Below are 57,671 nucleotides of genomic sequence, written 5' to 3' on the forward strand. Positions count from 1 at the left end.
TTCTTGCTTATTTTATAAAAGTCTATACAAGAACTCCATTCATATACCATGCTCATATGTCTTCAAAAAGGACTATATCTGGTCGAATAAGCGTAAACTTTATGCGTTTTTCTAAGTTAGTTATAGCAGTCTCAAATTATGTAAAGGATACGATTCAAGAGCTAAATGCAGACATTAAGATACAAGTTGTATATAATCCAATTGAATTTTCAGTGAAGAAAAAAAAAATAGCACTTGATAATGATCGGTTTGATATTGCTTTTTTCGGAACAGTCAGGGCGGAAAAAGGAGTTGTTACACTTATAGAGGCAGCTAAAAATTTAATTTCAAACAGCAATATTCATTTTCACATTTTTGGAGATGGCCCACAACTGAATCAATTGAAAGCACATTCTTTAGATAATGTAACTTATTATGGGCATGTTGAAAATGTGGATTCCTATTTAGACAAGCTGGTCGATATTCTTGTTTTACCTAGTGTTATACCAGAAGCTTGTCCAACAATAATACTTCAAGCTATGTCGAAAGGGATACCTGTTATTACCACTAATTTTGGGGGGCAGAAGGAGTTAATTCAGGATGGTAGAAATGGTTTTTTAATAGAGCGGAATTCGATTAATCAATTAGTTGATAAAATCCTAATTTTAATAGGAAATAAATCGCTTTATGATAACATATCTTCTAATAATTTAATTGATATTTTGAAGAAGCCCACAATTGAAGAATATGAGACTCTTATCGAAAAGTGTTTCGAAGGAGAATAAATTAAGATTTTTTGAATAAATATAAAGATATAATGAGAATCTTACAATTGACTAAACATTATCCCCCTTACTTTGGTGGTATAGAGTCCGTTACTTATGATTTAACCGAGGGATTAAATAAGTCAGGCATAATTTGTGATGTACTTTGCTGTAATGACAAGAATGTTGAGAAAATAAATAAAATAGACAATTATTTAATCAAACGAACTGCCAGTTTTGGAAAATTATTTTCTACATCTATTTCTCCTTCGTTAATTTTTTCTTTGAAGAATTGTTGGAGGAAATATGACATTATTCACGTTCATTGCCCAGATCCATTAACCACTTTAGCTTTATTTTTAGTTCGCCCAAAGTCAAAAATTATTGTTCATTGGCACAGTGATATTGTTAAACAAAAATATTTGCTTAAGTTATTTATCCCACTTCAAAATTGGTTGCTAAAAAGGGCAGATGCTATAATTGGAACAACAGATTTTTATATCAAGTATTCGCCACAACTTGCAAAGTTCCTTAATAAGACTGTATGTATACCGATAGGTATTTCTGGTAAAATCATGAATGCTTCTGAAGATAAAGTTAAAGTTATTCAAAGTCAATATTCTAATAAGAAAATTGTATTTACGCTAGGACGATTGATATATTATAAAGGATTTGAATATCTAATAGAAGCTTCTAAATATTTACCAGATGATTTCGTTGTTTTAATTGGTGGAGCAGGAGTATTGAAAATCTCTTTGCAAAGCCAAATAGATAGATATGGGTTATCAGAGAGGGTCAAATTAATTGGCAGAATTAAAGATGAAGAGCTGGGGGATTATTTTGCTGCATCAAACATATTTTGTCTGCCGTCTGTAGAACGTTCTGAAGCGTTTGGTGTAGTCTTATTAGAGGCAATGCAAATGGGGAAGCCAGTAATTGCGACTGAAATAGAAGGCTCTGGAGTTTCTTGGGTAAATCAACATGGAGTTACCGGTTATAATGTGCCTGTAAGAGATCCTGAAGCTCTTGCGCAAAAAATTATCGCTATACTCTCTGATGAAGATTTGTGTCGACAGTTTTCAGTAAATTCAAAAAAACGGTTTTTAAATTATTTTACCGCGGATAAAATGGTTACTGAAGTCCTAAAACTATACCAGTCTTTAATGATTTAGTGGAAATGAATCCACTCCCAATATCTAGAAAATGGGTATATTTTTTGATAAAGAGAGAAAAAAAATTAACCAACAGGTTCCATCTGTAATTAAAAATAATATCACTAATTGGTGATATCAGATAATTTTCAGTATTTTTGGCATTATTATAGTTCTTTTGCTCTCAAATAATTCCTACCTATGCTTTTCACCCTTATTTACCTTACCAGTCTTTTAGTTGTAGCATTTGCTATACCGCCAATCATAACAGTTTCTCTAAGAAAACGGTTATTTGATGATCCAAATGAGTCAAGGAAGATCCATAAGCGTATTATTCCAAATTTTGGTGGGGTAGCAATATTTACAGGGTTTCTATTTTCCTGTTCAATATTTATTCCATCGCAATTATTGCCAGAGGCTAATGTCTTAATGGGTGCAGGTCTTGTTCTTTTTATGATTGGATTAAAGGACGATATCATAGGCTTAGGCCCAGGTATCAAATTTGTTGCGCAGTTTGTTAGTGCTTGTATTGTTGCAATGATTGCTAACATAAGACTAATTGATCTGCACGGCATATTTGGAATTTATGATATGCCCTATTATGCTGGTGTGATCTTAACTGTTTTTTTTATTGTCGGAATTGTAAATGCTTTTAATTTAATTGATGGCATTGATGGTCTTGCCGGATCAATAGGACTAATTCTTTGTGTGGTATTTGGCGTACTTTTTTATAAGTCAGGAGATTTGGGGTGGGCATACCTTTCAACTAGCTTAGCCGGGGCATTGTTAGGGTTTTTATTTTTTAACGTAACGCCTGCTAGGATTTTTATGGGAGACTCCGGCTCTCTTTTGTTGGGTTTTGTTGCTGCCGTACTAAGTATCAAGTTTATGAATGTTAGTCTTACTGAAAGTGTTCTTGTAGGGCCATTTAAAATTACTTCAGGTCTGGGATTAGTTTCCGCCATTTTAATTATTCCTGTTTTTGATACTTTACGTGTTTTTACATTACGAATCTTTCGGGGTAAATCTCCATTTACTGCAGATAGTAACCATATTCATCATCGTTTGCTTTCTCTTGGTTTAAGTCATGTGCAGGCAACCTTAGTGCTTGCTTCAGTGAATGTTGTTTTCATAATTGCAGCACTTTCATTACAAGGCATTGGCGATGCTCAACTTGTCAGTTTATTTATGTTTTTAATGTTAAGCTTAAACGGTATTTTAAGTTTGTTTATAAATAGATTCAAAAGAAGAGAATTTATTTTTTCTACAAATGTTGCAGCCTCAAGTTCGTTGAAATCAGAAAAAAGCTTTGCTGATAAGGTTTTAGATAAAATATCTGAGAACTAATTTTGCCCTATTTCTTATGAATAAGTAAAATGACATGTCAAATTTTGATAATTCGGCATTATAGTTGTTGGGCTTGGGTTTGGCTAAAACTGTCCAATAAGAAAAACTGAATGAATAGAAGTATACTAATTATCTTTTGTCTTATTTTACTCAATTCTTGTACCAAGGATGTTCGCAATCAGGTGGAGGTTTATAGTAATGATTTTGAGCAAAGTGACCTGGAGAATATCTTAAATGGGGTTTTAACAACCTATAATAATACTAGAGTAATAGGCCGATATAATAATGGAGGGTTTTCTCTTTCTCTTAAAGATTTACCAAAGCATGATTTGGTAGAAGTCACTTTTGACTTGTATATTCATGACAGTTGGGACGGAAATCAAAATAAAGATAATATAGATGGTCCGGATATCTGGAGATTAATCATTGATGAAAAGGAGTACATTAATACAACCTTTTCTAATAATCCATGTATTACCGGGCAGGCATGTATACCACAGTCATATCCTAATGACTATCCAAACTACAATAATGTTTCCAGGCAGGGTGCTTATAGAATCAATCTTCCGGGCGTATGTCACAATGTAGGAGGAACCACACTTTACAAGATTAAAAAGAACTTTAGTCATTCCAAGTCATCTCTTTTAATGCAATGCCTTGATAAATTGGTGCAGACCAACAGCGACGATCCACTTTGCGATGAAAGCTGGTCTGTTGATAACATTAAAGTTAAAGTAATTAGCTTATGAGGTGGCTTAAATTTACGCTATTTGCGTCATTAACCCTTGTAACAACGGCTATTTACGCTCAGACTATACCAGTCGGAGCTAAAGGGCTTGAAGATTATTATCGCAGGGAACAATTAAAAGGGAACCTAGATTCTTCAGTTTCTTTTACTGTAAGACCAATTGTCCCGAATTTGTCGTTTAAGAAGGAAAATGGTTTTTATCCGGATTCTGCGGAGGTTAGGTATAATTTGCTTGAAACAGAAAGTGAGTGGACGGATGGGAAGTTTAGAGCGAAGCTCCTGCCCATTACTTTTCAAACGCAGTTTAATAGTCACCATCCATACGGATGGAATGATGGTGCAATGATTCCTGCGAAGGGACTTCAGATGTTACTAAGTCCAGGTATTTATGCCGAATACGGTCCATTAAGCATTCAATTTCAACCTGAAATTGTTATCGCTGGAAATTCGGGGTTTGAGACCTTTAATAAAGATCACTATGATATTATTTTTGCCCGTTATTATGATTTTTATAACAAAATAGATTTGCCGGTTAGATTTGGAACCAAAGAGTATTCAAAAGCTTATTGGGGACAAAGTAGTATTCGATTAAATTATAAAGGCCTTTCAATAGGTGCTTCTACCGAAAATCTTTGGTGGGGACCGGGAATGCGAAATTCCTTGCTGATGAGCAATACCGCTCCTGGATTTAAACATTTGACATTTAATACAACCAAACCTATCAATACCCCTATAGGATCATTTGAAGGGCAATTAATAGCTGGTAGGTTAGATGGATCCGGATACGGCCCTCTTGAACCCAATAAAATGTATTTAGGTTCACCTCTTTATGTGCCTAAGCCAAATGATTGGCGTTATTTGTCGGGAATAGTACTAACCTGGCATCCAAAGTGGGTTCCGGGATTATTTTTAGGTTTAACAAAGAGTTCACAAACTTATAGTAAGGATTTGAATAGTTTCTCAGACTATCTACCCTTTTTCTCATCTAATAAAACAATAACTGCGGATGAACCGCTTAATAAGCGAGACGAAAGGGGATCTTTATTTTTAAGGTGGTTATGGCCTGAAGAGCAGGCTGAAATGTATTTTGAGTATGGGCATAACAATTATTCAGGCGATTTTCTTTTAGAACCGGCTAATTCAAGAGCATATATTTTTGGCGTAAGAAAATTGCTGCCATTTAATCGTTCACGTAATGAAAATATCTTATTAGGTGTTGAAGTTACTCAGATGGGCGATGCTTCGCTTGACAATGTGCTGAAGGCATCGGGTTGGTACAATAGTGTTAGTATTCCTCATGGGTATACCAATAGAGGGGAGGTTTTAGGTGCCGGTATTGGGCCAGGAGGAAATATGCAATCGGTAGAGGTGAGCTGGATCAGTGGCCTAAAGCGGTTAGGCCTTCAGCTGGAGCGATATGTACATAATACTGATTTTTATTATTATGCTTATATAGATTCTAAGGATTATAGAAGAAACTGGACTGATTTTAGCCTTGCGGCTAATGGAGAATGGAATTATAAAAATTTTATCTTTAATGCCCGACTTCAGGCTATTCAATCTTTAAACTATCAGTGGTATCTAATTCAGCAACCAGGAGAAAAATATATGGTTCCAGGGAAAGATGTATTTAATTTACAATTACAAGCGGGTTTAACTTATAGATTTTAAGGGCAAGACAGATGAAGAAGTTATTTTTTTTAATTCCCGGATTTATTATTTGTAGTGGGTTGTTTAGTAGATTATCTGCCCAGACAATTCCTGTAGGAACACAGGTATTGGAAGATTATTACAGAAGGCTGCAAATGATGGGGCAGTTAGATTCCACGATTTCATTTAGTGTACGTCCCTTATCAGCACAAGCGCTCAACGCAAGTAATATATTCGACCCTGATAGTACACTGGCAGACGAAAGCTGGCTAAATTTTAGTAAACCCTTTACCTTTGCCAATGGTAAAGGTAAATTTCAAGTGCTGCCTATTAGTTGGCAGCAGCAATTTAACTCACAAAGACCTTATGGTTGGAATGATGGTGCCATGATTCCTGCTAAGGGATATCAGACATTAATTAGTGGCGGTTTTTTTGCAAAATTTGGGCCATTAAGCATCCAGTTTAGACCAGAATATGTATATGCTGCTAATGACAAATTTGAGGATTTTGCGAAAGGAAAATCTGATAACGATATAAGGAGCTACTATTATGGTGCTTATAATTATATTGATGCTCCTGAGCGATTTGGAGTAGGGGCCTATAATAAACTTATGTTAGGTCAGAGTAGTATTCGATTGACATTTGGCCCTGCTTCTTTCGGATTTTCCAATGAGAATCTGTGGTGGGGGCCAGGCGTACGTAATTCTCTGATTATGGGTAATAGTGCCCCGGGATTCAGGCATTTTACTTTAAATACAGTAAAGCCGGTAAATATTTACATTGGGTCTTTAGAAGCGCAGATTATCGGAGGAAGATTAACTTCCTCTGGTTATTCCCCTCTTTTGCAGCAAACTTTGTCAACAGGTGAGAATGTATACAGGCCTAAAGATGGTGCGTGGAGATACCTTGCAGGACTAAATATCGTTTATCAACCTAAATGGGTTCCTGGATTATTTCTTGGCTTCACAAGGACATTTGCAGCATACGGAAGAGATGTCAAAAATTTTGGTGATTATTTCCCATTCTTTGTGCCATTTCAAAAGAATGCAGTTGCAACTTTTGATGATCCTTTTGATCGGGATCAACGAACTTCCTTGTTTGCCAGATGGGTATTTACCAAGGCTAAGGCAGAAATTTATTTTGAATTTGCTAAAAATGACAATGCTTATAATTTTAGGGAGTTCCTAACCTCACCCGATCATTCCAAAGCTTACCTATTTGGTGTCAGAAAACTTGTGCCTTTAAAAGGACGTACTGATGAATTTATTCAGATCAATGGAGAAATTACACAATTATCACAGTCGCTAATTCGGACCATTAAAGATGCAGGGAATTTTTATATCCATTCCAGGGTTCGTGAAGGTTATACTCATCTTGGGCAGCGTTTAGGAGCAGGCACTGATGGAAATTTACAGTCTATGGAGGTTAATTGGGTGAAAGGTCTAAAGAAATTAGGGCTTACTTTTGAGCGGTACGAGCATAATGTAGATTTTTATAATGCTTATATTAAGGATTTAGATGGCCAAAGTCGTAAATGGGTTGATTTTTCTCTGGCAGCTCAAGGAGAGTGGAATTATAAAAATCTACTATTCAATGCTAAATTTCAGGCTATCAAATCCTTAAATTCTCAATGGTTAATGGCAGATTATACACCTGGAAATTATTATATTCCTCACAATGATAAATATAATATTCATGGTGAGTTTGGGATTTCTTATCGCTTTTAAACCTGATTTGGATCTTTCTTAACAAGGTTTAAGTAAACTGCAAATACGATACCTGAAAGTAACATGCCAATGAGGATAGCGTAGGGATATTTTAGTTTGTTTCTTTTTAATGGAAGTTCCGGTTCATCAACAATTTGTACAGTTGGCGTTTCCTGAGCAAGCATAGTTTTGCTCATTTCCAAATTCTTTATGGTTTCCGTAAGAATGGTACTTAATACAATTTTATCTCTTTCTTTCAATTCAGCTGTGGCATTCGCTGATGAGTAAGCCGGATTGAGATCTAAAAGCGTTTGACTAGCAGCAGAGGACGCATATGTTTTTCGATTTAGAATTACACTTATACTATCCGCACGGTGCTGCAGGCGGTTAACATTGTTACGAAGTCGCTGAGTTTTTGTGCTGATGAAAAAATCTGTAGCCTGGGTTAGCATTCTGGTACAAAATAAATTAGCCAAACCTTCATCTCGCATTGTTGTATTGATTTCGAAAAAGCTCAGTTTTTTGTCTGTTTTGGTAATGCTAAATTCTCCTTTTAAGATGAGCGTAGACATTTCTTGTAAAAGACTATCTTGAAGCCTGCTGTTATTTTTACCGCTAATAGGGAAAGTAAGCTGTTCGCCCGCCTTGAGGTGCTTTCCCCACTTCTTATTTAATTCGTATACCTGTGTGTAACGATCTGCGAAGGATTGATTTTTTGTTGAATCATATGGTGTTAGCAGTGTCGCTTTAATCAATTTACGGCTTTTTAATAGCTCCTGTACATTATCTCCAGACAACACTCCACCTGCACCACCAAGGCCATCCAGGTTAAAGCCTAGCTGACCGGCAAGTCCTGCAAGACCGGCACCGCCTGCCGATTTGGAATCGTCAACAACAAAAGTTAATCTGGCGGTATAATTTGCCGGTTTCATCCAGGCAACCAGCGCTCCCAATATGCCACCTATCAAAACAACTATGAAAAGCTGTTTCTTAAAATTAAATATATATTTAACATCGGCTATACGCTCATTGATTAACTTTTTTATGGAAAATTCAGAGCTGGAGTTATTTGTTTCGTTTTGTGGAGTCATTTTATTTAGATAGAATAGCTATAAGCCCTACTAATGCGGTTATGGCAGAGGTTAATCCGCTTATTTCAGCGAAACCAAGCCTGAATTTATTATTAGGGTCTTTTAGTGGTACTACAATTTTACTCCCAGGTTTAACTGCAGGATAAGTGCGGAAGAAAAGGAAATGACCGACGGGTTTGTTGAGTCCATTAGGATATTGTACATATGCTCCTTTTAGGCGAGCATTTTCCTTTGTGCCTGCAGCAGCATTGATATAGTACTTAAATCGTCTGCCGTTATAACTGATTAATTGGGGATTATTTACTGCTCCAGATACTTCAACAAGTGAAATGGCCCTTGGGATATAAATACTGTCGCCCGGTAAAAGGATCATGGTCCTTTTTACATTTGGGTCATTACTCTTACTCGTAAGATCAAGATTCAATCTTGTTCCTTTTCTGTAGACCTGGGCATTCTCCAGTGCGCCATAGGGGCTAAGTCCACCAGCTCTTTGCAGTAGGTCGAGTGCAGTCTCGTCTCTTCTTTGAACCGCATAATCACCCGGGAATAATACTTCTCCCTTTACGCTAATGTTACCCAAGGCTTTATAATTTACAAGTCTTGGTACATAAATGTAATCCATAGGTTGAAGCTCAAGCTCCTGTTCTGCTGATGTGTTGTTATTGAGGTCTATAGTGAATGTTTTTACCAGCTGATTTGCGACACTGTCAGAAGTATTTTTTATGATTCTGGAAATTTCAATATGGTGTTCGGCCGCTTCGTCCTGAAAGCCCCCGGCCATTGCGATTACATCACCTAATTTCATGCCCTTTCGGAATGTGAAAGTGGTAGGTTTTTTTACAAATCCATTCACGGTAACATTCTGCTGAGAAACAAAAACCGATCTATCCTGGATCGTAATAGAATCCTCTCTCATTAAAGGTACATCGCTTTTTCCGCTAATTACATCTGCAGGATTAAATGAGATCATTTCCCTTTCAAGATTAGGTAGGGTTCTTTTAATATAGCCACGTTCCATATAAGCTTCCACTTTTAAGCCCTGCGCTGTTTTTAAGAGCTCAGATAAGCTTAGTCCAGCTGTGAGTTCATAGACGCCTGGTCGGTTAACTGCGCCCTCCAGAACGATTCTATTGGTATATCTGTTTGTAATTGCACCTATTTGAACCAGATCACCATTATGTGGCGTGAAATTTCCAAATAAATTAGCCGGCACATCTTTTACTTCTCTTTCCAGAGCGTTAATCTGATCTACTTTTGCTATTCCACGGTAGGCAATATCTGTAAATCCGCCTGCATAGCTGATCAGGTCTTCAAGTTGTTCATTTTCCTTTAGTTCATATATTGCAGGGCGTTTAATTTCGCCCTTAATCCCCACTCTTTTTTTATAAACCGGAATTCTGATCACATCCTGATCTTCCAGTCTTACGTTGCCGTCCATCAAACCTTTTTGCAGAAAACTGTAAAAGTCGATTGTTTTGTAAAGCTTGTTATTTCTTAAAAGCTCAATGTATCTTAAGGATCCATTCGCGTTTGGTCCACCGGAGTTGTACAAGGCATTAAACAGTGTTGATAATGAAGATATTGTATAAGAACCCGGAGTTTTTACTTCTCCTATTAAAGTGACCTTTATACTTCTGGTATTGCCAAGATTTACAGCCACCTGAGTTTGTCCACCGCTTAAAGCAGGGTATACTTTGGTCATTTTATTGCGAATCAGCCCTGTTGCCTGTTCGATTGTAAAGCCGTTCAGGTAAATAATGCCGGCACGAGGGATCTGCAAATTACCTTCCGGAGTTATTTTGGTACGTATGCTTGTTTCATTTAAGCCCGTAACAAGTACAATTAACTCATCTCCGGGGCCTAAAACATAGCTTTTAGGCGTTGCAAGACTGAAATTGGGCTCAAATTTAATGGCAGTTTGATTAAAGAATTCCATTCCATAAACTCCGAGAGGTGGTTCAGGCGCAGGTTTCTCTATAATTATGGGCTCTGGTTTTTTAACGGTATTTGCAGTATCTCTGTTTACCTCTTTTTTCTCCTGTTCGGGTGCTTCCTGAACTTTAACGACTTTTTTATTCAATCCAAGCAAAACAACCCTGTCCTTAAAGGCTTGAACTTCACCTGCAGGCATGCCTTTTTGAAGCATTAGTTTGTAGGCTTCTTGTTCCGGAACACCAGATTCCTGTAGTTTATCCCAAGCTTGTTTGATCTGAGCATCAGATAACTGACTAACTTTCACATTCTGGATGTCACTCATTGAGACCGTTTGGGCCTGGCCTTTAGCGTAGCCAATAACCAATAGAATCAATAGTATGTAGTAACGGAATTTATTATTCATGAAGATGTTATGATAAACTACAAATATAAAGTATTAAGGTTTAAAAGCCATATGATACACCGAACTTAAACTCGTTAGGGACAGCTGAGGTTTGTATGCTCGGTCTGATGATCCCATTTTGATGCATGTAGGCTGCTTTTACATATAGTTTATGAAGCAGCTGATAATTAGCCTCAAGTAAAAATTGTTGTTGATGTTCAACTGGTCCCTGATTTAAAAATCCTGGTTGAGGTTCAGCAAAGTACTGATCTTCCAGGCTTCCATCTCTGCCTTTTCTTATGGTGTTGTATTCAAATCTTGTGGTCAATCGTGGCATAGGAGTATAGCTTAACCATGCGGTAAAACGATCTGCATTTTGTCCGATCCAATCACCTAGTGTATAGCTTTGATTTGAATAGGTTTGCGCTTGCATTACATTGTTGTAAACAAAAGGATTGATGTGTGTGTATTCGGCCCCGATAGTTAAATAGGATATGCCTACATCGGTTACTGATGCACCTAAATTATAGCCAAGCTGATTCCTGCTTCTTGCTTTATTAAAGATTTCAGCCGTGCGAATTTCATCTATAAAGAGTGTTGCGTAAAGGTGGGTTTTGGGCAAATGGTTCCTTGAACTTACAGAAAAGAAAAACTGACTGTTTGATCCCGTAGTAAGCTTGTACCGGCTTTGATACTGATCATAGGCTTTAAAGAACATAATAGGAATGAGGTAACCTATGTCGAAGTTATCACTGTACACCATCGATTCCCCTACGCTAAGGTCTAGCCCTTTAACAGGTAAAAAGCTTAAAGTATGAGAGGCCATAAATTTTTGTACATATAACTCTCTGTTTTCACCATATACACCATTCCCTTTTGGATATGATCTTGCAGAATCAATTATTGCAGAATTTAACCAGGCATGCGTGTAATTAAAGCGGAGCCATGGAAGAGGCTGATAATCCAGTCTTATGTTTGGATAAGCAGGTGCTTTGTCCGACATTACCATTCGGCCGCCTTGTCCGTATCCCCACAACAACTGATCTTTACCTATACTTAGTGAACCATTTTTCCAGCTGTAGGTAAGGTTACCTCGAAAATCACTGTAGTTAACTGTTTTTGCATTAGGATTTATATTGGCAGTTCTGATAATTCCGGTTTCGGGTGTAAATATCCTGTTGCTATCAATACCTTTTCCCCGGTCAGTGATGTCCTGAAAATAAAATTGAAAGCTAACATGTTTACCTGCATGTCCCCAGAAAGTTAATCCTGTACCTACTCGGGATACACTTTTCCCGTCACCCTGGAATGTTTCAAAAGTCAGTGCCGGGTCACCACGAAGAAGAAAATCATCTTTTGTTACTGATAAAAACCTCCATCTATTGTAAGGATCTTTCTTAAAGAAAGTTGTACTGTCTTTTATAGCTGGGTCAAATTCACTAAATTCCTGTTGATAAAATTTAAGCTCCTTTTGTTCGGTTGGCGAGAGTTTGGCAACAGAATCCTGCAATTCACTCAATAAAGATGCAATCTGTTTTCTGCTAACCGGTTGTATCAGGTCATTGAATTCTATATTTCCCTTTTGTGCCTGACGCGAAAGGTATTTGTAAACAGGATTAGTAGGGTTTTCGAAAACTACCTGAGCTTTGCCGGTGATTCCGGTAAAGAGAAATGTAATCAGAAGAATTGCCTTGTAATGATGCAGTAAATTTAGTTTCATAGGTAATAGTTTATTTTGAAGGCTGTACAAGCACCTTCATTGCTTGGTAATAGGCATCAGTAACCTTATCCCAATTATATTTGTCAGCAAGGCCTGAACTTACTTTTGTCCTTAGTGTTTTTACTTGATCGGGATGGTTTTCAAATAATGCTAAACAATCCGCTACAAATTTCTCACTTTCCCCAAAAAACAGACCAAACTCTCCGTTACTTAACATTTCCCGATTAAAAACCGTATCCAGGGCAGCGATAGCACAGTTATTCGACATTGCTTTAAGCATTGCAGGATTTGTTCCTCCGTATTTATGTCCATGAATATAGGCAAATGAATTCTGATACAATGCAGCAAGCTCTTGTTGGTCAGTAATATATCCTAAAAAAATCAGGTTCTCATTCTGAAGCTTTTTCAGGCTTTCGGCGTAGGTGTCGGCATATGGAACATCGCCAACAACCACGAGTTTCTTGGACGATGCTGAAGAGAGGAAACCTCGTATAATAAGATCAGCATTATTATCGGGAATCAATCTTCCAACAATGAGATAATATTCTTCTTTATTCAGATTGAAACGCGCCAGTGCGCTTGCTTCAGCCGGTTTAAAGGGAGGAGCACCATAGGCAATTACAGTTGAGTCTGTATTGAATTCTTCCAGATAAACTTTTCGCATTGCCTCGGCATCAGTAATGATCTGATCGAATAATTTAACGGCCATTTTAGCTGCGAAATGAAAATACCTTGCGCCCATTCCTTTCCATTTGGGACGTAACCACTCCAGACCATCTACATTGATCATGGTTTTCTTCCCTGTTATTTTTGGGATCCAGCCCATTGGGCCTGCAGCGAGGTTTACGACAAAAATTACGTCGACCGGACTAAAAGTAGCATGAACAATGGAAAAAAAGCTGTGGACAATCTGATTCAGGGATTTTCCTTTTAAAGTAGGGATATAATGTAAATGAACTCCATTTACTACAGTAGGAAAGGATTTGAACAGATTTTTCTGGCAATAGACGTGTACTTCTACATCCTGTTTTACCAGTCGTTCACTTAATTCTTTGACGAGGGTTTCAAAGCCTCCATATACATACGGATAACCACGGGAGCCTATGATTGCAATCTTCATTTATGAAAAGGGATTTTAATCCTGCAAAACTAAAGAAATATTTTTGGCAGATTCCTTTCTTACGACAGACTCACGTTTAGTTTGTCCTGTAAAGGTTTCAAGAATGGCCAGTTCAAATGAATTCGCAGAAAATTGTGCTCTGATTCTGGAGGCAGCATTTTTGCCCATCCTTTCTCTTTCATTTATGGAATTGATCAGCGGAAGCATGGTTTTTGCGGCCTCAAATGCTTGATTAATGGGGATTAATAATCCGCTATCACCATCTTCTATCATTTCCTGAGCACCTCCCTGTCTTGTTGCTACTACAGCTTTTCCGGCAGCCATTGCTTCAAGAACAACAGTAGGAAATGGATCAGGCAGTACAGAAGGTAAAACAAATACATCAAGGGAGTTCATGATGTTAATGATGTCCTCTCTATATCCTAAATTATAAATCATATTATTGATGCCATTTTCATCAATGACTTGTTGGTTCTGGGTATATAGGTATTCATAACCGGGAAAAGCATCACCAACCATAACAAATTTGACATTGGCATTTAACTTTAATAACTCAGCTGCTATTTTTATAAAGTAATCCTGTCCTTTCCAGAAATGAACCCGGCCAATCATTCCAACCAGAATGGTTTGGTCTGAAATATTCAGCTCGGCTTTTAAAGCTCCTTTTTTATCTGCAAAAGGAGTACAATCCAATCCATTGTAAATGGTTTTTAATTTCGAGGGGTCTACCCATTGTTTCCAGTGATTTTTAACCGCATCAGATGCGGTAATTACTGACGTGCTGTATTTGTTTAATAGCCAACCCATGGTTCTGACAAAAATCAGGGGTTTTGTTGTAATTTCAAGAACATGCCAGATGTGCTTTAATTTTAAGCGGCGTGCTACAATAGCACCTACCAGTACAGCAGTGGTATGTGAATACACCAATTTAATGTTGCGCTCCTTAACAAGATTCTGGAGTGATTTATTGGCTTTTTTTAACACCAATAACCTGTTTATAATTCCTGGGAATGAAAAATATTTCCGTCTTAAAATTCCTAGTCTGATGATATGAACTTCAACTTGTTGATTACGTAGTTTATCTACCAGTGGGCCTTCTTCAGAAAGCACTACAATTGGCGTATTACCATTGCTTTTTAGCACTTTGATAACGTTCAATAGTACATTACTTGCTCCGTATAAGTCAGATGAACTATGCAGTATAAGTATATTCATATATTAATTTCTAGATTTTATTACAACGGCCGGTACCCCTGCAACTATGCTATAAGGAGGTACATCGCGCGTTACAACACTACCTGCTGCAATTATCGAGCCCTTTCCAATGGTAACACCTGCCAGGATGATACTGTTAGCTGCAATCCAGCAATCGTCTTCTATTTTTACAAATTCTCTTTTTACTCCCTGATCTTTTATGGTGACATCTGTTCTGTCGAAAATATGATTTTCAGCATAAATACTAACCCTGGGAGACATCATTACATTATTTCCTATTTCGATCATACCTGAGCATCCGATATAAGCGTAAGGACCAATACTTGAATTGTCTCCGATCTTAAGGCCTTCTCCTATAGCGCCACCGTAAGAATTAGTTGGTCTTACCAATGCAAATTTTCCTATAGTTACCCTGTCTCCGATCATAATTTTCTTATATGCCATACAATTTACTTCGGCATAATCTTCAACAATGAAGTCTTTACCCACATTTAAGTATTTAGCATAACGTATTGATGCACCCTTTCCTACAAAAACCAGGCCGCTTGCAGAACCAAAGAATAAGCGGTGCCAGCAACCCCTAAGTAAGTAGATGAACATCCTGTACAAGGTAATGGCTGTATTACTTTTACTCCATTCGTTATTAAATCTTGAATTAATGTACGAGAAATAGGATTTCTTATGATTTACCTCCATCTAAATAGCGTCGTTTTTTTAGGTTAGATTTTGCAAATCTACTATTTTACTTTTTTAAACAGGGCTAATAATTCGGCGGCTGTTCTTTCCCATGAAAATTCCTGAAGACGTATTTTTCCTTTTTCTATCATTTCTGATTTCAGTTGAGGATTGTCAATGACCATTTTTATTTTATGATAAAGGTCATTAGGATTGTAAGGATCAAATTGAAGTACTGCATTCCCACCTACTTCAGGAAGGCAGGTATTATTGGAAACAATTACAGGAACGTTATGCTGAAAGGCTTCGAGTACAGGCAAACCAAAACCTTCATTTAATGAAGGAAGTACATATAACTCTGCATTTTGATAATACCATGCAAGATCATTGTCCGGAATATAGCCCGGCATGATTACGTAATCCTGAAGCTGGTATTTTTTTATGGTTTCTATAATTTCTAAACCTGCATCCATATCATTCTTAGGACTGAACTGACCTCCAAGGATTAGGGTGTAGTCATGGTATCCGGCAGATCTTAACAGGTGAAATGCCTCAATGAGTAGGGCCAGGTTTTTTCTTTTTTCGAAAACGCCAATATGTAATAAGTACCTGGATGTTTTTATATTCAGGCTACCGGATGATAGATCTTTTTTATGAATTAAGGTTTTAGGTGCTTCAGGTATTGGAATGATTCTATCTGCCGGGATTTTTAGATAATTTAAAACTGTATTTTTTGCGTATTGAGTAGGGGTAGTAATAAATGCGGCTCTTTTTGCCGCCGATACGCCGAGGGATTTGAAGGTCATGAGCCAATACTTGTTATAGTGTTGCGGGTATTCCCAGAAAAAAGCATCATGAAAAACAGGGATGGTTTTGAACTTCAGGTTTATTAATGGAATAAAGTAATCTGTACAAAAGACGATATCGCAACCATGTAAAGCAGCTTTGAGCGGCAGAATAAGTTGCTTCCATAATATAAAACGAAATTGTTCTATTAGTTTATAAAACTTATTGCGGCCGGTGTATACCCGAATTGAGGTGTCGAAAAAGTAAAATTTGAAGCCCGGATGTTCTTTTTGAAATTCTTTGTAAATTTCCTCCAGGTAAGTTCTTTGACCTGTTTTGGCAATTCTCAAGTCTCTTATGTCAAGCCCTACAACAATAGTTTTAGTCATGAGCGGTTCTTTGTGTGGTTATACTTTTAATAAAGATTCCTGATAAAAACCAACTGATATAAATTACATAGGAGTAATTTTCAAAGTTTGTAGTTAACAAAGGGACTACACTTCCAATTTTGAAAAGGAATAACATAATGGCAATTTTTCTTTCATTCCCCTTCAGTATTTTGATCCATTTATAAGTGTAAGTGAGTAAATAGATATGTATTAAGAGGTAAAGTACTAAGGCAATTACACCCGCCTGTACACCTATGATGATAAATTGATTTTCTCCCCCAACATTAACCCCCAGCATACCTGCTACTTTTCCGGAACTACCCAGACCTAATCCTAAGGGCTGTCTGATCATGGCATCTATCCCTGCTAGCCATTCTACGATGTGTCCTACACTGGAAGCATTCTGAAAAGTGATTGTGTCAACTACAAAGCTATAGATGTCCTCATTTTGGATCAGAAAAATAAAATACAGAACAGCTGCAATGAATCCATAATGAAAAGTTTTTAACATATAGCTTTTACGGGTAATAAAAGCATACACATATATCATTCCGAAGTAACTGACAAGAGGTGCTCTTGAGAGGGCGGCAACAATAGCAATAAAAGTAGAGACTAAAGCCAACTGGCCAAATGCACTTATTTTTAAGTTGTTTTCATCATCAGTGTATAGTCCGGCAATAACAGCAAGGGCTAACAGGGTTGCGGCGGCATATTCAAGAGGATTTGAGAAAAAACTGGCAAACCTACGAAAGCCGGTTTCAGTTTCGAAAGTCCAGGTTAATCCATAATTCCCTGTAGGTTCCTGGCCAAAATAGTAAAAGTTGTAATCGGCATAGCCCGTATTGGTCTGGAAATGTAGATCAGACATTAGCTCATAAACCAGTACTGCAGTAGCTGCAATTGCAACAATGAGTATGTAATGAAAATACCTGCTGATATTGACCTTCCCTGCATCTACAAACCGCCCGGCGGCATATATTAAAGGGAAGAATGAGGTGCTTTTAAAAGCTGATAAGCGGTCTGAAAAACCATAATCTCCAAGAGGGATTACTACATAGAGCAAAGTATAACAAAAGTATGCTCCCATAAGGTAGTCTACCACATTCAGTTTTAATTTCTCTTTCAGCTGATAAATACCTATACCCAATGTAATGAGTACGAGTAGTTCTTTTATGGGTTGAAAAACAGGGATTAAAAACTTAAATCCCAGTACGAATGACAGGGACATTGTTGTGGTATAAATAGAAAGGCCAAAAATAAAGAATAAGAGAACTCCCTGCCTGTTGCCCTTGATGATATCTGCCATCGAATACATAAAGGATAAAAGAAATATCAGCGGAAAAATTATCATTGGCAGTTTTTAGTGACCTTACTTATCTGTTCTGCAAAATAAGTCAAAACTATACGATAAAACCTAAAACTATAAATATATTGATCAGAATAAATAACTTTACTGCCGCTTATGAGAAATAACATTCCAATTTTTATTTTATGCGGGGGTTTCGGAACAAGGATTAAAGAAGAGACTGAGTTTCGTCCAAAACCGATGGTTCCAATAGGAGAGAATCCTATTTTGCTGCACATTATGAACTCTTATGCTAAATATGGTTTTAAGAAATTTGTACTCTGCACAGGATTTAAATCTGAAGTTATAAAAGATTATTTTCTGAAATACTCTGAATTAAATAGTGATTTCTCTATTGATTTCAGAACGAATACCAAAAACATATTGTCGATAGATCATAACCTTGACTGGGAAGTTACTTTGGCTTATACCGGAGCAGAAACCATGACGGGAGGCCGGATTTCTATTGCTACAGAAAAGTATTTGAATGGAGCTGAACATTTTGGCGTAACCTACGGAGATGGTTTATGTGATGCCGATCTGAATGAGCATTTTAACTATCATTTATCGCACAATAAGATCGGAACGGTTCTAGGGGTTAATCCACCCTCAAGATTTGGAGAAATAAAATTAGATCAGGACAGAGTTGTAGAGTTTTCGGAAAAACCGGAATTCAATGAAAAATGGATTAACGGAGGGTTTTTCTTTTTCAAAAAAGACTTTTTAAAATACCTTTCCAAAGACAAAGAATGTGTCTTGGAAAAAAAACCGCTGATCAATCTTGCCAAAGATGGACAGTTGAATATTTATAAACATAAAGGGTTTTGGGCTTGTATGGATACCCAAAGAGACCGAGACTATCTTACAGGTTTGCTTGAACGGAATGAAGCTCCCTGGATTTAATTAATAATTATGAATGTATTTGTAACAGGCCATTTGGGATATATTGGTGTGCACCTTGTAAAACAGTTAAAAGCGTTAGGACATGAGGTAACAGGGTGTGATATCGATCTTTTTAATGGCTGCGAATTTGAACCATTTATCAGACCTGATAAAGAGCTGATTAAGGACATCAGGAACCTGACTGTAGAGGACTTAACAGGATACGATTGTATCATGCACCTTGCTGCAATATCCAATGACCCTATGGGAGACCTTGATGAGCAGATTACTTATGATGTTAACTTAAAAGGATCCGTTGCACTTGCAGAACTGGCAAAAAAGGCCGGGATCAAAAGATTTCTTTTCTCTGGCAGTTGTTCTGTATATGGCAAAGGAGATAAATTAGATCTTTCAGAAACAGATACACTTAATCCGGTATCTGCCTATGCAATTTCTAAAATTGAAGCTGAAAAGCAAATTTCGTTAATGGCGGATGCGCATTTTACTCCGGTATATCTTAGAAATGCCACTGCTTACGGTTTCTCACCTATGTTGCGGATAGACCTGGTGGTCAATAATTTATTGGGTTGTGCGCATGCAAAAGGAGAGATCAGAATTATGAGTGATGGTTCGCCATGGCGTCCGCTTATTCATTGCAGTGATATTGCAAAAGCATTTGTTCATTTAATGACGGCAGATGTAGCACTTGTTCATAACAAGGCCATTAACATCGGAGGCAACGAGGAGAATTACCAGGTGAAGGATGTTGCTGATTATGTACAGAAATTAGTGCCTTCGGCAAGTATTAAATTTACAGGTGAAGTGGGGGATGACCCAAGAAATTATCGTGTTAATTTCGATCTGTTAAATACTTTGGTTCCCGGATTTAAACTCGATTACACTCTGGCTGCCGGAATGGAGGAGCTGAATCAAAAATATATTACAAAAGACTTTAATCAGGAAGATTTTGATGGGGATAGGTACGTGAGGTTAAGGACTTTGAAACATACCCTAAATAAAATCAAGCAATAAAATATGAGATTTACAGAAACGCCACTCAAAGGAGCATACCTTATTGATCTGGAAAAGAGAGCCGACGAACGTGGTTTTTTTGCCCGAGCTTTTTGTGTGAATGAATTTGATGCTCATGGTCTTGATCATGCAATAGTTCAGATCAACAACTCCTTAAGTAAGGATAAGGGGACACTTCGCGGAATGCATTATCAGCTTGCGCCGAAAGCGGAAACTAAAATAGTTAGGTGCATCAAAGGAGCTTTATACGATGTGATTCTGGATCTTAGGAAGGAATCTGAAACTTTCGGACTATCATTTGGTCATGAAATTACGGCTGATAACCGTACGATGATGTACGTGCCAAAAGGATTTGCTCATGGTTTTATTACTCTATCAGAAGATACAGAAGCATTTTATATGAGTACAGGATTTTATGCCCCTGAGTTTGAGAGAGGGGTTCGTTATAATGATCCGCGATTTAATATTCAATGGCCAATAACACCGGTTGTTGTTTCTGAAAAGGACTTGAATCACCCTGATTTTAATGAGCTTTATCATTTACAATAATGAAGATACTTTTTACAGGTGGAAGCTCTTTTACAGGTTATTGGTTTATTCAGAAACTGGTATCGAGCGGACATGATGTGACTGCTATTTTTACCAGAGAAAGTAGTAGAGCCTATGCTCCTGAGCGTTTCAAAAGAATTGAAGGACTAGAGAAAATTGCAAAATCTCATTTTGGCATAAAGTTCGGAGACCCGGAATTTGTTGAATTACTAAAGGAAGGTGAATTTGATGTTCTTTGCCACCATGCTGCTGAAGTAAGTAATTACAAGAATCCTGATTTTGACATTGCAGAAGCTATAAAATCCAATACTAAAAACATATATCAGGTATTTGAGGCCCTCGCTGCCACAGACTGCAAGCTTGTGGTTACAGGGTCGGTATTTGAGGAAATCAATAAAGTTCAGGATAATCTACCTCAAAAGCATTATTCCGGGTATGGTCTTTCTAAATCGATGAGCTATGAATTGTTCCTTTATTATGCAAAACTATTTGAGGTAAGGATTGGGAAGTTTGTGATTAGTAATCCTTTCGGAGCTTTTGAAGAGAAAAGGTTCTTAAACTACCTTATTACCGGTTGGATAAAGGGAGAAACGAGATCTGTAAATACCCCTCTTTATATAAGAGATAATATTCATGTTGAATTACTGGCTGATTATTATGCTTATTTTATAGAAAGGATGGCGACTTCAAAAGATTCAACAATAACATTTGCCCCTACCGGCTATATTGAGACGCAGGGAGAATTCGCTGCAAGAGTGGCGACGGAAATGCGATCACGCTTGAATAAGGATTGTATCGTAGCTAATAACGACCAAACAGATTTTTCTGAACCTTTGTCTTTATTTAATCATGATAGGGTAATAGAAATTGAAGAAAGTTTTGATGCCAAAAAGGCCTGGGACGATCTTGCAAAATTTTATACCGATTAAACAGAGGGGTCAAATTTGTATTTTCTCGTCATTTTGCCCTTAATGCCATCTTTAACAGCTTTTAAGTAGGTTTTAAATTTTACGATTCGCCATCTTAACAGAAAATAAACCAACACGGCACCAAAATAAGCGAATGTACAGGTGTAGGCAATGATTTTTTGAAGTGGATTCAGGTATTGCTTGATCATCCATATTTGATTGCGCGCATTATGATAATGGACAATAGGATTCACAATACCCTCCTTGGTTTTCTTTTTTGTTTTGTATGCAGCACCTGCAATGTGGTATATTATGCTATCCGGAACATACATTAATTTAAGCCCTGATTCTTTTATTCTAAATGAAAGGTCAACATCTTCATAATACATGAATAAACTCTCATCGAGAAGACCTGAAGTTTTTAGCAGTTCCGTGCGGACAAGCAGTCCACAGCCGGTAATCCAGTCTACCTCTTTAAGTTTCTCCGAATTTGGGGTAATTCTCTTGTTATAACCTTCAGTATAAGATTGACCGGTCCAATGGTTGAAATATGATCCTGCATTCCATAGCAAATTGCGATCGTGCTCAAAATAGATTTTAGGCTGGACAGCTGCCACCTCCGGGTGGCTATTAATGTAATCGTACAGGATCTTTAAAAAGTCGGGCTCTACAATCGTGTCGTTATTTAAGAGCATTGAATATTTGTATTCCCTATTGATGCAGTAATTTAATGCAAGGTTATTGCTGCCAGTGAAACCTATATTATCTATTATCTTTAGAAAGATGATGTTCGGAAAGTCTTTAATTAATTTTTTATCTGAACCATCTTTGGATCCATTGTCAACAAGGATGATGTCAAAGTCCTGAAATTCCATTTCATATAAAGACTGAATACAGTTATGGGTATATTCATAACTATTCCAGTTTATTAAAATAACGGCAACGGATTTAGGCAAGTTTGTGATGGGCATAATTTCTGGATTTCTTTATAACATATTCATACATCATTAAGGCACTGCATTCTACAATTAAAGTGTACAATCCGAGCCAATGGTAGCTTCGGCTTTGTATCAGTAAAAAACAGGTTATACAGGCGATGATGAAAAGGATTATAGAGATGTTAAAAATAGATCGTGTATTGTTTTTGAGTAGAAGATCAACAACATTAAGAGAATTAAGTGCTGCCACAGCAGGAACAAATGCCATAATCCTAAGAAAATTGCTGGCCATTTCATTGTGCTCGCCGGATATTAAGTGGATAAAAAAGCCCGGCATTATAAATAAGAGGAGTGAGCCGAAAGAAAAGATAATCGCCATCAAACCCTTCATTCGTTTCATGTAGGCTTCCCAAAGTTTCGGGCCTTCCTGATAAAATTGAGCAGCTTTTGGATAAATCGCATTGGATACAGCTATGATCATGATTCGGGATGACCATATGATCTTATCGCAAAGGGAGTATGCTCCAAGCCAGGTAGGGTTCCCCCATTTAGCCAGGGCAAATACCATTAATGACTGTTGAAGCTGAACAGATACGCTATTGATTGTTAAATAAAAATTTTCTTTCCCGATTTTTAGCATTTCATGCTTTTTGGGAATTAGAAGTCTAAGTTTATAATGGAATACGGCATAGCCAAGAAGTGCAAGATAGGTAAGGCAAGCTGAAGTGCCGATGATCAGATTTACCCACTTTGCATCGTCGGGGCCTTTAATTACAATAATAACTAAAGTTATAATTGAAACTTTAGATATGAGGTTGGCTATGTTGTAAAGCTTTAACCGCTCTACGCCGGTAAAGAAGAACAATGGATTTAGAACTTCTGCTGCAACAAGAGGAATAGCCAGTATAATAAATGTATAGTATTTAATGTTAAGCCATTGCATTGCGACTACTGTGAGAATAAAAAGTATGAAGATGAGCAACCTCATCCAAAGTGTAACATAAAAAACATTACGAAGCCGAAAAGGATTCTTAATATTTAAGGCAATGTCTCTTATTCCGGATTGATTGGTACCATAATTGATAGCAATTCCCGCAAGCCCTGAAAATGTATTGGCAAGCATAACAAAACCAAAAGCTTCAATCCCAATAATATGTGTAATTATTGGATAAATTAACATGAGCAACAAAGCATTAGAGAGTTGTATGCTGCTTAGGTTAATGAAGTTAGCTAAGATGTTAGTTTGTTTAAGGCGCTTGTAAGAACCTATAAAGTATTGCTTCAAGTTTATTTAAATAGGTGACGGGCAAATTTAGGATATTATAAGCAATAATTAATCCATATATTTTGGGTAATTAAAACATGCTATTTGTGGATTTAATCCATATTTTTGGCCAAATTAAATTAGAATAGAACAAAACTCAGATAAATGATAGATAAGTACGGTACTTATTATAAAGCTATAAGTATATTGTTAGATCTTTTTCTGGTTAATCTGTCGATCTTTATTGGATATTCAATAACACATCTTACTTTAGGTTATTCCGGTGTTGATCCCAGTCTGCTTCATATTTTACTGATTAACTTCATCTGGTTTAATGTAACTCAGATTACCCGCCTATACAATGACCTTTTTGTTAAGGATGCTATCCCAACTATAAGACAGACTTTAGGCTCATTGTTGCTTTTTATTGTCGTTATAGCGGTTTTATTGTTTGCTATTAAGGACTTTAGTATTTCGGGCAAGCTGATGGGAGTTGCTTTACTGGTGTTTGTTCCTTTGCTTCTATTTGTTAAGATAGGCTTTCTTTTACTTCGTCGTTCACGCAGGACAAAAATGATCAACTATAAAAAGGTGGTTATTGTAGGGGCAGGACCTTTGGGTATAGACCTTAGGAAGTATATGGAAAGGAACACGCATTTGGGATATAGGGTTGTTGGTTTTTTTGATGACAATCCATCACTAAAAAATGGAGACATCAATATTTTGGGGAGTGTTGAGGAGTGTATAGATTACGTACGTGAGAGTAGTATAAGAGAGGTTTATTGTGCTCTACCGGATCGTGCATTACATAAAATTAATCAATTAATGCGTCAGGCTGATAAGGAAATGATCCGATTTAAATTGGTGCCGGATGTTAAGGACTATTTTAAAAAGAATGTCATGGTTCAGCTTTATGGTCATTTGCCGGTTCTTAGTCCACGGACTGAGCCTTTGGAAATTATGATTAATCAAGTGGTAAAACGGATTTTTGATATCGTTTTTTCATTGTTGGTAGTCGTTTTTGTGATGAGCTGGCTGGTGCCTTTAATGGCTATTCTGATTAAAATGGAGTCTAAAGGTCCGATTTTCTTTAAACAGCTAAGGTCGGGGAAACATAATGAGCCTTTTTATTGCTGGAAGTTTAGGAGTATGCGTGTAAATGGCGATTCTGATACCAAACAGGCCAGTAAGGAAGATAGTCGGATTACAAAGATTGGTGCTTTTATGCGAAGAAATAGCATTGATGAGATGCCTCAGTTTTTTAATGTATTGATTGGGGAAATGTCTGTTGTGGGGCCACGACCACATATGTTACAGCATACTGCCGAGTATTCTGCATTGATAGACCAATTTATGGTTCGTCATTTTCTATTGCCTGGAATAACCGGATGGGCGCAGGTAAATGGCTTGCGAGGAGAAACCCGAGAAGATGGGTCAATGGAGGAACGGGTAGATGCTGATATCTGGTATTTGGAAAACTGGTCTTTATTGTTGGATTTAAAGATCACTTTCCTAACTATATGGCAAATACTTATTGGTAATAAGAACGCCTGGTAAATCTATTTTAAATCAGCTCTTTGTTTTTAAGTAAACCACTATCCACTAGTCTTGCAAAGTATTTGCTCAAGGGAACTCTATTTAAGGTTTCCAGATGTCTTACATGATGGATGTCTGTGCCGATAAAATCAATCATATCTTTTTCAATTAACTTTTCTGCTATTGATTTTATGTGTTTGCCGTAGTGTTCAGTTAACGATAGGGCATTGACTTGAAGTTCAACACCCATTTCTTTAATTCGTTTGTAATAGTCGAATTGTTTGTGGAAGAATAAATATCTTTCAGGGTGGGCTAAGACCACTTGATAGCCTTTGATGCCAAGGTCAAATATTACCTCTTCTAAGTCATGTGGTCTTGAGATCTGACTAAATTCTACCAGAAGCCTGTTGCCTTTTAAAGGCATCAGATTTCCTTCACTAAGCTGATTTTGAAACTGTTCATCAAGGTAATATTCAGAAGATAGATTTAAGGTTATGCCTTCAGGTAATTTTCCAGTTAACTGTGAGTGCCCATTTTTCAGAGTTTCGGTCGTGTTTGGATGAATGTCCTGTAAAGTGTGCGGTGTAGTGATCAGATGATGAAAACCTAATTCTTTTAGTCCTGAAATTAATTCAATGCTATCTTGAATATCTTTAGCTCCATCATCTACACCTGGAACTAGGTGAGAATGCATATCAACGCCTATTGGGGTGAAATCGCTATAATTAGACTTTTTGGAACGGTTGAAGAAAAACATCAGATTTTTATATTGATTAATAACTAATACGAAGCTAAGTATAAAATTTAAAATTTTATGGTATGAAATTTGTGAATGGCGCAGTGAATTGATGATATTTTATCATTCAGAAGTAAACCTTAAGTATTACATTTGAAAAGTTTAATAATTGTGCTATAAAAGCCTATGAGAAAATTCTTTTACTTGATTGTCGCCGTACTCTTTATGAGTTCTTGTGGCGTTAAATATAAATCTGTACCCTATTTTACGGACTTACCGGCAGATAGTTTAATCAGAGAACAAATAAAAAATCAAACTGTTTTAAAGATTCAAAAAGATGATATTCTTGCTATTACAGTATCTAGCTTGAATCTGGATGCCTCGGCTATATTTAATATGGGGACTACAAGTTCAATTCAAGGGAATTCATCTGGTGCGAGCAATCCAATGACTACTTCGAATGGTTTTGTCGTAAATCAGAATGGGGAAATTCAATTGCCATTAATAGGGGCAGTTAAGGTCGAAGGATTAAGTACGAATCAAGCGAGAGAATTTATTCAAAAAGAATTAATTAAATACCTTAAGGAACCTGTTGTAAGTTTGCGATTAATTAATTTTAAAGTATCTGTTTTAGGGGATGTTGTGCATCCTGGGACTTATCCTGTGCAGAATGAAAGAGTGACTGTAGTTGAAGCATTGAGTATGGCTGGTGATCTTTCCATTACAGCAGTTAGAAAAAATGTATTGTTAATAAGGGAAAATGAAGGTAAAAGACAATATATTCGATTAAATATGCAAAGTAAAGATTTGTTTAACTCTGAATATTTTTACCTTCAAAACAATGATGTTTTGTATATACAACCAGGAAATGCTAAGTATGCAAGTGTAGACGCTAGTTATCGGAATGTTAGTATTATATTTTCAGCATTATCCGTAATTGCCTTAATCATTTCCCGTTTCTAACTTGTTTTAATAATGATCAATAACGAAGAGAATACTTCCTTTACAAGAGATGAGGAAGATAATAAACCTATAAATATCCGAGAATTAATTTCGAAATACCTTTTTCATTGGCCAATCTTTTTTGTTGGCATCACGGTGTGCTTGATTGGTGCCTTTTTCTATTTGAGATATACAGAAGAGGTATATATGGTCAACAGTACTTTGTTGATTAAGGATGAGAAGAAAGGTGGAGCAGCAGGAGGGTCAGACATTCTGGCTGATCTGGATGTATTTGGAAGCAGTAAGTTAGTTGATAATGAAATTGAGGTTTTAAGATCTAAGACTTTAATGCAAAAAGTGGTGGATCGCTTAAATTTGATGATTAGCTATAATGTAGAAGGTAGGGTAATCAGTCAAGATATTTATTTGGGTAAACCTGTTAATATTAATGTTATCCAGATGGATAATGCTCTTTATGGGAAGTCCTTCGTCTTGAGTTTTCCATCTAAAAACACCTATTTATTAGAGGATTTAGAGGGAATAAAGAAAATTAGTGGAGCTTTGAATCAGTTACAACGGAATGAATTTGGAGTATATAAAGTTGATAAGACAGCTAATTTTGATAAATGGGCTAGTAAAAAATTAAATGTTACGATAAGTGATCCACAGAATATAGTTGATAAATGTTTGGGGAATTTGGGTATTGGTTTGTCTAGTAAGCAGTCTACAGTTCTAAATCTGAGTTTTCAAACTACAGTAATTCAACGTGGAAAAGATATCTTAAATACCTTAATACAAGTTTATAATGAAGCAAGTCTATCAGATAAAAATAGGACTACACAAAGTACTATTGATTTCATAGATGAACGTTTAAAACTAATAAGTGGGGAATTGACTGAAGTTGAGTCGGATGTAGAAGGATTTAAAAGCAGTCGTGGATTGACCGATATTAGTAGTGACGCGGCCCTTTTTCTGGAAAATGTAAAAGCGAATGACGCTAAATTAAATGAGGTGAACTTACAGATTAGCGTAATCAACGATATTCAACATTATGTAAAGTCAAATTCTTCAGAGGAGAAATTACCAAGTACTTTAGGTATTAATGATCCTGTTTTGTTGGGACAGATTACTCAATTGGGTGACTTGCAACTAAAGAGAGATCAATTATTGTCTACAACACAATCAAGTAATCCGTTAGTTGAGTCTTTAACTAAACAAATTGAGACGACTCGACTTGGAATAAAAACAAATATTGAGAATATTGCATCTTCATTAAACAATACCAAGAAAGAACTGGAAGGAAATAATAGCGGATACCAAAGTTCGATAAAGAAAATTCCAGGACAAGAGCGTCAACTTATAAGTATAAAGAGGCAGCAGAGCATAAAGGAAAGCCTTTATCTGTACCTTTTGCAGAAAAAAGAGGAAGCTGCGTTATCCTATGCGTCAACTGTTGCCGATAGTAGGGTGTTAGATTTGGCCTATTCTTCAAAAGCACCGATTAAACCAAAGAAACAGGTAACTTATCTTATTGCTCTTTTATTTGGGATTTTAGTGCCTGTTGGTTATATACATGGAAAAGAATTGATGAATAATAAAATAGAAAGTTCATCAGATATTGCTAAATTAACTTTAACACCAATTTTAGGCGAAATTTTCTTTGATCAAGGATCAGAACCAATTGTTGTTAATGCTAACAGTCGTAAGGCAATTGCAGAACAATTTCGTTCGATTAGAACAAATATGCAGTTTTTGCACGGAAAGCAAGTTCCAGGGCAAGGTAAAGTTACCCTGCTGACTTCAAGTATGTCAGGAGAGGGGAAAAGTTTTGTAGCAAGCAATATTGCAACTGCTTTAGCCATTAGCGGGAGGAAAACTATTTTATTGGAGTTAGATTTGCGTAAACCAAAGGTTAGTAAGTATTTAGATTTAACAAATAAAGTTGGACTGAGCAATTATTTGATAGGAAAGGCTGAGATAAAAGATATTATACAGCCGTCAGGAATAAATCCTAATCTTTTTGTAATTGGATCAGGGCCAATTCCCCCTAATCCATCAGAATTATTAATTCAAGACGAAATAGAGTCATTAGTTGAATATTTAAAAATGAACTTTGACGAAGTTTTTATAGACACCCCTCCAATTGGGATTGTCACAGATGCTCAGATTCTCGCTCGTTTAGCTGATGCAACTCTTTATTTAGTTCGACAAAATATAACATTAAGAGATCAAGTCAAAAGTATGGATGAATTATATAGGAATAAGAAATTTCCTAAACTTAATGTTATTCTAAATGGTATTAAATTAGGCGGAAGCCATGGTTATGGTTACGGTTATGGTTATGGATACTACTCCGATGATAGCGAAGACCAAAAAACTAGCCTAAAGGTAATTTTCAAAGATTTTTTTAAACGCTTTTAATTTTAAACGCTAGATGAAAGTTAATATTTCAGAAATAAAGATAGCCATTATTGGATTAGGATATGTAGGACTTCCTTTAGCTATCGAATTTGGTAAAAAATATGATGTATTGGGATTTGACATAAACTCAGATCGGGTTGATGAACTAAGCAGAGGAGAAGATAGAACTCTTGAGGCAGATCTTGATGGTTTAAATTTCGTAATTTCATCAAAAAAAACAAATAGCATTGGATTACATTTCTCTTCAGATAAGGAAGCACTTAATTCTTATAATGTATTTATTGTAACGGTGCCGACTCCAATAAATCAATTCAAATCGCCTGATTTGACACCTCTTCTGAAAGCTTCAGAAATGTTAGGGAAGGTTCTAAAAGAGGGTGATATAGTTATTTACGAATCAACAGTTTATCCAGGGTGTACAGAAGAAGATTGTGTTCCAATTTTAGAGAAATTTAGTGGATTAAAATTTAATCAAGACTTTTATTGCGGTTATTCGCCAGAAAGGATTAATCCAGGAGATAAGATCAATACACTTACTAAAATTAAAAAGGTAACCTCTGGCTCAACTCCGGAAATTGCAACAATTGTTGATGATCTATACGCTTCAATTATAACTGCAGGTACACATAAGGCGCCTAGTTTGAAAGTGGCAGAGGCTTCAAAAGCAATAGAAAATGCTCAGAGAGATGTTAATATTTCTTTTGTAAATGAGTTAGCGTTGATATTTGATAGGATAGGCATAGATACAACAGATGTGATAGAAGCTGCCGGTACTAAGTGGAATTTCCTAAAGTATAAGCCTGGATTGGTAGGCGGACATTGTATAGGTGTGGATCCCTACTATTTGGCTCATAAAGCCGAATCTTTAGGATATCACCCGCAAGTGATTCTATCGGGACGTCGCGTAAATGATAATATGGGCATGTTTGTCGCTAATAAGGTTATCAAATTAATGATTAATAAAGGTCATGTTATTAAAGGATCTAAAGCACTAATTTTAGGTTTTACCTTTAAGGAAAATTGTCCTGATATAAGGAATACACGTGTTATTGATATCTATAATGAATTAACTCAGTTTGGGTTAGAAGTTGATATCTATGATCCGTGGGCAAATGCACATGATGTTAAAGAGGAGTATGGGGTAGATGTAATAGAGAAATTAAATGGAGACTTATACAAATCTATTATTGTAGCTGTGGCACATGATGAGTTTTTGAATATTAACTACAGGGAATATAAGGAAGCTGGATCAGTAATTTTTGATACTAAATCTTTTGTTAACAGAGATTTAGTTGATGGTAGATTGTAAAAATAAACGATATATAAAACTATGTTAGATCTAAATAATAAGTCACTTTTAATTACCGGAGGTACAGGTTCCTTAGGTAAGGCTTTAACTTCTCATATTTTAAAGAATAGTCCTGGAATAAAACGATTGATTATTTTTTCAAGAGACGAGCAGAAACAATTTCAAATGGCACAGGACTATCCTGCACAGCAATATCCGCAATTGAGATTTTTTATCGGAGATGTAAGAGATAAAGAGAGATTAATAAGAGCCATGCAAGGTGTTGACTATGTTATACATGCTGCAGCGATGAAACATGTTCCAATTGCAGAATATAATCCAGATGAATGCATTAAAACAAATATAGGTGGCGCACAAAATGTAGTTGATGCTTGTTTCGCTACTAAGGTAGAGCGCGTAGTGGCACTTTCTACTGATAAAGCATGCGCACCAATTAATTTATACGGAGCAACAAAACTAACCTCTGATAAGCTTTTTGTGGCTGCAAATAATATTAAGGGAGATAATCCAATCAGATTTTCTGTTGTGAGATATGGAAATGTTATGGGTTCAAATGGATCTGTTATACCATTTTTTATAAATAAGAAAAAGGAGGGAAGATTACCTATAACTGACCCTAAAATGACCAGGTTTAACATTTCCCTTCAAGGAGGTGTAGATATGGTAATGCATGCATTAGAGCAAGCATGGGGCGGAGAGATTTTTATACCTAAAATACCATCATATAATATTACAGATGTTGCTACAGCAATAGGTCCTAATTGCGAGCAAATAGTTGTTGGAATCAGACCTGGTGAAAAGGTTCATGAAGAGATGATCACTCCATCTGACTCATTTTATACCTATGATTTAGGAAAATATTTTACAATATTGCCAGCAACACATAAGTGGAGTTTGGTTGAATTTAAAGAACAATTTAATGCAAGCCTAGTTGAACCAGGATTTGCATACAACTCTGGTGATAACACAGAGTGGGAAACAGTTGAAAGCTTAAGGGCTTTAATTAAAGAACATGTAGATTCAACTTTTGAAAACTAATGGAGAATAAAGTAATCCCCTATGGCCGTCAGAATATTACTGATGAAGATATTAGAGTAGTTGTAGAAACTTTAAAATCTGATTATTTAACTCAAGGGCCAAAAATTGAAGAATTTGAAGTTGCTTTTGCTAAATACGTTGGTAGTAAATATGCAGTAGCTCTTGCAAATGGAACCGCTGCATTACATTTGTGTGCATTGGCTTTGGATGTTAAGGAAGGAAGTAAAGTTATTACTACACCAATAACTTTCGCAGCTTCTGCAAATTGTATTCGTTATTGCGGAGGAGAAGTGGTTTTCTCTGACATTGACCCTGAAACATATTTGCTTGATATTAACAAAGTAAAGAGTTTGCTTGAAGCGTCACCAAAAGGTACATATCAAGGTATTGTACCAGTTGATTTTGGTGGTAGAGCAGTCAATCTTGAAGAATTTAAAGCGCTTGCTGATGAATATGGATTGTGGCTTATTGAAGATGCATGTCATGCCCCTGGAGGATATTTTATAGATTCCAAAGGTGAAACTCAAAATTGTGGTAATGGTAAAAATGCTGATTTGGCTATTTTCTCATTTCATCCCGTGAAACATATTGCATCAGGTGAAGGTGGTATGATCACAACAAATGATGAAGAGTTGTATAGAAAGTTATTGATGCTTAGAACGCATGGAATAACCAAAAGCGCAGATTCCTTTCAGAATACAAAAGATTTTGCTGCCGGGTTAGAAAATCAAACTAGTTATCCAGGGTGGTACATGGAAATGCAGACACTAGGATATAATTATCGTTTAACTGATTTTCAAGCTGCTCTTGGGCTAAGCCAATTAAATAGAGCAGATGTGGGGATTAAAAGGAGACGTGAAATTGCTTTAAAATATGCAGAAGAATTTAAAGGTAAGCCTTTTATTAAAGGACAAGCAGACTCTATCGAGGGGCATGCTTACCACTTGTATATTATAGAAGCAGAAAATAGGGTTGGGCTCTATGATTACTTGCGAGAGCATAAGATTTTCGCTCAAATTCATTATATACCATGTCATTTGATGCCTTATTACAAGGAACTCGGTTGGAAAGAGGGGGATATGCCAAATTCTGAAAACTACTATAGATATTGTATTAGTTTGCCTATGTATCCAACCTTAACCGATGAGGAACAGCAATTTGTGATTGCAACAATAAATGCATTTTATGAGTTTCAATCATAAAATCGGAATAGGAACAGTGCAGTTTGGGATGCCTTATGGAATTTCGAATAGTGTTGGGCAAACTTCTGATAGCGAAGTAGCTAATATTCTAAAATACGCATTGAGTAATGACGTTTTAGTTATTGATACTGCTTCTGCTTATGGCAATGCAGAAGAGATTTTAGGTAAGAACAACTTAAGACCTTTTAAAATAATATCGAAGTTTATGCCATCGACTGATAGAGCAGGCATAAAAAGTCAGTTAATTCAAAGTTTGACAAAATTAAATGTTGATAAGCTTTATGGTTATCTGGCCCATAGGCCAATGGATCTGTTAAAAAACCCAGAGCATTGGGTGGAGTTAAAAGAACTTAGAGAAGCTGGTAAAATAAGTAAAATAGGTTATTCTTTAAATACAGTTGAGGAATTAGCTTTGCTACTAGACCAAGCTATGGTTCCAGACATAGTTCAAGTTCCTTACAATTATTTTGACAATAGATTTCGTGAGAAATTAATTGAATTAAAGTCTAAAGGATGTGAAGTTCATACACGATCTACATTTTTACAGGGACTTTTTTTTATGAATATTGAAAATCTCTCTGAATTTTTTGATCCTGTTAAACAGATTATTTATGCATTACAGTCGGAATATAAAAATAATTTATCTAGAGTTTTATTGAAGTACGTTTTGTCTTTAGATTTTATTGACTGCATTATTATGGGAGTAGAGAATAAGGAGCAACTTTCTCTAAATATCGAGAATGTTAATACAGCTCAATCTATTTCAGACTGTAAAGAGAGAATATCTGATCTTATTTTAATGCCGGTAAATTGGCCGGGTAAATAAATAAAATATGGTACAAACATTTAGCTTACAAAACAAAGTAATTTTAATCACTGGTGGATATGGTCATTTGGGTAAGGCTATAACTGAAAGTTTAGTATATCATGGTGCAAAGGTTTATGTTTTAGGAAGAAATGAGAGTAAATTTAATGAGGCATTTAAGAATAATGACAGAATTAATTCTGAGCTATTCTTTAGTGAATGTGACATAAGCGATACTATCAGCATTCAAAGGTCCTTTAAAGGTATTCACAATGATAATAATAGAATTGATGTTTTGATCAACAATGCTGTTTATAGTAAGGGGCAGTCTCCCGAGTATATGACAGATGAGGAATGGTTTAATGGCATTGATGGGACATTAGGTAGTGCCTTTAGGTGTATAAGAGAAATAATTCCTTATTTTAAAACCTTGGGTAAAGGCAAAATTGTAAATGTATCTTCAATGTATGGTGTTGTCGCACCCCAGTTTGAAATATATGACGATTTTCCAGCCTTTTTAAATCCCCCTCATTACGGTGCAGCTAAGGCGGGGGTGATTCAATTAACAAAGTATTATGCAAGTTACCTTGGACACATGGGTATTAATGTTAATGCGGTAACCCCAGGGCCGTTCCCTTCAGATAATGTTCAAAAAAACACAGGCTTTGTTACTGAATTAAAGAAAAAAACTTCTTTAAATAGGATTGGTGCGCCGGAGGATCTTGCTGGAACTTTTGTTTTTCTAGCTTCTGATGCGTCAAATTTTATTACTGGTCAAAATATTATAGTAGATGGTGGCTGGACAGCAAAATAAATATAAGATTGCATTTATAATCCAAGCAAGAATGAGATCCACTCGTTTGCCGAATAAGGTATTGATGCCTATTCCATTAGGATCCAATAGACCAATTCTAAAATGGATAACTGATGAGCTTAATCGAAGTTCATTTAACGGAAAAGTGATAATTGCTACATCAACGAATATAGAGAACAATGTCTTGGAATCTTATTGTATAGATAATGACATTAGTTGTTTTAGAGGGGATGAGGATGATGTATTAAGTAGGTTTATTGAAATAACTGAAAGTGAGAAAATAGATATTATTGTTAGACTTACCGCAGATAATCCAATTTTAGATTCATCTATTTTAGATAGAATAATAACGTATCATATTGACAACAATAATGATTACACAAAAACAATTGGATTGCCTACAGGAATGAATCTTGAAGTTGTTTCGTCTTCATCTTTGTTAAGTTTAAAAGAAAAAGAATTATCAAATCAGGATAAGGAGCATGTAACTTTGTTTATACGGAATAGTGGTCTTTATAAGACTGGAGATTTTATGCCTTCATCGAATGCTGCTCTTCATCGAATGCGTCTAACTATTGATTATCCATCTGATTATATGGTTGCATCTTCAGTGTTATCTAAAATAGAGTCAAGCAACAAAGAGGAATCTAGGCTCACTATTATTGAGGAAATATATAAAACTGATGCTTGGATATTTGAAGTTAACCAAACTAATTTTCAAAAGCAACAACCAGCTAATCTTAATGACGAAATCCAAATTGCTTGTAATTTGTTGGATGATTATGATTTAAAAAGAGCGTCACAAATTTTAAAAGACCATAAGTAGCTTATGAAAAGGAGGGTCGTATTTAGAGCTGATGGGAATTCAAGTATTGGTTATGGACATTTCATAAGAACTCTAGGTATTGCAGGTATTATTAATAATGACTTTCATTGTATTTACGCAACTATTTCACCTACCGATTATCAGATTGCTGAAATAAAAAATGTATGTGATGAGTTATTAATTTTAACTGAAATTGATGATCATTATAATGAATTTTTTAATAGTCTTATTGGAGATGAAATAGTAGTAATTGATGATTATAACTTTGATACTTCACAGCAGTTAAGAATTAGAGAAAAAGGATGTAAAGTTATCTATATTGATGATCACAATGATAAATTTTATGTATGTGATGCCTTGATTAATAACATTCCAGGTTTTTCTAGGGATAGCTTTAGTAAAGCAGAGTATACTAAGCTATATTTGGGTACCGATTATGCTTTATTAAGAAAAGATTTTTTTGATACCGGATTGAGAAAGGTAAAAAAAAATACAACTGAAATTTTTCTAGCTTTTGGCGGTGCAGATATATACAATATCTCTAAAAAAGTGTTGGAATATTTATTATTGATTGATCCATCATTTAAAATTAACCTTTTAATTGGGGACGCCTATTCTCATATTAAGGATTTGCATAAGTTTAATAGACTAAATACATACAAAAATATTAGTGCTCATGATGTGGCACTTTTAATGGCTACTGCAAACGTCTGTATAGTACCCGCAAGTAGCTTGCTAAATGAAGTATCATCAATTGGAAGCAAACTAATGATCGGCTATTTTGCGGATAATCAAAAGGGGCCGTATGAATATTTTGTAGATAATAAGTTCGCGATTGGGGTTGGCGATTATAGAGATATTAAATTTGATCTATTTAAGGATAGATTCTTAGAAACAGCTGGTGCTGAGTATTTGATTGTTAACCAAAGAATGGTATACAATTACCAACAGGAGGATAATTTAAAAAATATATTTAATAATGTATAAGGACATTCAGAAAATTGGGCTTATTGGGTTTGGAAGTGTTGGTAAGCAACTTTACAATACCCTACTTGAAAATGGTTATGCTCGGTCTGGAATTTACATTTTTGCCGATGATGTTGAAATTAATGAGGAAAAGAATTTTTTCAGATTTAATGATTTTAAACTAGAAAAGTTCAAAGAAATACATTTCATTCCTACCTTGGGTTATTTGAGTAAAAATTTACGACTTACAATTTTAGACTACCTAATTAATAACAAATACAATATATTCACATTTATTCATCCAACGGCATTCGTAAGTAAAAATGCAAAAATTGGAAAAGGAGTGATTATTTATCCGTTATGTAATATAGATCAAGGAGTTACTATTGACGATGGCACTATTATATTAAATTCATCTATTGTTGCCCATGATACTTATATTGGAAAATGCTGTTATTTGGCTCCAGGGGTATGTTTAAGTGGCTTTATTAAAATTGAGGACCTTTGCTTTGTGGGGACGGCTGCAATTTTAGCCAATAATATTACAGTAGGGAAAAATAGTACAATAGCTATGGGTACCTGTTTAACTAAAGATATTAATGAGGATAGCTTTGTAATAGGGAATCCTTTTAAACATAAAAATAACATTACATTATACTAGTTAAGTAGGTTTTTAAAATCGTTACTATGGTTAAAAGACAACGATAAAAATTGAATGAAAAAAATATTTATTATTACAGGTGCCAATCGAGGCCTAGGGAAAGCCTTTGTTGATTTGGTTCTAAAAGATGATGATGCTATGGTGATCTCCTTATCTCGGTCACTTCATGAAGAGCATTTAGACATTCCGAATGATCGCTTGGTATTTATACCTGTGGATCTATTGAAGCCTTTTTCTTCTAGTATATTTGATCTGATAAAAGAGAATTTAGATCCGACATCCATTATATATTTTTTGAATAATGCGGGTGTTATTCTTCCTATAAATAGTATAGGTAGTTTGGATCAAGTGGATATTTCTGCTTCAATAAAAGTAAATGTCGAATATCCAGTTAATTTAATAAATATGGTATTAAAGAATTGTACTCTAAATACCCTTATTATAGTAAATGTTACATCAGGAGCCGCAATTAAACCAATTGCCAATTGGTCGTTGTATGGTGCTTCCAAGGCATTTATGAGGATGTTTTTTAGTGTTTTAGCTGAGGAAAATATAGGTAACGAAAAATTGAAACTTTTTAATATTGACCCAGGGACTATGGATACTGAAATGCAATCGAGTATTAGGAAGAATGCTTTTCCAAGAAATGAGTATTTTCAATCATTAAAGGAAACAAATAGGCTCATTAATCCTCAGGATGCTGCTTTAGATATCCTTAGGCAAATAGATTTTTAATTATGAAAATTGCAGCGATTTCAGATATTCATGGTAATCATTACGCACTGGAAAAAGTTCTAGAAGTAGCTAAGAAAGAAGGGTGCGATAAGATTCTGGCTTTAGGTGATTTTGTAGGATATTATTATCACCCGGAAATTGTCCTGGATCTGCTTTCTAAATGGTCTGTCGAAGCTATAAAGGGCAATCATGAAATATTGCTTCATGATTTATATGAAGAGCGAATTAATTCAACTTTAATTAAAGAGAAATATGGAAGTGGTCATGAGCAAGCCCTTAAAAATCTTGACTCAAGCTCTTTGAATTGGTTGTTTTCTTTACCTATGCAAACCTCCATTGAGCTTGACAATGTTTCTTTTCAATTAAATCATGGTACACCATGGAGTATTGATGAATATTTATACCCTGATTCAGACAAGGAAAAACTAGAGAGATGTAATTCAATCTCTCACGATTTTGTATTAGTGGGTCATTCTCACTATTCATTCTCTCGTCGATGCAAGGATAGCACCCTGGTAAACTGTGGTTCTGTAGGTCAATCGAGGCAAAATGGAGGGCTTGCAAGCTGGGTTTTATTTAATACAGATAATAAAACTTATCAATCGAGGGCAACACCTTATGATACCTCTGAATTACTTAAAGAAGTACAACTGTTAGATTCAGAATTTAAATATTCTTCTAAAATTTTATCAAGATGAAAAATAAAATGAATATACTAATAACGGGATGTGGGGGGGATATTGGCCAGAGTATTGGGAAAATATTAAACGAGTCTGCCTACGTAAATAAATTATACGGATGTGACATATCTGAAAAGAATGCCGCTAAATTTATTTTTGCAAACTTTTTTTTAGGCTTGCCATATACAGATGATAACTACCTTTCTAATTTAGAAAAGATAGTAGCTGAAAAAGATATAGACATTATCATTCCAATTTCAGAACCGGAATTACGTTTCTTCTCGAAAAGAAACATTCTGGATAATGTAGGTAAGGCTAAACTTCTTACAGCATCATCCAAGGCACTTGAAACTGGATTTGATAAATTAAAAACAGCAGATTTCTTGAAAAACGCTGGCTTGCCATTTCCCGTCACTTATGATATTGCACTAATTGAAGCACCTGAAAGATATCCAGTAATTCTAAAATCAAAGACTGGTTCTGGCAGTTCTAAAGTAAATATTGTTGATGATTATAATTCATTTTTATTTATTAAGAATGCTAACCCAGATTATATAGTGCAAGAATATCTTGATGGGAATAAAGGTGAATTCACATGTGGTGTATTCAGGAGTGCCACTGGAGTCATTAGAACGATCATTTTAAAACGAGAATTAATGGGCGGATTTAGTGGATATGGTGAAGTGATTGAGGATAAAGACATTGAACGTATTCTTGTAGAGATCGCAAATCAACTCGACCTCATAGGTAGCATTAATGTGCAACTTAGAGTTATAGAAAAAGGTCCTGTTGTGTTTGAAATTAATCCAAGATTTTCTAGTACAGTTCGATTTAGAGATATGCTTGGTTTTGAGGATGTTAAGTGGTCTATAGAAGATAAATGTAATTTGCCGTTATCAGAGTATAATGTAAATTCTGTTGGCAAGAAGTTTTTTAAAGGGTTTAACGAATATATATCTTAAGGGTTAGATTATGAGAGAGTTTTATTTAGGAGAAAGGAAGATCGGTGGTGAAGCTCCATGTTTTATAATAGCGGAGCTCTCAGCCAATCACGGAGGGGATATTTCCATAGCGAAAGAAACAATAAGGGCTGCAAAAAAGGCCGGAGCTGATGCGATCAAATTGCAGACTTTTACTGCGGATACAATGACTTTAAATTCGAAGCGTAAAGAGTTTTTGATTAATCATGGGACTATTTGGGATGGGAGATATCTTTATGATTTATATAATGAAACTTGTCTTCCATGGGAGTGGCATGAAGAGTTATTTAAAACAGCGAAAGAAGAGGAGTTAATTTGTTTTTCCTCTCCTTTTGATTTGACCGCGGTAGATTTTTTAGAGAATTTAAATGTGCCAGCATATAAAATAGCCTCTCCAGAGATTGTTGATATCCCCCTTATAGAAAAGTGTGCGAAAACTGGTAAACCTATTATCATAAGCACTGGAATAGCAACTCTATCCGATATAGATTTAGCGATTCAGACCTGTAGGAAAGTTGGTAATAATCAAATTATCCTATTAAAGTGTACCACTGAGTATCCTGCACCTATTAAAGAGGCAAATTTAAAAACAATAGAAAATTTGATTGCAACTTTTGATGTTATAGGAGGGTTATCAGATCATACGCTTGGAATTGTAGTTCCTACAGTATCCGTGGCAATGGGTTCAAAAGTTATTGAGAAACATTTTATTTTGGACAAAAAAATAGGTGGAGCTGACGCTTCTTTTTCACTTGATCCGGAAGAATTTTCAAAAATGGTGGCATCTGTTAGGGATGCAGAAAGTGCAATCGGGGTAGTAAAATATAAAACTGAAAATAAGAAAACTGGACTTTCCCAGCTAGCATCACGTTCCCTTTTTATTGTTAAGGACCTTAAAAAGGGAGACCAATTAACGGAGAATAATATAAGGGCAATTAGGCCTGGCCACGGCATGCATCCTAAGTTCTATAATGAGGTTTTAGGGAAGAGAGTTAACCAAGATATCCAAATGGGGACACCGTTATCTTTTGATTTGATTGATTAAAAACAAAGATTCATCAGCCATAATATGAATACATTATTAAGAAAAGGAAGAGGGGCATTATGGTTTTCGTTATTTAAGTATCTAGAGATAGGTATTACGGCGATCACAACATTTATGGTTGCCAAGAAGATTGGTCCTGGGGAAATGGGTAAATCTATCCCAATCTTATTATTTGTGACATATTCCAATTATCTGTCATTAGGAGTAAATCAAGTAATAGTGAAAAATTATAGCAGATATACTGACAAGGATCAGATTTTCGGCTTTATTAAAGTGAATCTTCAATACATGATCCTAATAAGTTTTATTAGTTTTAGTTTTTCGTATTTTTTGGTTGATAAAAATTTTTTCATCGTTGCTTCACTAGTATCTATCGGGACTTTGCTTAGAACATTTTTTACAGCTTATTATAGATCTATTGATAAAATATGGGTTCTCAATAAGAACGAACTAATATTTTCCATACTGTTCTTGTTCTTTACATTCACTTTAGTTCATGATTTAAAAGATTATTTCAACTATTGGTGGATTTGTTTATGGATTTGTTTGTTGCTGTATTTTCTTGATGATATAAGGTTCTTTACAAAAATATTTAAAGAGATATTTATTTTTCCACGCAAAGAACTGCTGATTTATAATATAAAGGAGGGGGTTAAATTAGCTGCAACCGGTTTTGTGGCGACAATATTGTTGACTGCGGACAGATTTGTAATAAATCGATTGAATATAAGTCTTGAAGCAAAGGGCTCTTATCAATTGGCGGATTATTGTGGGACAGCATACTATCTTATTGTGACAACCGTAGTTTTTTATTTTTATCCAAAAATTATTGCTAAATTAAGAACTGACATTAATTTCAGAAAAACCTATTTGAGATATTTAAAATATGCTATTGCGTCGATTCCAGTTATCTTAATATTAGTTTTTTTCTCGATAAAATTATTTTCATACTTGTTTTTTCCTGAATATAATAACCTAGACTATTTTTCGACACTCTCAGTCTGTTTAAAGTCAGGCGTGGTTTTAATTAGTTCATTATCAATGTATTATATTGCTATAGATAGAGAGGTTTATTATCTGAAATCAATGCTTCTCCCATTGGGATGTTATGTATTGTTAGGTGGATTTTTTATCTATTTAAATTCTGTTAATGTATTCTGGGTGCCTGCTGGTTTCAGCTTAATTTTGTTTTTGGAGTTTTTACGTAAATTAATCTATTTTGAAAGAGAGTAAGAAATTAATTATAGACCTTGATCAACTTTATAGAGAGAAATCACCTGGATCAGATACTTTAGTACTAAGCAATGAGTATGAAAATGAATGGACATTAGATGTTAGAAAGTTTAAGCTTAATCTACCCAGCAATGTTAGAGATTATGGTTATGCATGGCAGAAATTAATTGAAGAGGTTAATGAAAAATATAAGGATACATTGATCGCTAATGAAGCGCCATTTTTTGATTGCGTGATATCCCCATTATCAAGATGGATTGAAGCAATTGAATATTGCTTCAATAATTATAATATTGAAAATGTATTTATTACATCGTATTCCTCCAATCAGAAAATTTTCTTCTATGAAGCAGAGGGAGAGGCAAACACCTCATTTCTTTATAAAAAAAGTTATTTTTTGCCTTTTTACCTTAAACTATATATAGAAGATCGTTTTAGGTTAACTGTTAATTTTGGAAGGAGATTAAATTCAACGAAAGTTACCTTTAATTTTTATTTTAGAAACTTATTGTTATTTCTCTTTGTTGTAATCAAAAACGTGATCTTTAAATGTTTAACATTCAAAAGAAATTTTCTTCTCAGACCAAAAGATGCAAGTGTGCTAATCAGCTCAAGGGCAATTGTTCAAACAGAATTTATAAAAAATTATCAAGTTGCAAACCCTGATAACGCAGTTCTTATTGTAAATGAACAATCATTCAGACTTTTTAAGCATTATAAATATTTGAAGAAATTAAACTTTGAATTTATATATGCAGAGGGGTTGTTTTCCCTTCGTGACCTTAAAGTAATCATTGGAACATTATTCACAAAGCTTTGGAACGTAAAAAAAAGTAATAGTATTTACTTTGAGTATTCAGGGATAAAATTCCATTTTTCTTCTTTCATAATAGATGTTTTGCTTAAGGAGTTGGACTATTTATTCTATAGTAAATCGGTCGATAATGCTGCTACAAAATATCTTGAAGTATCCAATGAAAGTAAGCTAATTTCCTTTGAAATGTTTACACCTCATTCCTTTTATCTTAAAAGGGCATTGGAAATGAAAGTATATCAAGTACAAACGACTTTTATCGAACCCAAGCCAAGTCCCAATTTTATATGTTCAGATTTTTTCTATTTTACGAATCCGTTAACTTATCAAGATTTTATAGATACACACGAACATCTTAAGGTAAGATTTGGCTGTATACCATTTCTAAAATATATTGGACATACTAGAATTAAGCATCTGAAACAAAAGATAGAAAAAATGGTGTACTTTACTCAGCCTATTGATCTAGAAGAAGAAGCAAATATTTTATCCTTTATGGAAGAATATTGCAATGGGCATAATATTAGATTAATAGTTAAGCCTCATCCGAGGCAACTGAGTGGGTTTAATATAAATAGTGAGACGACATTAATTGCAGATAAGTTTGTTAACGTGGATGATTTAATAAAGTCAGCTGATTTGATTATTACTAGATCTTCGAGTTTAGGGTTGGATGCATGGATATATGGTATTCCCTGTATTTTCGTTAAACTAAATAAGAATATTCGAAATCAAAACCTTTTTTATGCTCCAAATGATTATGCTGGCAATATAACCTCTTTTGAGATGTTTAAAGATATACTAGATAATTATTCCAAGTTAAAGGACAGTTTTTGTAGCCATGAGCTTTATAAAAAGACCGATTTGTCTTCTTTATCCGCTATAAGTATGTTTAATAACTAAAGAATATTTAGATGGAAAATTTTGTATTGCGAATCGAGTCATTAATTGTAATAGCTAATGAATAATAGAATTTACTATTTTTTTATTTTGTTGTTAGCATTTGTACAGCTCCCAACATTAATTATGTCCGGTACGGACAGATCGATTTTGATATCAATATTCTTGTCGACATGGGTTTTTATTGATTTATTCTTCATAACTGTTAATTATAAAAGAATTAAGTTTATTAAACTAGATTTAATTTATCTATTGTTCTTATGCATGTCTCTCATAGTTGGTTTTGTTGAGAATGAAATAAGCAGAAGATTTATTACAGATTTCTTGCTACCATTAAATTTTTTATTAAAAATGGTAATTATAAGAAATGGATCAAATGAGAAAGTATTTAAAATGCAATTTCTCGTTTTTATAAAAAGGTATGTTTGGATAACGTTATCAAGTGCTGTTGTAAGCTTATCAGCTTTTTATATTTTTAAGGCTGATTCTGCTGCTTATCTGGGACTTACACCGATATTAAGCCCTGCATATATAAAATCACTTCTCGATAATAAAATGGGAATAGTTTTGTTATGTATTGTACTTGCTTTTTTAAGTGGGAAAAGGGCTATTTTAGTGGGTTGTATTTCAATTTTTGTAGCTTTCTTATTGTTCATAGGTAAAGGGAAGTCACTTAAATTACTTCTTGGTTTGGGATTAGTTGGAATCATGATATATCTTTTGCCAAATAGGGATTCAATATCAACTTCCCAAGCGGGTAATAAACTTAGTAGTACTATTGAGACGGCAGATATACATGATGTTAGTACTTTAGATAAACTTACTGGAGGACGATTTGCTGAAATTGAATCTATTAATGAAAATATGTCATTTTTAGATTATGTAATTGGAAAGGGAGTTGGTTTTACTTATTCTTTTAAAAGAGACTCAGAGGTTGTAGCAGAGGATTATGGGAATGCGCATTTTTCCCCAATTTCGATAATATCAAAATATGGCTTGCTCTTCTTCATTACATTTTCAATTTATATTGTTAATGCAGTGAAAGGAATAACTAGTAAAAACTACGCTCAAAGATTTTTTGTTCTATTTATAGTTGGGTGTATGATAGAGTATTTATTTGCATATGGAATTTTTATTGATAAACTTCTGCCTTTTGCCCTAGGATATGTTCAAGTTAGTCATTACATAAAAAAAAATGTTAAACCAAATTCTAAATCTTAATATGAAGAAGTCAATTTTTATAATTCTAATGTTTATTGGAATATCACCGAAATTTGTTTTTGCACTTAGAGATAGTGTTTTCACTAAAATGTCTTTTCCGAACCCAAAAGTCAATGGTACTTATGCTACTTCGAATGATGATTCGGATGAAATGCAGACTCTTATTGACAAAGGAGGTATTGTTAACTTCCCAGTGGGAAGGGTCATAAATATACTAAAGCCATTAGTTGTAAAGTCAAATGGTATAGTTATAAAAGGTAATATGTGTACGATTAATTATGCCGGTACGGGTGCCGCAATTGATTTTAGCAATGTGAATAATAAGAACTATCCAGTAAGAGTTTCCATTTCTGATTTGTCCATAGTGATTTTAAAAGAAGGAGCTACAGGTATTCGTTGGAAAAGCTCTTACTCAAGTTTAAAAAACTGTAGTATAACATTAACTGCAAATAACCAAACTGGTGTTGAATTATCTGGGGATGTTAATGGGACGGGGAGTTATTATAATTTATTTGAAAATTGCTTTATTCAAGGGGCCAATCAAAATGGCAAGATTAATAATTTTGGATGGAAATTTACATACAGTCAATCGATGCCAAGCCGGTGCCCGAACGCAAATACTTGGATAGGAGGTAGAGTTGGACAGTGTGATATTGGTATGTATATTAACGGAAACGGAAATGTAATAAATCATATGGCCGCCGAAGGCTCTGGAGTAGCTTTCTATTTTGATAACAAAGATAGTAAGGTTGGCTGTGTTCAAAATAAAGTTGTTATGCCTTATGTTGAAGTTTGTAAGGTCGCATTTAAATATGGACAGAATTCATTAGGGTGTTTAGTGACTGATCCATATATGACTGGAGCTAAGGTGGTTATAGAAGATGTTGGGGCGAAAAATGTCTTAAAACTTACTAATTAATAATTTTACATTTATATTATATGTGTGGTATTTCAGGATTTATTTCCAATCATAAAATTGAATTAAAAGACAGCCTAGTGGCCATGGCTCATAGAGGGCCAGATGCGATGGGTGAATATTATTATGAATTCAAAAATGTAAATATTGGATTGGGTCATCGTAGATTGAGTATAATTGACCTGACCACCTCGGCGAATCAACCGTTTCACAAAAATCAGGATAATTATTCTATTGTTTTTAATGGTGAGATTTACAATTATGAATTGCTTAAAGATGAGCTTAAAGCTAAAGGACATGCTTTTGAAACTAGTAGTGATACAGAAGTTTTATTACATATGTATATTGAGTACGGTCCTGATATGCTTAACCAATTAAATGGAATATTTGCATTTTGTATCCTTGATAAAATAAAAGAGCGACTATTTATTGCAAGAGATCAGCTGGGTATTAAACCTATTTATTTTTTTCAAGACACAGAGTTATTTGCTTTTGCTTCTGAAATTAAATCATTAGAAAAAATCCCAGGTGTTAGAAAAGAAATCGATAAAAATCAATTAACAGAATTTCTGCTAAGTGGATTCCTTTATGAGCCAGATACAGGTTTTAAAGATATTAAAAAAATTAGCCCTGGTACATATTGGATTATTAATTTTAGTGAAGCACCAGAATTAAAAAGTGAACAAGTAATTTATTGGGCTCCCGCAAAGAAAGATTATAAGGTTGATCAGGTTGATGATCTAGTAAAAAGGTCAATTCATGAACAAACGGTTAGTGATGTTCCATTAGGCGTTTTTTTTAGTGGGGGTGTTGATTCAAGCATAATTTTAAGTGAGCTAAGGAAGGAAACTCATGCATTTACTGTTAAGGCTTCAGAAAAGGAGTATGAGGAAGCAGGAATGACAAGTGATTACAGTTATGCGACAAGAATTTCAGAGTTATTTCAAGCTGATCTTGAGGCGATAAAGCTATCAGATAAAGAGGCATTAGACGGTGATACCTTTTTGAATCAGATTACACATTTGAGTAAGGTGACAGAAGAGCCTATTGCAGATTTTACTTTTATATCCTCTCAACAACTCTCTCATGAAACGAAAAAAAGGGGGTATACTGTAATGTTAAGCGGTATGGGAGCCGATGAAATTTTTGGAGGTTATCCACGATATCAAATGTTAAAGTTTGAGAAGCTATTTTCTTTTATTAGACCTCTTGTAAATCTTTTTTGTGCAAAACTTCCATCTTTTAAAAAGAAAATAGAAAGATTTAATAGTTTTTTAGGCGAAAAGGAATTTATATTCAAATATACGAATTTGGTTGGCGTGTTTTCAAAATCGGAAATATCTGATTTATTAGTGGAACAGCCTCTTTTTGATGAATATAAGAATAAACTGAGTGAAATTATAGCCCCATTTACTGAACATAGCAATATGAAAAAAGCTATGATCTTAGATTTGTACGGGTTTCTTAGTCATAATTTTATGGTAGCAGATAAATCCTCTATGCTAGAAAGTCAGGAGCTGAGAGTACCATTAGCTACTAAAGATTTATTTGAATTGGGATTTTCATTAGAAGATTCAGAATTGATCAGCTTAAGGAAAACGAAGAAGCCATTAAGGAATATGCTTTTAAAGGAATTACCCGCCTCTATTGTTAATAGGCGTAAAGCTGGATTTAATCCTCCAATGGATGCAGCTATTAATGATATAGGCTATGATAAAGCAATTAATTTTGTAAAACAAAATAGCCTATTTAGTATACTAAAAGAAGAAACAGTAAAAGAGATATTTAAAGCTCATTTTCAAAAACGATCCAATAATACCTATAAAGTATTTCAGTTATTGTACCTATCCTCATGGTATAACATAAATAAATAATTGATTTTTTAATAAACAGATAATGAAAATTACAATCATAGCAGGTGCAAGGCCTAATTTTATGAAAATTGCACCAATAATTCATGCAATCCAAAGAGCTAAAGCTTCAGGAGAATCTATTGACTTTAGATTAATCCACACAGGCCAACATTACGACAAAAAAATGTCGGGAGATTTCTTTGAACAACTAGGAATTCCGGAGCCACATGCTAATCTTGAAGCTGGGGGAGGAACACAAGCGGAACAAACAGCAAATATCATGATCAGGTTTGAGCAGGATCTTCTTGCAAACCCAGCAAACATTGTTTTAGTAGTTGGGGATGTAACAAGTACTATGGCATGCGCAATTGTAGCTCAGAAATTGCATGTTAAAGTTGCACATGTTGAAGCTGGAATAAGATCTGGAGATTGGTCGATGCCAGAAGAAATTAATAGATTAGTAACGGATAGCATTACAAACTATTTCTTTACAACTTCTGCTGTCGCAAATAGAAATTTAAAACTATCAGGTATTGAAGATGAACGAATCTTTTTTGTCGGAAATACTATGATTGATACACTTTTAAAACAGATGCCTCGCTTTACTCAGCCAGAAGTATGGAAGGGACTGGAATTAAAAAACAAAGAATACATTGTAATTACTTTACATAGACCTGCAAATGTTGATCAGGATACTCAGTTGAAGGAACTAATTGATACAATAGTTGAGTCTTCTAAAGGACTTCCGTTAGTTTTTCCTGTACATCCAAGAACAGCAAAAATGCTTCAGAACATTGGCATCGATGCCCCAAATCTTCACCTTATAGAGCCATTAGGTTATTTGGAGTTTAACTATTTGGTACAAAATGCAAAAGCAGTAGTAACGGATTCGGGTGGAATTACAGAGGAAACAACAGTTATGGGTGTCCCATGTATGACCTTACGAGATAATACGGAACGCCCTGAAACTATTTCTATAGGTACCAACGAATTATTAGGAACTAACCCAAAGTCAATTCCTCCCGCCTTCGAAAAATTGTTTTCGAATCAATGGAAAAAAGGGGGTATTCCTGAGTTATGGGATGGTAAAACTGCTGAAAGAATTGTTCAGCAGTTATTGAAAATGGAAGTATAGTTTAGTTGAATGGTTAGTAAGGTTAGATTGTTAATTGATACGGTAAGGCATTTAAAACTTACCCAGATTTATTATCAAATTTTTTACCGCTTAAAAAGAGTGAAAAATTTGAACCAATATGATTATAATTCTAAGTTATATTCTGATTTTAACAGGTTGTCTTTTACTTTGAAGAATTCTTTAGGAGGATCTGCAAAAGCGGATAGAACCTTTTATTTTCTTAACCTTTCTCATAATTTTTCCGATCAGATTGACTGGAATTATCAAGGATATGGCAAACTTTGGAATTATAATCTTCAATATTTCAATTATTTAAATCAGAATAGCTTAAATATTGAAACTAAAAATTCCTGGCTTCTGGAAATAACTGATTGGCTAAGTGATGGGCGGCTTAAATTAGAGCCGTATCCGGTTTCGATAAGAATCATGAATATGATACGGTATTGCTCTTCTCAAAATGAACTTAATCCTAAGATTGTTTCCTCTATTTATCGCCAAACCAAATATCTAAGTGATCATCTTGAATATCATTTGTTAGGAAATCATTTGCTGGAAAATGGATTTGCAATGATTATGAGTGGATATGCTTTTCGTGAGAAAGCCTGGAAGATCACAGCAGAAAAAATTCTGTTTAAAGAGTTAGATGAGCAAGTATTAGATGATGGTGGTCATTTTGAATTAAGTCCAATGTATCATCAAATTATATTGTTTAGGATTCTTGAACTAATTGATTGGTACACTGAAGTGGAGGATCAGAACCCCAGGTTTTTGGAGTTTATTCAGCAAAAGGCTATTAAAATGCTGAATTGGTTAAAAAATATGACATTCTTGAATGGTGATATACCTCATTTTAATGATAGTTCAATTGGAATAGCATTAGACTCTAGTTTGCTTTTTGAGTATGGACAAAAATTGGGATTGTCGGGAGGGAGCACTTCAAAATTAAAGGGATCAGGATATAGGAAATTCGGTTCTGGTATTTATGAATGTATAGTGGATGTTGGAGCTGTTGGACCTTCTTATCAACCAGGACACAGTCATGCTGATGCCTTGTCCCTCGTGTTGTATGCAAATCAAAAACCATTTATTGTTGATATAGGAACGTCTACATACCAAATAGGGGAGATTAGGAGCCAGGAACGATCTACTGCAGCTCATAATACTGTTACAATAGGTGGAGCTAATCAATCAGAAGTTTGGGGTGGTTTTAGGGTTGGTAAACGTGCCAAGGTAAAAGTGATTCGTGAGAGTGATAGTCAGTTGGTTGCAGACCACGATGGCTACTTAAATAACTTTGGAGTATTGCATCAGAGATCATTTATCTTTGCGACCGACAAGATTGAAATTTTTGATGACATTGGAACTAGTAGTGGTGTTTTATCATTTCATTTTCACCCGGATTGTATAGTTAAAGTTTTGGACGAAAAAATAGTTGTTATCGAAGGGATTGGTCGTATTGTTCTTGAAAATATAAGCAATCTGTCACTCGTTCAATATGATTATGCAAACGGTTATAATAATTATATAAAGGCCAATAAATTGGTCGCGAATTTTAGGAATAGTGTTAAAACATCTATTCATGTTAACAATTAGAAAATGAAAAAGATACTATACTTTAGTTTTTATTTTGAGCCGGATCTTTGCGCAGGGTCCTTTAGAAATTCTCCTTTAGCTAAAGAACTTGTTAATCAACTAGGAGATGATGTGGAAATAGATGTAGTTACCACCCTGCCAAATCGCTATGGTACCTTTGATGCCTCGGCTCCAGCTTTTGAGGACCGTGGTAATATGAAAATTCACAGGATACTAATCCCTAAACATAAAAGCGGATTTATAGATCAGATAAACTCATTCAAAACATATTTCTTAGAAGCAAATCGACTGATCAAAGATAAGAAATATGATATGGTGTTTTCTTCTTCTTCGCGGTTATTTACAGCATATTTGGGCTATACTATAGCTAAAAAACAAGGGATTCCTTTATACCTGGATGTTAGAGACATATTTATTGATACGATGAAAGATGTTTTGAAAAATCCAATATTGAAGGCCGGAGTGATGCCTATCCTTAAAATTATAGAAAGAAAGGTATTTTCATATGCAACTCATATCAATTTAATATCTGGTGGATTTAAATCATATTTTGAAAAATTCAAACAACCTAAATATTCGTATTTTTCAAATGGAATTGATCCCGAGTTTTTAAACTTGTCGGCAACAATTGCTAAGGATCGTCCATATAAACTAATTACTTATGCCGGGAATTTAGGTGAAGGACAAGGTTTACATATTATCGTACCTCAGGCAGCAAAAGCTTTAGGCGAAGGATATCGCTTTCTAATTATAGGTGATGGAGGGGTTAAGCAAAAGTTAATAGATGAAATTGAACGTCTTCAATTGACCAATGTTGAACTAAGGAAGCCGGTTGCTCGAAAAGAGTTATTGAAAATTTACGACGATTCTGATTTTTTGTTTTTACATCTTAATGATTACGATGCATTTAAGAAAGTTCTTCCATCTAAAATTTTTGAATTAGGAGCCTACGACAAACCGATAATTGCTGGTGTTGCTGGTTTCGCTAATCAATTTATCGATGAGAATATTCCTAATCGTATTCTTTTTTTACCGGGACAAGTTGATGAGATGGTTAGGCAGTTGGGAGAGTATAAATATCATACGGCTTTTAGAAATGAATTTAAGGCTAAATTTAAGCGTGATGTAATAAATACCCTGATGGCTAAATCAATAATAGAGAATTTGCTATGAGTAATATATTAATTTCTGGAATTAAGGGTTTTGTAGGGTCAAATTTATCATCGTATCTTAAAAATAATAAATACGTTGTATCGGGTTTGGGCAGAAAACAGCCAGATCAAAATTTAAAGGATTATTCTGGATTTACTTGGGATGACCTTTCTTTGATTAAAGAGAAAGAGTTTTGTGCTATTATTCATCTTGCAGGAAAGGCACACGATCTTAAAAAGACCGCAAATGATAATGAGTATTTTAAAGTAAATACTGACCTAACGAAATTGTTGTTTGATCTTTTCCTTCAGAGTGAGATTAAGGATTTCATATACTTTAGTAGTGTTAAAGCTGTAGCTGATGAAGTTGACGGAATTTTGAAAGAAGATGTGACACCATCACCTTATACTCCTTATGGTCAGTCAAAACTACAAGCAGAATCTTATTTGTTAAGTCAGTCGTTGCCTGCGGGGAAAAGACTTTTTATAATTAGACCTTGTATGATTCATGGGCCAGGAAATAAGGGGAATCTTAATTTGCTATATAATGTAGTGAAGAAGGGGATCCCATATCCCCTTGCAGGATTTAAAAATCAACGATCTTTTTTGTCTATTCATAATCTTAATTTTATTATCGAAAAAATAATTTCGGACCAAGATATCGATGGTGGTATTTATAATGTTGCAGATGACGAAGCTTTATCTACTAATGATGTGATTAAGATAATTGCAGAAGCTGATGGTAAAGAAGCAAGGCTTTGGAAAATAAATTCCAGAATTATTAAAACTTTCGCCTCGATAGGAGACAAACTGGGACTTCCATTGAATTCAGAAAGACTAAGGAAACTCACGGAAAGCTATGTGGTATCTAATAACAAGATTAAGCTTGCATTGAGAATTAAAAATTTACCTACATCCTCCAGAGAAGGACTTTTAACAACTATAAAAAGTTTCCATTCAAGTTAAGATTATGCTTTACATATTAATTTTTATTTTTTTGTTTCTATCGATGTTAATCTACTTCAAGATTGCGGACAAGTTCAATATCATAGACAAGCCAAATGAAAGAAGTTCACATACAAAAACAACTATTAGAGGTGGAGGTATAATTTTTCTTGTTGCTATCATCATATCGGGAACTTTAGATCAGCAATATTTTATTCCTATGATTGGAGCATCCATTATTGGAATAATAAGTTTTATAGATGACCGAATTACCCTTTCGAGTAGAATTAGGGTTTTATTTCACTTAGCAGCTGTAACATTAATGTTTTATTTCTTACCAGTATTTGGAATTCTCTCGTGGTGGGCTATAGTTATGCTTTATATTCTTGTCATAGGTACAATTAATGCCTATAATTTTATGGATGGGATTAATGGGATAACAGGTTTGTATAGCCTCGTAGTTTTAGGTGGATTGCAGTATGTAAATTTATGCCAAAGTTCTTTTGCTGCCCCAGATATGATTTGGTTCCCGATTATCTCTTGTTTAGTTTTTCTTTATTTCAATTTTAGGAAAAAAGCAAAATGCTTTGCTGGGGATGTTGGGAGTATTACTATGGCTTTTTGGGTTATTATGCTGATAATGCAATTGATTCTGAAAACAGATAATTATTCTTATATTTTATTTTTATCGGTTTACGGTGTTGAAACAGCATTGACCATTATTCATCGTCTTTATTTGAAGCAGAATATTTTTGATGCTCATAGATTACACCTTTATCAGCTTATGGCTAATGAACAAAAAATGCCTCATCTTATTGTCTCCTCGATTTATGCGCTGTCACAGATGTTAATCATAGTGTTGATTATTTTTGGAGAGTTTAATTTTTATACATTAGTTGCGTTGATCTTGATACCGCTAATTTTGATTTATACTTTTATGAAACCAAGATTAATGGTTAAATTGTCTGACTAAATGGAAAAATCTTATGTAATATACGGTGCCGGAGGGCATGCCAAGGTTGTGGTAGATTTGATACTAGAGCTTGGTGGTATTATAGAATGTGTATTTGATGATAATGTTGAAGAGGAAAATGGAACCTTCATGGGTATTCAGGTTCTGAAATATAATCCTGCATTATACAAAGAGGCTAGATTAATTATTGCTATTGGTGACAATATGGCTCGCAAAACCCTTACTCATAAACTAAAGCATAATTTTGCAACCTTAGTCCACCCTAAAGCATCAATTTCAGAATTTGCTTTAATTGGAAAAGGAACTGTTATTTTGGCCAATGCAGTAGTACAAGCAGAGGTAAGCGTTGGTGACCATAGTATCATAAATATTGGTGCATGTGTTGACCATGAAGTAAGTATTTATGATTTTGTACATATTGGGCCAATGGCCTATATTGGGGGAGCAGCTATAATAAAAAATGGAGTGAAAATTGATCCAGGTGTAATTGTATTAAGAAATACTGAAATTGCTGAAAATAGCCATGTAACACCGCTTTCATTAGTTCGTCCATAATCATTTGCTTGCAAATAACAATATACCTACTTTTGGGTATTAGAAGTTTGGTTTAATTATTGCTAAGTTTGTTTTTGGATAAAATCACCCATGAATGTTCACTAAACTAGAAATCGTACCCCGCTGGATTATATTCACAATCGATATTTGTTTGAGTGTCTTTGCTCTCGTTCTCGCAAAAGTTCTCAAAAACAATTTTATTCTTGAAAATATTAACGCACTAGCATTATATAAGTCGGTATTGCTTGTTGTTGTCGTAAATACGCTTGTATTTTTTAATATTAAAACTTTTGCAGGAATTGTTCGTTACACCAGTGCGCAGGATTCGTTTAGAATACTGTTTGCGGTGATCTTAAGTTCTCTTGCGATTTTCTTTTCTAATGCCATTATAATTGTATTGGGAGGTGATAGAATTTTAAGTAATGTCACCATCATCATCTATTCGCTATTTAGCTTTTTGTTCTTAATAACCTACAGAGTAATTGTGAAGTACTTTTTTATGTATATAAAAAATGCTAAACTAGATAAAATCAGAATAATTATTTATGGTGCAGGAGAAGCAGGGGTCGCTACCAAAAGGACCTTTGATCATGATGCTAAAGTAAATAAGACTATTGTTGCCTATGTGGATGACGATTTACGAAAGGTTGGAAAAACTATTGACGGAATTAAGATTCTTGATGCTGCTACACTTGAAACCTTAATTATCAAACATGAAGTGGATGAAGTGATATTTGCTTCTTACACTATACCGACAGATAGAAAGGAGCAAATTGTAGATGCTTGTCTGGAGAATGACGTCAAAGTACTAAATATTCCGCCAGCTGATGTTTGGTCTCGCAGTGATAGAAGTACTGCCCAAATTCAGAACCTCAATATTGAAGATCTGTTAAATAGAAAGCCGATTCATATTGATACTGAAGGTATACAAAACCAACTAAAGGGTAGACGGATCTTAATTACGGGTGCAGCTGGATCTATAGGTAGTGAAATCGTAAGACAGGTGCTGAAATTTGAATCGGGTTTGATTATTCTCTGCGATCATAGTGAAACTGCTCTGCACCATTTGTATCTTGAACTCGAAGAAACGCATAAGAATATTAATTTTCATGCGTTTATTGGAGATGTAAAAGACGAAAAACGTATGAATTTCTTGTTTGAGACATTTAAGCCGCATTACGTGTATCATGCAGCCGCATACAAACATGTGCCTATGATGGAAGATAATCCTGCAGAGGCCATTAAAACGAATGTATTGGGTACAAAAACGATTGCTGACTTGTCTGTAAAACACGGTGTTCAGAAATTTGTAATGATATCTACTGATAAGGCTGTTAACCCTACAAATATTATGGGGGCTTCTAAACGTATTGCTGAGATTTATGTACAATCATTAAATAATTCTCTAACAACTCCAGATTTCATATTTTCAAATGGATTAGGGTATATCAATGATCTAAATGTAAAGCCAATTACCAGGTTTATTACTACTCGTTTTGGAAATGTTTTAGGATCTAATGGTTCTGTAATCCCTAGATTTAAACAACAAATTGAAAAAGGTGGTCCTGTAACGGTTACCCATCCTGAAATTACGCGTTATTTCATGACCATACCAGAAGCATGTAGATTGGTATTGGAAGCCGGATGTATGGGTAAGGGTGGAGAGATCTATGTTTTTGACATGGGTAAATCCGTTAAAATTGTTGAATTGGCTAAGAAAATGATTCGTCTTGCCGGGTTAGTGCCTAATGAAGACATTAAGATAACCTATTCGGGTTTAAGACCAGGAGAAAAGCTATATGAGGAGCTGTTGAATGATAATGAGAATACCATGCCTACGCATCATGAGAAGATCATGATCGGTAAGGTTCGTGAGTATATTTTTAATGAAATTGAAGCTCAAATCTATAAACTGGTTGAACATGCTGTTATTAATGACAATAGAAAAGTTGTTATACAAATGAAAACCATAGTTCCTGAATTTAAGAGCAAAAACTCTAAATTCGAGGAGTTTGATGTTATATCAAATTAAGTGTTCTCAATAAATACCCTAAACACACTTAAGGTCAAATTAGATAAACTATAAAAATCGCACCTTTTTTACGCAAACGATTGATTTTGCTATTAAACCGCTATAAATAATAAAAATGATTATTAGATTTGGGTTTTAAACTTTAAGTTTGATAAAATTTATTAACACTTTTTATTTATTTACCTATTGATTTTATGTGTGGAATAGTTGGTTACATAGGCCATAGAGAAGCCTGGCCTTTAGTTATTAAAGGATTAAAAAGATTAGAATACCGTGGTTATGACAGTGCTGGTATAGCCCTGATTAATAATGATGGTTTAAACATCTATAAGAAAGCCGGTAAAGTACTGGAGCTTGAAAACTTTGCCGAAGGTAAAAACCTTTCCGGTACAATTGGTATTGGACATACAAGATGGGCAACTCATGGTGCTCCATCTGACAGGAATTCTCACCCACACACTTCTCATAGTGGTGACTTAACTATAATACACAACGGAATTATTGAAAATTATGCAGCTCTTAAAGAGATGCTAGTGAGTAAAGGTCATGAATTTAATAGCGATACAGATACTGAAGTACTGATCCACCTGATTGAAGAGATTTATAAACAAGAAAATGTTGATCTTTTGGAGGCTGTAAGATTAGCCCTTCATAAAGTAAGTGGTGCTTATGCTATCGTTGTAATGGACGAAGCACAGCCTGATCAACTGATCGCTGCCAGAAAAGGTAGTCCGATGGTTATTGGTGTAGGTCAAGGTGAATATTTTATTGCCTCTGATGCAACCCCAATTGTAGAATACACTAAAAACGTAATTTACCTGAACGACAATGAGATCGCTTTCCTTAAACGTGATGAGTTAATGATCAAACGTTTAGATAATGTTGTTCAGACGCCATATATCCAGGAATTAGAATTGAAATTGGAAATGTTGGAGAAAGGTGGCTATGATCACTTTATGTTGAAAGAAATATATGAGCAGCCACGTTCTGTAAGAGATTGTCTAAGAGGTCGTATCTATCCTAATGAAGGAAGAGTACAATTAGGTGGGATTAGTGAATTTGCGCATAAACTTAAAAATGTAGACCGCATCATCATTGTTGCCTGTGGTACTTCATGGCATGCGGGATTGGTTGGTGAATACTTAATTGAAGAATACGCAAGGATACCTGTTGAGGTAGAATATGCTTCGGAATTCAGATACAGAAACCCAATTATAACTGAGAAGGATGTCGTAATTGCAATCTCTCAATCAGGTGAGACTGCAGATACCATGGCAGCTATTGAAATGGCTAAAGAAAAAGGGGCAACCATTTTTGGCGTTTGTAATGTGGTTGGAGCTTCTATTCCAAGGCTTACTCATGCAGGTGCTTATACGCACGCCGGTCCAGAGATTGGTGTAGCATCAACCAAAGCTTTTACAGCTCAGGTTACGGTATTGACTTTGATTGCTTTCCATCTTGCACAGCAAAAAGGAACTCTAACAAGTTCTAAATTAACTGAGCTGTTAACTGAGCTAGACAACATCCCTCAGAAAATTGAAAAAGCCTTAGAATCAGAAAGTCTGATTAAAGAAATCTCTGCCAAATTTAAAGATTCAAGAAACTGCTTGTTCCTGGGTAGGGGAAGTGGTTTTCCTGTGGCGCTAGAGGGAGCTTTAAAGCTTAAGGAGATCTCTTATATACATGCCGAGGGTTATCCCGCCGCAGAGATGAAACACGGCCCTATCGCCTTAATTGACGAAGAGATGCCGGTAGTGGTTATTGCAACCAAAAATTCATCTTACGAAAAAGTAATCAGCAATATTCAGGAAGTGAAAGCCAGAAAAGGAATTGTTTTGGCGATTGTTACTGAAGGTGATACTGAAGTTAGAAAAATGGCAGATTACTGCATCGAGATTCCTGATGCCAGTGAAGCTTTCTTGCCGTTGTTAGCGACTATTCCATTGCAACTATTATCTTATCACATTGCGGTAATGAGAGGTTGTAATGTAGATCAGCCAAGAAATCTGGCGAAATCAGTAACTGTAGAATAAAATTTTAAGAAGAAAGGCGGTAATTACCGCCTTTCTTCTTATCTT

49 protein-coding genes (1 of these 49 only partly in view) are annotated in these 57,671 nt (G+C 35.0%); 38 read left to right on the top strand and 11 right to left on the bottom strand.

The features are described 5' to 3' along the window. From HQN83_RS10565 to HQN83_RS10590, 6 genes are all read left to right on the top strand, one after another. Positions 1–764, top strand: partial view of a glycosyltransferase family 4 protein gene (locus tag HQN83_RS10565; protein WP_173090306.1) — the 3' portion only. It extends 316 nt beyond the left edge of the window; only the last 764 of its 1,080 coding nucleotides appear in the window; the start codon falls outside the window, past its left edge; the stop codon is at positions 762–764. Between the two features lie 11 nt (positions 765–775). Further along, the gene (locus tag HQN83_RS10570) at positions 776–1,915 is read left to right on the top strand and encodes a glycosyltransferase (protein WP_217277374.1); all 1,140 of its coding nucleotides are present in this window, start codon (positions 776–778) and stop codon (positions 1,913–1,915) included. 180 nt (positions 1,916–2,095) lie between these two features. Further along, entirely contained in the window at positions 2,096–3,241 is a 1,146-nt protein-coding gene (locus HQN83_RS10575; RefSeq protein WP_173090307.1) for an MraY family glycosyltransferase, read from the top strand. Positions 3,242–3,351: 110 nt separating this feature from the next. Further along, positions 3,352–3,990: a hypothetical protein gene (locus tag HQN83_RS10580; protein WP_173090308.1), complete on the top strand. Its 639-nt coding sequence runs from the start codon at positions 3,352–3,354 to the stop codon at positions 3,988–3,990. Continuing rightward, positions 3,987–5,660 (top strand): capsule assembly Wzi family protein, encoded by a 1,674-nt coding sequence (locus HQN83_RS10585; RefSeq protein WP_173090309.1) that lies wholly within the window; start codon positions 3,987–3,989, stop codon positions 5,658–5,660. Before HQN83_RS10580 ends, HQN83_RS10585 begins: the two co-directional genes overlap by 4 nt. Positions 5,661–5,671: 11 nt before the next feature. Continuing rightward, entirely contained in the window at positions 5,672–7,366 is a 1,695-nt protein-coding gene (locus HQN83_RS10590; protein WP_173090310.1) for a capsule assembly Wzi family protein, read from the top strand. Here HQN83_RS10590 and HQN83_RS10595 read toward each other — a convergent pair. The 8 genes from HQN83_RS10595 to HQN83_RS10630 are packed head-to-tail and all read right to left on the bottom strand — an operon-like array spanning position 7,363 to position 17,964. Further along, complete coding sequence (locus HQN83_RS10595; protein ID WP_173090311.1) at positions 7,363–8,436, bottom strand: hypothetical protein; 1,074 nt, start codon at positions 8,434–8,436, stop codon at positions 7,363–7,365. The two genes, HQN83_RS10590 and HQN83_RS10595, sit on opposite strands and share 4 nt — an antisense overlap. 1 nt (position 8,437) lies before the next feature. After that, positions 8,438–10,774, bottom strand: coding sequence for an SLBB domain-containing protein (locus tag HQN83_RS10600; protein WP_173090312.1), 2,337 nt, complete (start codon positions 10,772–10,774; stop codon positions 8,438–8,440). A 40-nt stretch (positions 10,775–10,814) separates the two neighbouring features. Continuing rightward, the gene (locus tag HQN83_RS10605) at positions 10,815–12,473 is read right to left on the bottom strand and encodes a capsule assembly Wzi family protein (protein WP_173090313.1); all 1,659 of its coding nucleotides are present in this window, start codon (positions 12,471–12,473) and stop codon (positions 10,815–10,817) included. A gap of 10 nt (positions 12,474–12,483) precedes the next feature. Beyond that, on the bottom strand, positions 12,484–13,593 hold the full coding sequence (locus HQN83_RS10610; RefSeq protein ID WP_173090314.1) for a DUF1972 domain-containing protein: 1,110 nt from the start codon (positions 13,591–13,593) through the stop codon (positions 12,484–12,486). A gap of 15 nt (positions 13,594–13,608) precedes the next feature. Next, positions 13,609–14,808, bottom strand: coding sequence for a glycosyltransferase family 4 protein (locus tag HQN83_RS10615; protein ID WP_173090315.1), 1,200 nt, complete (start codon positions 14,806–14,808; stop codon positions 13,609–13,611). A gap of 3 nt (positions 14,809–14,811) precedes the next feature. Beyond that, entirely contained in the window at positions 14,812–15,504 is a 693-nt protein-coding gene (locus tag HQN83_RS25450; RefSeq protein WP_173090316.1) for an acyltransferase, read from the bottom strand. A gap of 41 nt (positions 15,505–15,545) precedes the next feature. Then, complete coding sequence (locus HQN83_RS10625) at positions 15,546–16,658, bottom strand: glycosyltransferase family 4 protein (protein ID WP_173090317.1); 1,113 nt, start codon at positions 16,656–16,658, stop codon at positions 15,546–15,548. Continuing rightward, on the bottom strand, positions 16,651–17,964 hold the full coding sequence (locus HQN83_RS10630; RefSeq protein ID WP_173090318.1) for an O-antigen ligase family protein: 1,314 nt from the start codon (positions 17,962–17,964) through the stop codon (positions 16,651–16,653). Before HQN83_RS10630 ends, HQN83_RS10625 begins: the two co-directional genes overlap by 8 nt. A 156-nt stretch (positions 17,965–18,120) precedes the next feature. On the opposite strand from HQN83_RS10630, the gene HQN83_RS10635 reads away from it, so the two are divergent. The 4 genes from HQN83_RS10635 to HQN83_RS10650 are packed head-to-tail and all read left to right on the top strand — an operon-like array spanning position 18,121 to position 21,395. Further along, complete coding sequence (locus HQN83_RS10635; protein WP_173090319.1) at positions 18,121–18,906, top strand: sugar phosphate nucleotidyltransferase; 786 nt, start codon at positions 18,121–18,123, stop codon at positions 18,904–18,906. A 9-nt stretch (positions 18,907–18,915) separates the two neighbouring features. Then, positions 18,916–19,917: an NAD-dependent epimerase/dehydratase family protein gene (locus HQN83_RS10640; RefSeq protein WP_173090320.1), complete on the top strand. Its 1,002-nt coding sequence runs from the start codon at positions 18,916–18,918 to the stop codon at positions 19,915–19,917. A 3-nt stretch (positions 19,918–19,920) separates the two neighbouring features. Beyond that, on the top strand, positions 19,921–20,466 hold the full coding sequence (gene rfbC, locus HQN83_RS10645) for a dTDP-4-dehydrorhamnose 3,5-epimerase (RefSeq protein ID WP_173090321.1): 546 nt from the start codon (positions 19,921–19,923) through the stop codon (positions 20,464–20,466). Beyond that, positions 20,466–21,395, top strand: a complete 930-nt coding sequence (locus HQN83_RS10650) for an NAD-dependent epimerase/dehydratase family protein (RefSeq protein ID WP_173090322.1) — start codon at positions 20,466–20,468, stop codon at positions 21,393–21,395. The genes rfbC and HQN83_RS10650 overlap by 1 nt, the downstream gene beginning before the upstream one ends. Here HQN83_RS10650 and HQN83_RS10655 read toward each other — a convergent pair. After that, positions 21,392–22,345 carry a glycosyltransferase family 2 protein gene (locus tag HQN83_RS10655; protein ID WP_173090323.1) on the bottom strand — a complete coding sequence of 318 codons (954 nt, stop codon included), beginning with the start codon at positions 22,343–22,345 and terminating at the stop codon, positions 21,392–21,394. The genes HQN83_RS10650 and HQN83_RS10655 overlap by 4 nt on opposite strands. Next, the gene (locus HQN83_RS10660; RefSeq protein WP_173090324.1) at positions 22,323–23,597 is read right to left on the bottom strand and encodes an oligosaccharide flippase family protein; all 1,275 of its coding nucleotides are present in this window, start codon (positions 23,595–23,597) and stop codon (positions 22,323–22,325) included. Before HQN83_RS10660 ends, HQN83_RS10655 begins: the two co-directional genes overlap by 23 nt. A 144-nt stretch (positions 23,598–23,741) precedes the next feature. Here HQN83_RS10660 and HQN83_RS10665 point away from each other — a divergent pair, with 144 nt between their 5' ends. Continuing rightward, the gene (locus HQN83_RS10665) at positions 23,742–25,133 is read left to right on the top strand and encodes an undecaprenyl-phosphate glucose phosphotransferase (protein WP_173090325.1); all 1,392 of its coding nucleotides are present in this window, start codon (positions 23,742–23,744) and stop codon (positions 25,131–25,133) included. Between the two features lie 7 nt (positions 25,134–25,140). On the opposite strand, the gene HQN83_RS10670 is transcribed toward HQN83_RS10665, so the two are convergent. Next, positions 25,141–25,806 (bottom strand): tyrosine-protein phosphatase, encoded by a 666-nt coding sequence (locus tag HQN83_RS10670; RefSeq protein ID WP_173090326.1) that lies wholly within the window; start codon positions 25,804–25,806, stop codon positions 25,141–25,143. A gap of 228 nt (positions 25,807–26,034) precedes the next feature. Between HQN83_RS10670 and HQN83_RS10675 the strand changes: the two genes are divergently transcribed. The 27 genes from HQN83_RS10675 to glmS all read left to right on the top strand — a co-directional run bounded on the left by HQN83_RS10675 (position 26,035) and on the right by glmS (position 57,626). Continuing rightward, the gene (locus HQN83_RS10675; protein ID WP_173090327.1) at positions 26,035–26,811 is read left to right on the top strand and encodes a polysaccharide biosynthesis/export family protein; all 777 of its coding nucleotides are present in this window, start codon (positions 26,035–26,037) and stop codon (positions 26,809–26,811) included. Positions 26,812–26,823: 12 nt separating this feature from the next. Beyond that, positions 26,824–29,211 carry a GumC family protein gene (locus HQN83_RS10680; protein WP_173090328.1) on the top strand — a complete coding sequence of 796 codons (2,388 nt, stop codon included), beginning with the start codon at positions 26,824–26,826 and terminating at the stop codon, positions 29,209–29,211. Between the two features lie 13 nt (positions 29,212–29,224). Continuing rightward, on the top strand, positions 29,225–30,520 hold the full coding sequence (locus HQN83_RS10685) for a nucleotide sugar dehydrogenase (protein WP_173090329.1): 1,296 nt from the start codon (positions 29,225–29,227) through the stop codon (positions 30,518–30,520). A 21-nt stretch (positions 30,521–30,541) separates the two neighbouring features. Next, positions 30,542–31,558 (top strand): UDP-N-acetylglucosamine 4,6-dehydratase (inverting), encoded by a 1,017-nt coding sequence (pseB, locus tag HQN83_RS10690; RefSeq protein ID WP_173090330.1) that lies wholly within the window; start codon positions 30,542–30,544, stop codon positions 31,556–31,558. After that, positions 31,558–32,760, top strand: coding sequence for a UDP-4-amino-4,6-dideoxy-N-acetyl-beta-L-altrosamine transaminase (gene pseC / locus HQN83_RS10695; RefSeq protein ID WP_173090331.1), 1,203 nt, complete (start codon positions 31,558–31,560; stop codon positions 32,758–32,760). Before pseB ends, pseC begins: the two co-directional genes overlap by 1 nt. Next, positions 32,744–33,586 carry an aldo/keto reductase gene (locus HQN83_RS10700; protein WP_173090332.1) on the top strand — a complete coding sequence of 281 codons (843 nt, stop codon included), beginning with the start codon at positions 32,744–32,746 and terminating at the stop codon, positions 33,584–33,586. The genes pseC and HQN83_RS10700 overlap by 17 nt, the downstream gene beginning before the upstream one ends. A gap of 7 nt (positions 33,587–33,593) precedes the next feature. After that, a complete protein-coding gene (locus tag HQN83_RS10705) occupies positions 33,594–34,379 on the top strand; it encodes an SDR family oxidoreductase (RefSeq protein WP_173090333.1) in 786 nt (261 codons plus the stop codon). Further along, complete coding sequence (locus tag HQN83_RS10710; RefSeq protein WP_173090334.1) at positions 34,357–35,205, top strand: cytidylyltransferase domain-containing protein; 849 nt, start codon at positions 34,357–34,359, stop codon at positions 35,203–35,205. The genes HQN83_RS10705 and HQN83_RS10710 overlap by 23 nt, the downstream gene beginning before the upstream one ends. 3 nt (positions 35,206–35,208) lie before the next feature. Then, the gene (gene pseG / locus HQN83_RS10715; RefSeq protein WP_173090335.1) at positions 35,209–36,192 is read left to right on the top strand and encodes a UDP-2,4-diacetamido-2,4,6-trideoxy-beta-L-altropyranose hydrolase; all 984 of its coding nucleotides are present in this window, start codon (positions 35,209–35,211) and stop codon (positions 36,190–36,192) included. Next, positions 36,185–36,832 (top strand): acetyltransferase, encoded by a 648-nt coding sequence (locus tag HQN83_RS10720; protein WP_173090336.1) that lies wholly within the window; start codon positions 36,185–36,187, stop codon positions 36,830–36,832. Before pseG ends, HQN83_RS10720 begins: the two co-directional genes overlap by 8 nt. Positions 36,833–36,886: 54 nt before the next feature. Beyond that, the gene (locus HQN83_RS10725; protein WP_173090337.1) at positions 36,887–37,567 is read left to right on the top strand and encodes an SDR family NAD(P)-dependent oxidoreductase; all 681 of its coding nucleotides are present in this window, start codon (positions 36,887–36,889) and stop codon (positions 37,565–37,567) included. A 2-nt stretch (positions 37,568–37,569) separates the two neighbouring features. Then, positions 37,570–38,265, top strand: a complete 696-nt coding sequence (locus HQN83_RS10730; protein ID WP_173090338.1) for a metallophosphoesterase family protein — start codon at positions 37,570–37,572, stop codon at positions 38,263–38,265. After that, a complete protein-coding gene (locus tag HQN83_RS10735; protein WP_173090339.1) occupies positions 38,262–39,209 on the top strand; it encodes an ATP-grasp domain-containing protein in 948 nt (315 codons plus the stop codon). Before HQN83_RS10730 ends, HQN83_RS10735 begins: the two co-directional genes overlap by 4 nt. Positions 39,210–39,219: 10 nt before the next feature. Continuing rightward, entirely contained in the window at positions 39,220–40,272 is a 1,053-nt protein-coding gene (pseI, locus tag HQN83_RS10740) for a pseudaminic acid synthase (protein ID WP_173090340.1), read from the top strand. Positions 40,273–40,296: 24 nt separating this feature from the next. Next, on the top strand, positions 40,297–41,505 hold the full coding sequence (locus tag HQN83_RS10745; protein WP_173090341.1) for a lipopolysaccharide biosynthesis protein: 1,209 nt from the start codon (positions 40,297–40,299) through the stop codon (positions 41,503–41,505). Next, positions 41,492–43,222, top strand: a complete 1,731-nt coding sequence (locus tag HQN83_RS10750) for a hypothetical protein (protein WP_173090342.1) — start codon at positions 41,492–41,494, stop codon at positions 43,220–43,222. Before HQN83_RS10745 ends, HQN83_RS10750 begins: the two co-directional genes overlap by 14 nt. A gap of 261 nt (positions 43,223–43,483) precedes the next feature. Continuing rightward, the gene (locus HQN83_RS10755) at positions 43,484–44,440 is read left to right on the top strand and encodes a hypothetical protein (RefSeq protein ID WP_173090343.1); all 957 of its coding nucleotides are present in this window, start codon (positions 43,484–43,486) and stop codon (positions 44,438–44,440) included. 1 nt (position 44,441) lies between these two features. Beyond that, positions 44,442–45,359 (top strand): hypothetical protein, encoded by a 918-nt coding sequence (locus HQN83_RS10760; RefSeq protein WP_173090344.1) that lies wholly within the window; start codon positions 44,442–44,444, stop codon positions 45,357–45,359. 20 nt (positions 45,360–45,379) lie between these two features. After that, complete coding sequence (asnB, locus tag HQN83_RS10765) at positions 45,380–47,230, top strand: asparagine synthase (glutamine-hydrolyzing) (RefSeq protein WP_173090345.1); 1,851 nt, start codon at positions 45,380–45,382, stop codon at positions 47,228–47,230. A 22-nt stretch (positions 47,231–47,252) separates the two neighbouring features. After that, on the top strand, positions 47,253–48,344 hold the full coding sequence (gene wecB / locus HQN83_RS10770) for a non-hydrolyzing UDP-N-acetylglucosamine 2-epimerase (RefSeq protein ID WP_173090346.1): 1,092 nt from the start codon (positions 47,253–47,255) through the stop codon (positions 48,342–48,344). Between the two features lie 168 nt (positions 48,345–48,512). Further along, entirely contained in the window at positions 48,513–49,937 is a 1,425-nt protein-coding gene (locus HQN83_RS10775; protein ID WP_173090347.1) for an alginate lyase family protein, read from the top strand. A gap of 3 nt (positions 49,938–49,940) precedes the next feature. Next, on the top strand, positions 49,941–51,110 hold the full coding sequence (locus HQN83_RS10780) for a glycosyltransferase family 4 protein (protein WP_173090348.1): 1,170 nt from the start codon (positions 49,941–49,943) through the stop codon (positions 51,108–51,110). Next, on the top strand, positions 51,107–52,054 hold the full coding sequence (locus HQN83_RS10785; protein WP_173090349.1) for an NAD-dependent epimerase/dehydratase family protein: 948 nt from the start codon (positions 51,107–51,109) through the stop codon (positions 52,052–52,054). The genes HQN83_RS10780 and HQN83_RS10785 overlap by 4 nt, the downstream gene beginning before the upstream one ends. A 43-nt stretch (positions 52,055–52,097) precedes the next feature. Next, positions 52,098–53,006, top strand: coding sequence for an MraY family glycosyltransferase (locus tag HQN83_RS10790; protein WP_246254449.1), 909 nt, complete (start codon positions 52,098–52,100; stop codon positions 53,004–53,006). Beyond that, positions 53,007–53,561, top strand: coding sequence for a PglD-related sugar-binding protein (locus HQN83_RS10795; RefSeq protein ID WP_173090351.1), 555 nt, complete (start codon positions 53,007–53,009; stop codon positions 53,559–53,561). A 94-nt stretch (positions 53,562–53,655) separates the two neighbouring features. Next, positions 53,656–55,593 (top strand): polysaccharide biosynthesis protein, encoded by a 1,938-nt coding sequence (locus HQN83_RS10800; RefSeq protein WP_173090352.1) that lies wholly within the window; start codon positions 53,656–53,658, stop codon positions 55,591–55,593. A gap of 194 nt (positions 55,594–55,787) precedes the next feature. Continuing rightward, positions 55,788–57,626: a glutamine--fructose-6-phosphate transaminase (isomerizing) gene (gene glmS / locus HQN83_RS10805; RefSeq protein WP_173090353.1), complete on the top strand. Its 1,839-nt coding sequence runs from the start codon at positions 55,788–55,790 to the stop codon at positions 57,624–57,626. Positions 57,627–57,671 lie beyond the last annotated feature (45 nt).

Source organism: Pedobacter foliorum (assembly GCF_013266735.1).
Taxonomy (GTDB): domain Bacteria; phylum Bacteroidota; class Bacteroidia; order Sphingobacteriales; family Sphingobacteriaceae; genus Pedobacter; species Pedobacter foliorum.

Bases quoted from the DNA above. Each gene is read 5' to 3' on its own strand.
- HQN83_RS10575 (WP_173090307.1), top strand. From the start codon at position 2,096: ATGCTTTTCACCCTTATTTACCTTACCAGTCTTTTAGTTGTAGCATTT.
- HQN83_RS10580 (WP_173090308.1), top strand. From the start codon at position 3,352: ATGAATAGAAGTATACTAATTATCTTTTGTCTTATTTTACTCAATTCT.
- HQN83_RS10585 (WP_173090309.1), top strand. From the start codon at position 3,987: ATGAGGTGGCTTAAATTTACGCTATTTGCGTCATTAACCCTTGTAACA.
- HQN83_RS10590 (WP_173090310.1), top strand. From the start codon at position 5,672: ATGAAGAAGTTATTTTTTTTAATTCCCGGATTTATTATTTGTAGTGGG.
- HQN83_RS10595 (WP_173090311.1), bottom strand. From the start codon at position 8,436: ATGACTCCACAAAACGAAACAAATAACTCCAGCTCTGAATTTTCCATA.
- HQN83_RS10600 (WP_173090312.1), bottom strand. From the start codon at position 10,774: ATGAATAATAAATTCCGTTACTACATACTATTGATTCTATTGGTTATT.
- HQN83_RS10605 (WP_173090313.1), bottom strand. From the start codon at position 12,473: ATGAAACTAAATTTACTGCATCATTACAAGGCAATTCTTCTGATTACA.
- HQN83_RS10610 (WP_173090314.1), bottom strand. From the start codon at position 13,593: ATGAAGATTGCAATCATAGGCTCCCGTGGTTATCCGTATGTATATGGA.
- HQN83_RS10615 (WP_173090315.1), bottom strand. From the start codon at position 14,808: ATGAATATACTTATACTGCATAGTTCATCTGACTTATACGGAGCAAGT.
- HQN83_RS25450 (WP_173090316.1), bottom strand. From the start codon at position 15,504: ATGGAGGTAAATCATAAGAAATCCTATTTCTCGTACATTAATTCAAGA.
- HQN83_RS10625 (WP_173090317.1), bottom strand. From the start codon at position 16,658: ATGACTAAAACTATTGTTGTAGGGCTTGACATAAGAGACTTGAGAATT.
- HQN83_RS10630 (WP_173090318.1), bottom strand. From the start codon at position 17,964: ATGGCAGATATCATCAAGGGCAACAGGCAGGGAGTTCTCTTATTCTTT.
- HQN83_RS10635 (WP_173090319.1), top strand. From the start codon at position 18,121: ATGAGAAATAACATTCCAATTTTTATTTTATGCGGGGGTTTCGGAACA.
- HQN83_RS10640 (WP_173090320.1), top strand. From the start codon at position 18,916: ATGAATGTATTTGTAACAGGCCATTTGGGATATATTGGTGTGCACCTT.
- rfbC (WP_173090321.1), top strand. From the start codon at position 19,921: ATGAGATTTACAGAAACGCCACTCAAAGGAGCATACCTTATTGATCTG.
- HQN83_RS10650 (WP_173090322.1), top strand. From the start codon at position 20,466: ATGAAGATACTTTTTACAGGTGGAAGCTCTTTTACAGGTTATTGGTTT.
- HQN83_RS10655 (WP_173090323.1), bottom strand. From the start codon at position 22,345: ATGCCCATCACAAACTTGCCTAAATCCGTTGCCGTTATTTTAATAAAC.
- HQN83_RS10665 (WP_173090325.1), top strand. From the start codon at position 23,742: ATGATAGATAAGTACGGTACTTATTATAAAGCTATAAGTATATTGTTA.
- HQN83_RS10670 (WP_173090326.1), bottom strand. From the start codon at position 25,806: ATGCATTCTCACCTAGTTCCAGGTGTAGATGATGGAGCTAAAGATATT.
- HQN83_RS10675 (WP_173090327.1), top strand. From the start codon at position 26,035: ATGAGAAAATTCTTTTACTTGATTGTCGCCGTACTCTTTATGAGTTCT.
- HQN83_RS10680 (WP_173090328.1), top strand. From the start codon at position 26,824: ATGATCAATAACGAAGAGAATACTTCCTTTACAAGAGATGAGGAAGAT.
- HQN83_RS10685 (WP_173090329.1), top strand. From the start codon at position 29,225: ATGAAAGTTAATATTTCAGAAATAAAGATAGCCATTATTGGATTAGGA.
- pseB (WP_173090330.1), top strand. From the start codon at position 30,542: ATGTTAGATCTAAATAATAAGTCACTTTTAATTACCGGAGGTACAGGT.
- pseC (WP_173090331.1), top strand. From the start codon at position 31,558: ATGGAGAATAAAGTAATCCCCTATGGCCGTCAGAATATTACTGATGAA.
- HQN83_RS10700 (WP_173090332.1), top strand. From the start codon at position 32,744: ATGAGTTTCAATCATAAAATCGGAATAGGAACAGTGCAGTTTGGGATG.
- HQN83_RS10705 (WP_173090333.1), top strand. From the start codon at position 33,594: ATGGTACAAACATTTAGCTTACAAAACAAAGTAATTTTAATCACTGGT.
- HQN83_RS10710 (WP_173090334.1), top strand. From the start codon at position 34,357: ATGGTGGCTGGACAGCAAAATAAATATAAGATTGCATTTATAATCCAA.
- pseG (WP_173090335.1), top strand. From the start codon at position 35,209: ATGAAAAGGAGGGTCGTATTTAGAGCTGATGGGAATTCAAGTATTGGT.
- HQN83_RS10720 (WP_173090336.1), top strand. From the start codon at position 36,185: ATGTATAAGGACATTCAGAAAATTGGGCTTATTGGGTTTGGAAGTGTT.
- HQN83_RS10725 (WP_173090337.1), top strand. From the start codon at position 36,887: ATGAAAAAAATATTTATTATTACAGGTGCCAATCGAGGCCTAGGGAAA.
- HQN83_RS10730 (WP_173090338.1), top strand. From the start codon at position 37,570: ATGAAAATTGCAGCGATTTCAGATATTCATGGTAATCATTACGCACTG.
- HQN83_RS10735 (WP_173090339.1), top strand. From the start codon at position 38,262: ATGAAAAATAAAATGAATATACTAATAACGGGATGTGGGGGGGATATT.
- pseI (WP_173090340.1), top strand. From the start codon at position 39,220: ATGAGAGAGTTTTATTTAGGAGAAAGGAAGATCGGTGGTGAAGCTCCA.
- HQN83_RS10745 (WP_173090341.1), top strand. From the start codon at position 40,297: ATGAATACATTATTAAGAAAAGGAAGAGGGGCATTATGGTTTTCGTTA.
- HQN83_RS10755 (WP_173090343.1), top strand. From the start codon at position 43,484: ATGTCTCTCATAGTTGGTTTTGTTGAGAATGAAATAAGCAGAAGATTT.
- HQN83_RS10760 (WP_173090344.1), top strand. From the start codon at position 44,442: ATGAAGAAGTCAATTTTTATAATTCTAATGTTTATTGGAATATCACCG.
- asnB (WP_173090345.1), top strand. From the start codon at position 45,380: ATGTGTGGTATTTCAGGATTTATTTCCAATCATAAAATTGAATTAAAA.
- wecB (WP_173090346.1), top strand. From the start codon at position 47,253: ATGAAAATTACAATCATAGCAGGTGCAAGGCCTAATTTTATGAAAATT.
- HQN83_RS10780 (WP_173090348.1), top strand. From the start codon at position 49,941: ATGAAAAAGATACTATACTTTAGTTTTTATTTTGAGCCGGATCTTTGC.
- HQN83_RS10785 (WP_173090349.1), top strand. From the start codon at position 51,107: ATGAGTAATATATTAATTTCTGGAATTAAGGGTTTTGTAGGGTCAAAT.
- HQN83_RS10790 (WP_246254449.1), top strand. From the start codon at position 52,098: ATGTTAATCTACTTCAAGATTGCGGACAAGTTCAATATCATAGACAAG.
- HQN83_RS10795 (WP_173090351.1), top strand. From the start codon at position 53,007: ATGGAAAAATCTTATGTAATATACGGTGCCGGAGGGCATGCCAAGGTT.
- HQN83_RS10800 (WP_173090352.1), top strand. From the start codon at position 53,656: ATGTTCACTAAACTAGAAATCGTACCCCGCTGGATTATATTCACAATC.
- glmS (WP_173090353.1), top strand. From the start codon at position 55,788: ATGTGTGGAATAGTTGGTTACATAGGCCATAGAGAAGCCTGGCCTTTA.